This window comes from Pseudohoeflea suaedae (assembly GCF_004354915.1).
GTDB classification, from domain to species: domain Bacteria; phylum Pseudomonadota; class Alphaproteobacteria; order Rhizobiales; family Rhizobiaceae; genus Pseudohoeflea; species Pseudohoeflea suaedae.
In genome coordinates this window covers 679454-736823 of the sequence record NZ_SMSI01000001.1, presented here as the reverse complement: position 1 = coordinate 736823, position 57370 = coordinate 679454, and the positions used below count along the sequence as shown (strand labels likewise).

Below are 57370 nucleotides of genomic sequence, written 5' to 3'. Positions count from 1 at the left end.
GGCAAGGGAGCAGCAACGCATTGCACCCCGTCATCTGGCCATGCTGCCCGTCTACTGGCTTGCCATGGCATGGGCTTCATGGATCGCAATGGTCGAATTGCGCCGCAAGCCCCATCATTGGGCAAAGACGCCGCACAAGGCTTACGAGCCGGCGGCCGGACAAGAGCGCCCCACCGAGATACAAACTGACTAGCAAGCAGGATCACCTGCACGACCGGGATCCGGGATGAGCGGATCGATGCGTGTCGAGCAATCGATGCCGCTGCCGGTTCCGAAAGCCGGGACGCGCGAACCCTGGACCGTCAGGATGTCAGCCGGACGCGCATGATCTCCTTCCTGATCGCCTTGAAGATGCCATCGAGCTGGGTCCGCGACGGCGCATCGAAGAAGTTATTCGGCCCGCTGGCGCAACTCTTCAGCATCTCGCCGGTCTGCACATCGGGCTCCTCGAGCCGGATCGTGAAGATGTCGATTCCGTCATTCTTGATGTTGGTACATGCCGTAAGCGTCTTGGCATCGAGCTCGGTGCCCAAAGTCTCGTTGGTTCCGGCGGTGTGACCGTTCAAGCGACCATCGACGAGATAGCCAAGGCTGGTGTAGCCGGACTTGAGATTGTTGGGCAGCACACCAAAGGAATTGGCGCCGTCGGTGAGAAAGACCATCGTCTTGACGACATTCTTTTCGGTCTTCGGCAGCCCCTCCGTGAAGGGCTCACCAGGCGACAGGACGCGCCATCCCCATGTGACACCGGTAAGCGTATTGGTCGAGCCGTTTGCATAGAGGCCGCCGACCATCTGCTTGACCTTGGCCGCATCCTCGGTGAGCGGTTGAATTGGCTCGATCTCGCAGCCGTAATTCGGACCCTTCGGATCGGCTTCGTTGGAATAAAGCTGCGAAGGCGCGCTGTTCACCGTCACCTTGCGCCAGGTCGCGACTTCCTGAAGCGATGTCTGCAGCGTGGTCGGATTGGTGTAGGTGGACATCCGGCCATAGCGCTTCAGACGCTTGATCTTGTCGGCATTATCGGTGTTGCCGGGCACCACGGCGCTGCTGCTATCGCTGAGATAACTGTTCGGATAGGGCCAGTCGCCCGTATTGTCCGGCTCGTCGATGGCAAACATCGGCGTGAACAGGCTCAGGGGATCGTAAGCGGAGGGCGGAGTATCCTCGGTATCATGCTTGCCCTTGAGGCTCGCCTGGCGGGTCTCTACGCAACCCGTCCATTTTTGTCCCAGATGGTGAAAGAGCGCGAAACGGCTCAGCCCCTGAGGCAGATCCGATTGACGAAGCTTGGCGGCACTATTGACGTCCAGCCAGGAGGCTGCGGGTTTCGTCACCACACCGGTGCTGCTGATTGTGGGACCGTATTGAGCACCGACATTGACGAAACCCGCATAAGGCACGACGGCATACTTCATGCTGCCGGCGGGAAGCTGTTCCTTTTCGATATCGTCGATCATGCCTGTCACCGCAGCCTGCATCGCCTGCAGCTTTCCCCCTGCCATCGAGCCGGTGGTGTCGAGCACAAATACGATCTCGTATCTGATGGCGGAGTAGGTGGCGCGTGAGGCTGCTGCGACATCGACGGATGGCGAACCGAAAACGCTGCCGAAACTGATCGGGTAATCGCTCTGGCCGGAAATCTCGACCGTATCCTCGTCGACGATCTTCGCCCGCACCTGAAGCTTGAGATCGGGGTAGTTCGCTCGAACGAACTGCATCGCCAACTCCCTCGCCTGTTCCTCGGTGAGGTTCTTCGGCCCTTCCCGCGTCACGGCGAGGGCGGCAGCGTCCAGCGCGTCCTGGATACCGGTTTTCTGCCGGCTGAGATTGACGTAATCGACGGCGAGACCTCCGGCGATCAGCAACGGGACGGCCATGATTCCCAGCATCATCCCAAAATTGCCGTCACGGTCCGCCCAGAAGCGCTTCATGCTTGCCATTGCCCAATCTCCCGATTTTGTTCGGAGCAGGTTACAGGCAATGATTTGCGGCGCTGTTAAAATAACTGGTTAATATATAGATATCTAGATTTCCCGATGATTAGATGCGCATACATTCATATTCGAGCAGCAGATAGCTGCGGCCAAAACATGAGCATCCGATCATCCATGCGGGGCTCTCGCCGTACGCCGGTCGGTCGTCAGGACAAGTCGTACAGGACCAGTGTGCGCAGATCTGCTTCAACCAGCCTTGCAAAATGGAGCGGGTGAAGGGAATCGAACCCTCGTCGTCAGCTTGGGAAGCTGCTGCTCTACCATTGAGCTACACCCGCATGCCGCAAATCCATGCCGGGCACGGCCGACCAAGTCAAATAAAATCATTCAGGCGGAAGCAAGATCAGCGCCGGAAACGGCCTGCCGACACGCCGCACCCACTACCCGCGCCCCGTCCCAAATCGAGACGCAGCCCGCCCCGGACCGAAGCCTTTCGCTCGGCCGCATGACTGTTGCTCGCGTAACCGCTGCAATGAATTGCGCAAATGCGAGAGTGACGCGCGCAACAGGAGACCGACGCTCTCATCCCTACCATTTACTTTAGGTTGCATTACAACCATAAAGTGTTCCTTGGTTGCGGTGAATTCATGGAAAACGAGAGGCGTAGCGGCCGTCATATCGCATTCTTCCATACGACAACACATCGTGGGCTGGAGACTTTTCAACTTCTGCTTCAGTCGGAGGACATGGGCCTGGACCGGCTCTTGCGCGGCTCCATCCGCAACGGGTCGAAATTCGATATCGTCGAAACCCTGCCCGCCAGTGGCGAGACGGAGAAGCGGATCGTCATCTTCGACTGCAGGCGGCACCTGCGCGGTCTGACCGGAACGCCAAATCTAAAGCCCGGAGCGGGGCAATCGAATCTGGGGCTCATCGATGCACAGACGGACAGCCGTCAGGACATCTACCTGGCGGGATTTGCGGATTTTCTCAGCTGGCCGCTTGTCGCCCCGGAACTTCATGTCCGCCTTCTGGCCCAATGCCGCGCCCAGTCGCTGAAGGATCCCGCCTACCGTTACTCGCGCGTCGCCATGGTCGAGCGATCCTGCGCCTACATGGCGGAAAATATCGGGAGCAACGTTTCAATCAGGGCGCTGGCCGACATGTCCAATACCAACCACAACACCCTGAACGCGACCTTCAAGCGCGAAATGGGGCTTCCTCCCTCGGCCTGGCAGAGAAAGCTGCGGCTCGAGAGCGCGGCCCGCCAGTTGCGGCTGACGAACACCCCCGTGAGCGTGATAGCCGCCGATTTCGGCTATGATCTTCCCTGCAACTTCACCACAGCCTTCAGACGTCATTTCGGCGTTACGCCTTACAACTACAGAAATACTGAAAACTACAAAAATTAACGGGCCTCATTCAAAAATATTCCCGGGAATTTTACCGTTTACTTCTCATGCCTTCTCAGGATAATATTTGATATTCCCAAATATATGCGAGTTTCATCAGGCATTACTTGAGGCGGCGCAAACCAGAACCTCAACCGTTCAGGCGGGAGGATCGCACTCCCCCTTCAAACAACAGGGAAAAGAAGATGCCGACTTACGAACTCGACATAAGCATCGACCAGGCAGGCCTCACCGCTCTCACCCAGGCCGGGCAGAGCGTGACCATCGTCAAGCAATCCTCGGGCGGCAAGCCGACCGCCTGGATTTCGTTCACGCCGCAGATGAACAACGTCATCACCTGGACGGAGCAGTATTCGGTCTACTCATCGACCACGAACGCCCAGGCCGGCGCGACGATCAGAACCAGCTCGGTGGCCACGGCGATCGGGGGCAGCAGCTACACCCTCAACAATTCCGGGTTCTTCGACAAGGGCATTTCGGGCAGGGTCGGCCCGACGCAGTACCAGATCATCAATGCCGACCCGGACCTCATGATCGGCACGACCCCGATGGTGACGGCCGGCCTGCTGCAGGGCGCAAGCGTGAACGGCAAGAATGTTTCGGCTCCCCTGTGCGCGGCCGGCGTGCTCTACAATCAGACCGCGCTCTTCACCCCGATCGAAACGATCATGGTGTTCACGTCCAGCTACTCCGACAACGGCATTGTCATCTCGCAGGTCGCGGGCAATGCGCTGACTGTCGAGTATACGACCAACAACACCGCTGCGATCGCCTACAACGACCAGAACAACCAGTTCATCGCGAACTGACCGACCTCGCTTCGGGCCGGAGCTTCATCCGGCCCGAAGCTGACACCTTGCCGGAGCACCCAATTGACCAACTACGTGCTCGACATCCAATTCGATCAACAGGGGCTGCAAACCATTGCGGGCGCCGGAATGTCGGTTGCGCTCCTTCAACCCGAAACGCATGCCACCTACCAGATCGTGGCGCTTCTGAGCACCGCGACGAACAACATGCAGATCGCCTGGACGGAGGCGCTGTCGGTCTATACGTCCGGCCACGGCCTGGGAGCCTACTCCGTTCTGACGATCAACTCCTTCGCCGCCGCGATCTCCGGCCAGACATTCACCTATGATGGCAGCCTTATCAAAGCCACCGGCAACACGACCTTGCCGCAAACGGTGCAGTTGACCAACAAGTCAGGAGCAACCACGGTCTCCGGGCTCGCACGAAGCTTCAAGGTCAACGGAATTTCCCAGGCCCTGGCGATAACCTCCGCCTCCTCGATCCTCAACAACGGACTGGGAAGCTTCACGATCAACAATCAGGTCCTTCTCACCGTCCTGAGCGGTGCCCAGGTCGGGATGGCGGTGCCGAACCAGGTCCTGCCCAATCTTTCGGTTGCCAGCAAAAGAAGCCGGTCCTTCTCACAGATTTCGGGACAGCCGCCGCTTCTCCTGGATTTCAGCGTCACTACCTCGCAGACCGTCCATTTCGACGATCAGTCCGCACAGTTCCAGACCGGGCCGCTGACCTGAATCGTCAGTTACGGCCTGGGAAGCGGCGACTTGAAATGCTTGGAGAGCTTGAGCCCCTGCGCCTGATAGTTGGAGGCGAGGCTTTCCCCGTAAAGCCGCTGCGGAAGCGTCAGCATGCGCTCGTAGACCAGGCGTCCGACGATCTGCCCATGCTCGAGAATGAAGGGAACTTCGTGCGAGCGGACTTCGAGGACTGCGCGGCTTCCCGTGCCGCCCACGCCCGCATGACCGAAACCGGGATCGAAGAAACCGGCGTAATGAACGCGGAATTCGCCCACCAGAGGATCGAACGGCGTCATCTCGGCAGCATGCATGGGCGGGACATGCACCGCCTCGCGCGACACGAGAATATAGAATTCGTCGGGATCGAGCACGAGATCGGCGGAACCGCGATTGTAGATCGGTTCCCAGAAATCATCGATGTCGTACTCGGCCTTGCGGTCGACATTGACGACGGCGGTGTGATGCTTCCCGCGATATCCGACAAGGCTGCCCTTGCCGCTGCCCTCGAGATCGATCGACAGTGCGATGCCGCCGCCGGAGACATTCGGGTTGTCGGCAGCGATCAGGGTCTCGCTCTTGTGAAGCGCGCGCAGCTCCTCCTCGCCGAGCTGGCTCGTGCCCTGACGGAACCGGATCTGCGAAAGCCGGGAGCCGGTCCTGACCACGATCGGGAAAGTCCGCGGACTGATCTCCAGCCACAGCGGCCCCTCGTAACCGAGCGGAATCTGGTCGAACTCCTGGCCATGATCGGTGAGCACGCGAGTGAAGATGTCGAGGCGCCCGGTCGAACTCTTCGGATTGGTCGAGGCGGAGACCGTCTCCGGTAGTTTCAGACTTTCGAGAAGCGGCACCATGTAAACGCAGCCGGTTTCCAGAACCGCGCCTTCGCTCAATTCGAACTCGTGGAGCTTGAGGCGGTCGAGCTTGTCCTTCACCGTATGGCCAGGGCCCGGCAGGAAACTGGCACGAACGCGATAGGCCAGAGCGCCGAGCCTCAGGTCGAGGCTCGCGGGCTGGATCTGATCATCGTCGAAGGCTTTGCCGGCACGGATCGCACCGCTCGCGTGAAGCTCGGCAATGGCGCTGTCGGCAAGAATTCCGGTTGTTGGCTGCATATCGTTCTCCGGGACTTGCCTCTTCATGACAATGCCCGGGAATTGACGCAAGCCGGGGAACGGAGTAAAAGCCCGCTTATCCCGTGGTGATTTGGCCGACCGGCTTGCAGCCACGTAAAACAAGTTGCTAAAAGGTCGGGTGTCTGTGTCACCGGCTTTGCAACTTTGCGGGCCGGTTTTTTGTTGGATCAAGACAGACAATGACGAACACACGCAAATTGAGAGCCGCCACCCAGCTCGTTCACGGTGGCATCAACCGCAGCCAGTTCGGCGAGACCTCGGAAGCCCTCTTCCTGACGCAGGGCTTCGTCTATGACAGCTCGGAAGCCGCAGAAGCACGCTTCAAGGGCGAGGAACCCGGCTTCATCTATTCCCGCTACGCCAACCCGACCACGGACATGTTCGAAAAGCGCATGTGCATGCTCGAAGGCGCGGAAGATGCGCGGGCGACGGCCTCGGGCATGGCGGCGGTCACCGCAGCCCTTCTCTGCCAGCTCAGGGCCGGCGATCACGTCGTCTCCGCGCGCGCCCTGTTCGGCTCGTGCCGCTGGGTCGTCGAGCAGTTGATGCCGAAATACGGGATCGAGACAAGCTTCGTGGACGGTCGTGACCTCTCCGCCTGGGAGAAGGCCGTGCGCCCGAATACCAAGGTTTTCTTCCTCGAAAGCCCGACCAACCCGACGCTGGAAGTGGTCGATATCGCAGCCGTCGCGCGGCTGGCCGATCAGGCCGGCGCCAAGCTCGTGGTCGACAATGTCTTCGCCACGCCGATCCTGCAGAAACCGCTGGAACTCGGCGCTCACGTGGTCGCCTATTCAGCCACCAAGCACATCGATGGCCAGGGACGCTGCCTGGGCGGCGTGGTATTGTCCGACAAGGACTGGATCGACGAGCACCTGCACGACTATTTCCGCCACACCGGACCGGGCATGTCGCCCTTCAACGCGTGGGTTCTCATGAAGGGTCTCGAAACGCTGCCGCTGCGCGTCGGCCAACAGACCGCGAGCGCCGGCAAGATCGCCGACTTCCTCGCCGATCGTCAGGAGGTCGCCCGCGTCATCTATCCGGGGCGCGACGACCACCCGCAGGCCGAGATCTGCAAGAAGCAGATGGCCGGCGGATCGACCATGGTCGCCTTCGAGTTCAAGGGCGGAAAGGATGCAGCCTTCCGTTTCCAGAACGCGCTGGAGATCATCCGCATTTCCAACAATCTCGGCGATGCGAAGAGCCTGATCACGCATCCGGCGACCACCACGCACAAGAACCTCACCGACGAGGCTCGCGCGGAACTCTCCATCGGTGACGGTCTCGTCCGCATGTCGCTCGGCATCGAAGACGTCCAGGACCTGATCGAGGACATCGACAACGCCTTGTCAGCCATCTGAGCGGTCCGGACCGAAGGCCCGGCGCGCGAGAACCAGTCGCGAGGCCGCCGTGTAGAAACAGATCACCGCGAAAATGGTCGCGGTGATCGCAAATCCCGCAGGCCAGAGGCAGAAGACGGCGAATGCCAGATAGGTTTCCGTCGCCTCGGCGAGGCCGGTGGTGAAATGGATCGACTTCGCCCCGCGCTGCTGCGTCGTCTCTCCGCGCTTCTCAGCTATGATCGCGTAGGCGAGAAAGCTTGCACCGTTCACATAGAACGAGAGCAGCAGCAGTCCGCCCGCGATCCCATTGGCCACCGGGTCGAGCAGGATGAAGGCCAGAGGGATGATGCCGTAGAAGGCGAAATCCAGCACGATATCGATCAGCCCGCCGAAATCGCTCGGGCCTGACTGGCGCGCCACCGCGCCATCGAGACCGTCACCCAGACGGCTGAGGAGAAGAAGGCCAAGCCCCCACAGGGTGTGGCCGGAGGCGATTGCGGCTGCGGCAGCCAGACCGACGGCAAATGCCGCATAGGTGACACCATTCGCCGTCACGCCCATGGCGGCCAGACGCCTGGCGGTTGCGACAAGAAGCGGATCCATCCGTCTTTTCAATTGTCCATCAAGCATGCGGGTCTCTGTAAATTGGCCATGATCTACCGATAGCGTTATTCATGTTCACTCGCGATTCAACTTCTCGCGCCCTAAACGCTCAGAATGCTTGCTTCCGATGGTTTCGCCCGTTACGTCAGTCATTTAGTAAATGCGGCCTTCACTTTACCGGAGACGATCATGTACCGCGCGCTCACCCGCGGCATCGAGGTTACAGTCGAGCCCTACTATCTCGAAGAACAGTCTGATCCGGACGAGAACCGTCACGTGTGGGGCTACCGTATCGTGATCGCCAATTATTCCTCGACCGGCGTGCAGTTGCGCAGCCGCTACTGGAAGATCACCGACGAGAACGGCGTTGTTGATGAAGTGCGCGGCGATGGCGTCGTCGGCGAGCAGCCGATCCTGGGTCCGGGCGATACTTATGAATATTCATCGGGCTGCCCGCTCGATGCGCCGTCAGGGGTGATGGTGGGCACCTACCAGATGCAGAGCGACGACGGCGAACTCTTCGACGTCGACATCCCGGCCTTCTCGCTCGACATGCCGGGATTGATCCGAACGCTGAACTGAAGTCGCCGCACCCAAAAGCCAAGGGGAGCCGAAGCTCCCCTGGCCAGTAGTGCCCCTCGCAGGACAGCGGACACCTCTTTCGAGGCACCGTAAGATCAGATCACTCTACCCCGAATTCCTTCGGATCGAAAAGGTAGGCCGTCGAGCAGAACTCGCAGACGATCGAGATGTGCCCGTCCTGGATTGAATCCTGAATCTCCTCGGCCGTGAAGCCGGTCAGCACATCGGCGAGCTTTTCGCGCGAGCAGGAGCACTTGTCCGCCACCTGCGAAGGCGAAAAGACGCGTACGCCGTGCTCGTTGAATAGACGGAAAAGCAGTCGCTCCGAGCCGACTTCGGGATCGGTCAGTTCGTCGGCCTCGATGGTCTCCGCGAGCGCCCGGGCTTCCGTCCAGGCATCGTCCTCGCCGCGCTCCGGCATATCGGCATCATCCGGCACGTCGCCACCCGGAAGATCGGGCTGGCGCATGCGCTCCGGCGCTTCGGGCAGAAACTGGATGACGACGCCGCCAGCGCGCCAGGTCTTGGTCTTGTGACCTTCGGCGTTCGGACGGTAGAGCTCGGCAACGGCCATCTTCAGCGTGGTCGGGATCTGCTCGGACTGGCGGAAATAGGTTTCGGCCATCTCCGACAGAGAGCTGCCGTCCATTTCGACAATGCCCTGATAGCGCTGCATCATCGACCCCTGGTCGATGGTAAAGGCGAGGATTCCCTTGCCGAGAAGATCCTGCGGCGAGGTCTGCCTGGCGTCGATCGCCGCCTGCAGCCGCTCCTCGTCGAAGCGCGCATAGGCGCGCACGTCACCCGGCGTCTTGAAGTCGGCGACGATGAAGTCGATCGGGCCGTCACCCTTGGTCTGGGCGATCAGCTTGCCCTCGAACTTGAGCGAGGTGCCGAGCAGAACCGTCAGCGTGATGAGTTCCGCGAGCAGGCGCGCGACCGGCTCCGGGTAATCGTGGCGCCCAAGAACCGTATCGAGCAGCGGGCCGAGCTGGACGGCACGGCCGCGCACGTCGAGACCTTCCACTGCGAATGGAACCACGTGATCGTCACCGGCGAAACCGATGTCGCCGAGGTTGAGATTAGTATCCGTCATTTTGATCCGTTCCGGTCTCAGAGAGCGCCGAGACACCAGCGCAAGACCGCCTTCTGGGCGTGAAGCCTGTTTTCCGCCTCATCAAACACCACCGACTGCGGTCCGTCGATGACCTCGTCGGTTACCTCTTCACCGCGATGCGCGGGCAGGCAGTGCATGAAAAGCGCATTGTCGTTCGCCTTGGCCATCAGCTCGCCATTGACCTGGTAGGGCTGGAAGACATTGTGGCCGCGGGCACGATGCTCCTGGTTCATCGAGATCCAGGTATCGGTGATGACGCAATCGGCACCGCTGACCGCTTCCGCCGGGTCGCGCAGCATGTCGATCTCGGCCCCCTCGCCGCGTGCCCAGTCTATGAAGCTCTGGGTCGGCTCGGAACCTTCCGGCACCGCGATCCTCATGCGATAGCCGAAACGGCCAGCACCCTCGATCAGCGAATGCAGCACATTGTTGCCGTCGCCGGTCCAGGCCAGGGTCTTGCCCTTCACCGGTCCGCGATGCTCCTCGAAGGTGAGGATGTCGGCCATGATCTGGCACGGATGGGTGTCGTCGGTAAGCGCGTTGATGACCGGCACGGTGGCGTGTTCGGCCAGTTCGAGAAGACGCTCATGCTCCATGGTGCGGATCATGATCGCATCGACATAGCGCGAAAGAACGCGTGCGGTATCGGCAATCGTCTCCGCCCGGCCGAGCTGCATTTCGGTACCCGAGAGGAAGAGGGTCTCGCCGCCGAGCTGGCGCATGCCGACATCGAAGGAGACGCGGGTTCGCGTCGAAGGCTTCTCGAAGATCATCGCCAGCATCTTGCCGGCCAGCGGCTTTTCGCTGACCGGGCCCTGCTTGGCCGATTTCGCGGCATCGATCATCGCGCGGAGATCGGTCGCCTCCACGGCGGAAAGATCGAGGAAATGCTTCGGGGTCTTGGCGTCGCTCATTTCGAACCTGTTCTGACTTTCAATTCCGACCGGAAGGGCTCAGCCCCTGGTCAGTTTTTCGAGGCCTGCCTCCATCCGCTTCAACCCTTCACGCGCCTCATCGGCGGTCAGGTTAAGCGGAGGCAGCAGCCGCACCACATTGTCGCCCGCCGGTACGGTGAGCAGATTTTCGGCACGAAAGGCCTGAACGACCTCCATATTGGACTTCGCGCACTTGATTCCAAGCATCAGCCCCTTGCCGCGTACATCCTCGATCAGATCGGGGAAGCGGTCCTTGAGGGAAACAAGCCCCTGGGACAGCGCATTGGCGACATCGCCGAGATGGTCGAGGAACCCGTCTTCGAGGATCACGTCGAGGACGGCATTGCCCACGGCCATGGCAAGCGGGTTGCCGCCATAGGTGGTGCCGTGGGTGCCGGCCGTCATCCCGTCGGCGGCCGATGCGGTCGCCAGGCAGACGCCGAAGGGGAAGCCCGCGCCGATACCCTTGGCCACGGCCATGATGTCGGGCGTGATACCCGCCCATTCATGGGCGAACAGACGGCCGGTCCGGCCGACGCCCGACTGAACTTCGTCGAGGATCAGGAGCGCACCCTTGTCGTCGCAGATCTTGCGGATCTTGCGCAGCACTTCGGGATCGATCGGACGGATACCACCCTCGCCCTGCACCGGTTCGATGAGCACGCCTGCCGTCTTGTCGGTCACTGCGGCTTCCAGCGCGTCGAGATCACCGAAAGGCACCTGATCGAAACCGGGAGCCTTGGGGCCGAAGCCCTCGAGATATTTCGCCTGGCCGCCCGCGGCGATCGTCGCCAGCGTCCTGCCATGGAAGGCGCCCTCCATGGTCACGATGCCGATCCGCTCAGGCTCGCCATTGATATAGAAATGGCGACGCGCGGTCTTGATCGCGCATTCGAGCGCCTCGGCGCCGGAGTTGGTGAAGAAGGCCTTGTCGGCGAAGGTCACCTCGACGAGACGCGCGGCAAGGCGCTCCTGGCCGGGGATCTCGTAGAGGTTCGACAGGTGCCACAGCTTCTCGGCCTGCCCCGTGAGGGCGTCAACGAGATGCGGATGGGAATGGCCGAGCGAGCTCACGGCGATGCCGGCGCCGAAATCGAGATATCGTTCGCCCTTGTCGGTGATCAGCCACACGCCTTCCCCACGCTCGAAGCGCAGCGGTACCCGATTATAGGTTTCATAAAGCGGTGCGGCAGATGCCATTTCCGGGCTCCCGAATTGCGATGTCCCGACCGCCGTTCCGCCGGCCCGCCAGGGGACGCCGGGCAAGTGCCGGGACATGATGCCAAAAACTAAAACGCCGCCCCTTGGGGCGGCCCGCGCGCACTATTTACAACTCGCCCTTCAAAGTCAATGCAGCCCTTGATTTCAGGGGGATTCTGGCGCAGCCGGGGATTGGGGCCGCGGTTTCGTCACAGTGGCTCGATACCAAGCGCCAGATGACGGAAACTCCCTAAGTTGGGGAAAACCGGAAAAACGAATCACAGCGATTCCCGCGACTCTTGTCACCGAGTCAAGCGAACACTAGGTTAAGGTCATGCACTAGGAAGTCGGGGCGGACACTAGTCATCTTAACAGTATCGGCGTCTTTCAGGCTGCGGGTAATCCGTGGCAGCGATGAAGGATTCTGACGGTCAAAAATCCGGATGAACGGAGCTACAGAACGATGAACTGGACGGATGAAAGAGTCGAAATGCTCAAGAAGCTTTGGGCGGATGGACTCAGCGCGAGCCAGATTGCTGCACAACTGGGCGGCGTCAGCCGCAATGCGGTGATCGGCAAGGTGCACCGCCTCAACCTGCCCGGCCGCGCCAAGAGCGGCGGCCAGACGAAGGTCCGCACCAAGCGGCCGGCTCCCAACGCGCCGCGCTCGTCGGCCTTCACGGCACGTGCAGCGAGCCATTCCCACACCACGCGCTCGATCAGCCGCTCCTCGGCTGCAACCGCGCTCAAGGCCGATGTGGACGCAGTCGCCTATCAGCATATCGACACCCGCCCGGCCGAGGATGTCGTGGTGCCGATCTCGCGCAAGCTGGAACTGGTGCAGCTCACCGAGCGCACCTGCAAGTGGCCGATCGGCGATCCGCTGCAGGAAGACTTCCACTTCTGCGGCAATGATTCCGGGGAGTCCAACCCCTATTGCAACTACCATTCACGTCTCGCATTCCAACCCTCCCAGGACCGCCGCCGCAAAGGCTGAGTTTGGAGTACGGCACGCGCGACGACCACGCGGCAACTGCCCGGCGCCATCAGGCCCCGGGCATTTTTTTGCGCCATATCGGGAGTGGGAAAAGGGCTCAGCCCTCGATCGAGTATCCTGCACCGCGCACGGTGCGGACGATGTCGCGCATATTGGCGAGGTTGAGCGCCTTGCGCAGACGGCCGACATGGACATCGACGGTACGCTCGTCGACATAGACGTCGTGGCCCCAGACCCCATCGAGAAGCTGCGAACGGGAATAGACCCGGCTCGGCGCGCTCATGAGGAATTCGAGCAGACGGAATTCGGTCGGGCCGAGCTTGATGTCGCGACCACGACGACGCACCCGGTGGGTTTCGCGGTCGAGTTCGACATCACCGACCTTGAGGACCGTGGAAATCGTCTCGGGCCGCGCCCGTCGCAGCATGGCGCGAACGCGGGCGAGGAGCTCGGGCGTCGAGAACGGCTTGACGACATAGTCATCCGCCCCGGTCGAAAGCCCGCGAATGCGCTCGCTTTCCTCGCCGCGCGCCGTCAGCATGATGATCGGGAGCCGCTCGGTCTCTTCACGAAGGCGAAGCCGGCGGCACAGTTCGATGCCGGAAATGCCCGGCAGCATCCAGTCGAGCAGCAACAGATCCGGAACCCGCTCGCGCAGGCGGATCTCCGCCTCGTCGCCGCGCAAGATCGTATCCACCTCGTAGCCTTCCGCCTCGAGGTTGTAGCGCAGGAGAACGCTGAGCGCCTCCTCGTCTTCCACCACTGTGATCCGCGGTGCCATTGCCATCAGCTCAACTCCATGCCGTCCCGCTCAGCCGTCCCGGATCATTCAGCCGGGTCAGCGACTACGCTGGCGCTTTCGTCGTCCTTGGGACGCTCCACCGTCATCTGCTGGCCGGTTGCCACATAGAAGACCGTTTCGGCGATGTTGGTGGCATGGTCGCCGATGCGCTCGATATTCTTGGCGCAGAACAGGAGATGGGTACAGGCCGAGATGTTGCGCGGATCTTCCATCATGTAGGTGAGAAGCTCGCGGAAAAGCGAGGTGTAGATCGCGTCGATCTCCTCGTCGCGCTCGCGGATGGAATTGGCCTGTTCGGCCGAGTGCGAGGAAAAGGCATCGAGCACTTCCTTGAGCTGCGTCAGGGCCAGCTCTGAGAGATGCTCGAGGCCGCGCACCAGTTTCTTCGGCTGCGCCATCGTGTGGATCGAGATCACTCGCTTCGCGATGTTCTTGCCGAGATCGCCGACGCGCTCGAGATCCGAGGCGATGCGGATCGACCCGATGATCTCGCGCAGATCGGAGGCCATGGGCTGGCGCTTGGCGATGACTAGGACCGCCTTCTCGTAGATTTCACGCTCGCCCTGGTCGAGCAGAAGGTCTTCCGAGATCACGCGCTGGGCCAGCGCGGTATCGGCATTGATCAGCGCGGTGAGCGCGTCTGCGACCATGCCTTCGGCGATGCCGCCCATTTCGGAAAGCCGGCGCGAAAGCCAGCGCAGTTCGTCGTCATAGGCCGTTACGGTATGAGGTTCAGACATTGTTGCGATCCTTCAAATTCAGGCGGCGGCGCGAGGTCATCCGTCAGCCGAAGCGGCCGGTGATGTAATCCTGGGTGCGCGGATCGTCCGGATTGGTGAAAATCTTGTCGGTGTCGCCCTCTTCGACGAGGACGCCGAGGTGGAACATGGCGGTCCGCTGCGAGACGCGGGCAGCCTGCTGCATCGAGTGCGTCACGATGACGATCGTGTAATTCTCGCGCAGTTCGTGGATCAGTTCCTCGACGGTCGCGGTCGCGATCGGGTCGAGCGCCGAGCAGGGCTCATCCATGAGGATGACCTCGGGGCTGACGGCGATGGCGCGCGCAATGCACAGGCGCTGCTGCTGACCACCGGACAGACCGGTGCCCGGCTCGTGCAGGCGGTCCTTGACCTCGTTGAACAGGCCGGCGCGGACCAGGCTCTTTTCGACGACCTCGTCCATGTCTGCCTTGTTGCGAACCAGACCGTGGATACGCGGGCCGTAGACGACGTTCTCGTAGATCGACTTCGGGAACGGGTTGGGCTTCTGGAAGACCATCCCGACGCGCGCGCGCAGCTCCACAACGTCGATCGCCGGATCGTAGATATCCTCTCCGTCGAGCGTGATATCACCGGTGACACGGCAGGTATCGATGGTGTCGTTCATGCGATTGAGCGAACGCAGGAAGGTCGACTTGCCGCACCCCGAGGGGCCGATCAGCGCCGTCACCGCGTTTTCGCGAATGTTCAGGTTTACATCAAACAGCGCCTGCTTGGGGCCGTAGAATACGCAGACATCCTTGCCGCGCATCTTGATGACGGGCTCGTCGGCGGGCGCATTGACCGCCTTTTCCGTTGCCGCATCCGACATCATGTTCATCCTCGTCTTCCTTATCCTGTACACGCGGGATCTGCCGTTGCGGATTACCAACGCCGCTCGAATTTGCGGCGCAGAATAATGGCCGCGATGTTCATGGCTGCAAGAAACAGCAGCAGAATGATGATAGCGCCGGATGTCCGTTCCACGAAGGCCCGTTCCGCCTCGTTGGCCCACATGAATATCTGGACCGGAAGCGCGGTCGCCGGGTCCATCGGGGTCGCGGGATAGTCGACCACGAAGGCGACCATGCCGATCAGGAGCAGCGGTGCGGTCTCGCCGAGCGCCTGCGCCAGGCCGATGATGGTGCCTGTGAGGATACCGGGAGCCGCCAGCGGCAGAACGTGGTGGAACACCATCTGCATCTTCGAGGCGCCGATACCGAGAGCGGCGGACCGGATGGACGGCGGCACGGCCTTCAGTGCAGCACGCGTCGCGATGATGATCGTCGGCAGCGTCATCAGGGTCAGAACCAGACCGCCCACGAGCGAAGCCGAACGCGGCAGCCCCATGAAGTTGATGAAGACCGCGAGACCCAGAAGGCCGAAGACGATCGACGGCACGGCGGCGAGGTTGTTGATATTGACCTCGATGACATCGGTCCAGCGGTTCTTCGGCGCGAATTCCTCGAGATAGATCGAGGCCGCGACGCCGATCGGAAGCGCAAGCACCAGAACGATCGCCATCATGTAGAACGAACCGATGATCGCCACGCCCATGCCGGCCGTCTCGGCGCGCGACGACGCGCCATTGACGAAGATGCCGGTATTGAACTGCTTCTGCATGATGCCGTCGTCGACGAGCTGGTTGATCCAGGCGACTTCCTGGTCCGACACCTGACGGCGTTCTTCCGGCACCTTGAGATCGATATGGCCCTTGAGGGTGGAATCGACCAGACCGTTGGCCGTCATCGTCACCGGTATCGTCTTGCCGATCACATCGGGATTTTCCATCACGTAGTTGCGCAGCTCGACGCGCGAACTGTCGGAGACGAGACCGCCCACGGCCTTGACCGCCTTCTTGTCGTCCGGGTCGACGCCCAGCGCCTGGACCAGCGCATTGCGGGCCAGCAGCGGGTAATTTGCCATCAGCAGGACATTGGGATCCTCGGCACGCTTGTCCTTCGGATCGATGACGCTCTGGGCGAACTCCACCGGCACCGTGATCATGGTCTGCTGGAACGCGCCGACGCCCTTGGAAACGACCGTCCAGAGCAGGATGGCGAGAAACAGGATACCGAGAAAGATAGCGGCCTGGCCATAGAAGCGGAACCGGCGTTCGGCTGCATAGCGCTTCTTGAGCCCGATGTCGCGGCGCCTCGGGGAGGCGGCATCGATCGGGGTCGCGGAAATCGTCGCGTCGGTCATTCGTACTGCTCCCGGTATTTACGCACCACATACAAGGCGTAGATGTTAAGTCCCAGCGTCAGCACGAAGAGCGTGATGCCCAGGGCAAAGGCCACGAGCGTCTGCGGCGAGTTGAACTCGAGGTCGCCGGTCAGCTGGCTGACGATCTTCACCGTCACCGTGGTCATGGGTTCGAAGGGATTGATGGTCAGACGCGCAGCCACACCCGCGGCAAGCACCACGATCATGGTTTCGCCGATGGCGCGGGACGCGGTCAGCAGAAGTGCGCCGACGATACCGGGCAGTGCTGCCGGCAGGATGACCCGCTTGATGGTTTCCGAGCGCGTCGCGCCGAGGCCCAGCGAACCGTCACGCATGGCCCGCGGCACCGCCGTGATGATGTCGTCGGACAGCGAGGAGACGAAGGGGATGAGCATGATGCCCATCACCGCGCCCGCCGTCAGCACGCTCTGCGCCTGGATGAAGCTCGACGCGTCGCCGGTAAAGATGCCGGAGATCTGCGCCGAGAGGTCGCGCAGGAAGGGACCGACGGTCACGACGGCGAAGAAGCCGTAAACGATGGTGGGGATACCGGCGAGCACTTCAAGAAGCGGCTTGGCGACCGAGCGCAGCTTGGGGCCGGCATATTCGGCCATGTAGACGGCAGCGAAGAGACCGATCGGCACGGCGACCAGCATGGCGACGAGCGCGATGTAGAGCGTGCCGGCAAGCAGCGGCAGCAGCCCGAACTGGCCGGCGGATTCGGTGGCGCCCGCTGCCGCGAAGCGCGGATCCCAGACGGTACCGAAGAAGAATTCGAGCGGCGGGACGGAGGCAAAGAAACGTCCGGTCTCGCGGATCATCGACAGCACGATGCCGATCGTCGTCAGGATGGCGATGGAGGAGGCGAGGATCAGCAGGCCGAGGACGACGCCTTCGACGCGGTTGCGTGCCTTCACCCGCGCTCCGAGCTGGGTCCAGGCCCAGCCGCCGCAGACAAGCGCGGCAAGGATGACGACAATCGAGCGCCAGAACGTACTGGTCTGCTCAAGCCCGTTGTAGCGGAAGGCGGCCGTCACCATCGGGTCGCTGGCGTCGGTCGCGATCGCCACGCCCTTGGCGGCGAGAAGCGGACGCGCGGCATCGATGCCGTTGGCGGCCTGCTTGAGCTCCTCCGCATTCAGCAAGGTGAGACCGCGGGAAATCGAGGACACGATGCCCATGGTCAGGCCCTCGCGGGCGGCGCTGTCGCCGAGCACTTCCTGGCTGATCGACGATTTGACGACGTTGCCGATGACGACCTGGCTGGAAATCGCCCAGACGGCGAGAACGAGGAGAGCCGGCAGCACGGTGGCGATCGCCATGTGCATGCCGTGATATCCTGGCCGGGAGTGATAGGAGACGCTGCTGTCGGTCTCGAGTCCGCTGACGCGGCTGCGGGCCAGAACGTAGCCGACAACACCCAGCACGCAGACGATGGTGACGAGCAGGAAGATACTCATGGGCTGAAAACTCCCCGGGCGGGAAACAGGACCTGCAGAAAAATCCGGCGCGCAAGAGCCGCGCGCCGGATCATGTCAAAAACCGATCAGAGGGCTTCGCCGGCTTCGAAGGACGAACGCTGAGCTTCGCGCTCTTCTTCCGGAGCGGAGACCAGGCCGTATTCGGCGAGCGGGGAGTCCGGGCCGACCATCTGGTCGGACAGGAAGAACTCGACATATTCCTTCAGGCCCGGGATGACACCGATATGCGCCATCTTGACGTAGAACTGAAGCGGACGCGACACCGGATACTCGCCCGAAGCGATGGTTTCGGTCGACGGGGTGACGCCGGAGATGGTGGCGACCTTCAGCTTGTCGGTGTTGTTTTCGTAGAAGGCGAGGCCGAAGACGCCCATGCCGGTCTTGTTGGCATCGATGCGGGCGAGCGTTTCGGTGTAGTCGCCGTCGATGTCGACTGCGGCGCCATCCTTGCGGACAGCCATGCAATCCTTCTCGGCAGCCTTCTCGTCCATGCCGCCTGCGACGCGGGCTTCCATGTCGCCGGTGGCTTCACAGCCGGCAGCGAGAACCTTCTCTTCGAAGACTTCGCGGGTACCGTGCTTTTCGCCCGGGATGTAGGCGGCGATATCCCAGTCCGGGAAGTTCTCGTTGACTTCCGACCACTTCTTGTAGGGGTTATCGACCAGCGCGCCGTCCACGACGACCTTGGCGGCCAGACCCTTGTAGACGTCGGCCGGCTCGAGAGTGAAATCCGGGCCGTTGATGTCGGAGGCGAAGACGATGCCGTCATAGCCGATGACGACTTCGTGGATGTCGGTCACGCCGGCAGCCTTGCAGGCCTCGACTTCCGAATCCTTGATCTTGCGCGATGCGTTGGCAATGTCGATCGTGCCTTCGCCGACGCCCTTGCAGAATTCCTTCAGGCCGGCCGAGGAACCGCCGGATTCGACAACCGGGGTCTTGAAGTTCGGGAAGGTCTCGCCGAAGGTTTCGGCAACGATCTTGGCGTAGGGCAGAACGGTCGAGGAACCTGCGACCTGGATCTGGTCGCGAGCGGAGGCCGCGCCAGCGAAAGCGGCGGACGCCACGAGGGCGGCAGCGGCGAGTTTGAGTACGTTCATCAGAAATCTCCCGTAGTGGGCTTGGGGTTCAGGCTCGTCGGTGAGCCCTGTTCAACCGCTTGACGGCTTGCCCTTTCTAGGCGCCGGCAGATTCCTTTTTATGACATTTACAATACTGTTTTGTGACATATCAAACCATTGATAAATATCACATTTTTTTCGGACATGATCGTTATCCGAGATTTGGCGCGGGGAATCTGACACCGAATGTCGATCCCTGCCCCGGTTCCGAGGTCACCACGAGCCGGGCGCGGTGGCGCGTGAGGATGTGCTTGACGATCGCCAGCCCCAGCCCGGTGCCTTTCTTGGCCCGGCTCGAATCCACATCCACCCGGTAGAAGCGCTCGGTCAGGCGCGGTACGTGCTGGCGCTCGATGCCGGGGCCGTAGTCACGGACGGTCGCCACGATCGCGCCGCCCTCCTCCATCTTGACCGCGACATCGACCTTCCGGCCGCTCTGGCCGTATTTGCAGGCGTTTTCGATGAGGTTCTCCATCACCTGGATCAGCTCGTCGCGGTCGCCGGTTACGATCGCCGGCGCATCGGGGACCTGCAGGGAGATCTCGACGCCGAGCTCGCCGGCCATCGGGGTGAGCGCATCGATGACATGGCGGCAGATCGCACCGACATCGACCTCGCCGGAGGGCGCCACATGGGCGCGCATCTCGAGACGCGAGAGCGACAGGAGATCGTCGATCAGGCGCGACATGCGCGAGGCTTGGTCGAGCATGATGCCGAGAAACCGCTCCTGCGCCTTCAGATCGTTGCGCGCCGGCCCCTGAATGGTCTCGATGAAGCCCACCAGCGAGGCAAGAGGTGTGCGCATCTCGTGGCTGGCGTTGGCCACGAAGTCGGTGCGCATCCGGTCCATGCGGCGGGCTTCGGTCAGGTCGCGGAAGCTCAGGATGTAGAGCCCTTCGCCGCCCACCGCGGCGGTTCGCACCTCGAACCAGCGCTCGGAGGGCACACGCTCGGCATATTCGGTCGTGCGCGTACGCCCGTCACCGATCACCTGCGCGACGACATCGAGGATCTGCGGCGAGCGGATGCGGCCCGACAGGATGGCACGCTCGGAAAATGCACCGAACTGGGTGACGGCGGCGGGGTTCGCATAAACCACGCTCATTTCGCCGTCTATGACGATGATCGGGATGTCGAGGGCTGAGAGGACCGCATAGCCCTTGCGCACCGCGTCGGAGATTTCCAGTGCATCAAGCGGCATGTCTGACGTTCCTCCCTGAGCGCCGGAAAATGGCGGCGCTTGAAATCAATAACGGCTTGTGCCCTCTTTCATAAAGAAGCGCCTGAACCAGTTTATGACAATTGCACGAACAAATCCGGGGTTTTCCCATGGATTTGGATCGCACCCGCGAAACGGATGGTTGAATGAGCAAGTCAAGCAAGACGAAAGCCGATACGGATAGTGGCATCAAGATCATGGTCTCCGGGAAGGAGCGGCTCTTCGACATCGACAATCCCAAACTGCCGGACTGGGTCAAGGACGAGGCGATGGAGTCGGGCGGCTACCCCTATGACGACAAGCTCGACCGCAAGGAATACGAAGAGACGCTGGAGCGGCTCCAGATCGAACTGGTCAAGGTGCAGTCCTGGCTCGGAGAGACCGGAAAGCGCGTCATCGCGGTGTTCGAAGGCAGGGATGCCGCCGGCAAGGGCGGCTCGATCCACGCCACGCGTGAATACATGAACCCGCGCTCGGCCCGGGTGGTGGCGCTTCCCAAGCCGACCGAGAAGGAACGCGGGCAGTGGTACTATCAACGCTATGTCGACCACTTTCCGACCTCGGGCGAAATCGTTCTCTTCGACCGTTCCTGGTACAACCGCGCCGGCGTCGAGCCGGTCATGGGTTTCTGCACGCCGGAGGAGCATGAGCATTTTCTCGAGGAAACGCCGAATTTCGAGCGCATGCCGGTCAATGCGGGCATCCACTTCTTCAAGTTCTGGCTCAATATCGGGCGCGAAATGCAGCTCAAGCGCTTCCACGACCGGCGCCACGATCCGCTGAAAATCTGGAAGCTGTCGCCGATGGATATCGCGAGCCTCAACAAGTGGGACGACTATACGGCCAAGCGCGACCAGATGCTGCAGGCCACGCATACCCCGCAGGCCCCCTGGACCGTGGTGCGCGCCAATGACAAACGCCGGGCGCGGATCAACATCATCCGCCGGATGCTGATGGAACTGCCCTATGACGGCAAGGACGAAAAGGCCATCGGCGAGATCGACGGCAACATCCTCGGCGAAGGCTATTCGGCCATCCTGAACTGGGGTGTCGACTAGGGCCTTGCACCGGAAAAGGGCGTCCTTGCTTTTCAACAACGCCCGGACGAGCTATTAGGCGTATCAGTATACATCGATGCAACCTGACATCTTGCCGGAAGACGACCGTGAAACATCTGTTGGCCGCCCTTCTCGTCCCGACGACTGCATTCGGTTTCTCCGCCGCGCAGGCGGAAACGCTCGATGGTGCCTTTGCAACGCGCTACGCAAATCCCGAGGACGTCTTCGTTCTCGGCGCCTATATCCGCACGGCAACGTCGCAAGGGCAGTACGACCAGGCGATCTCGTCCATCGAGGAACATCTCGTCCGCTTCGCCGATGACGGCAAGGCGCGGCTCGCGGCGGCGCGGCTCTATGCCAATGTCGGCTCGTGGGACCTTGCGAAGAAACAGGCCGACGAGGCGCTTGCATCCGGACAGCTTTCCGCCGCCGAAACCACCGAAGCGACCGAACTGTCGCGGCGCGCCGCGCAGGCCATCGCCGGTTTCGAATGGTTCATCGACGCAACGGCCGGCATTCGGGTGACAAGCTTCGATGTCGACGTGCCATTCAACTCCTGGCGCGACCGGACCGTGACGGGGGCCTATGGCGAACTCGCCGGGGCCCTGCGCTACGATCTCGGCACGGCGCTGGGCAACGCAATCATACTTGCGGGACGCTTCGGGGTGACGCGGGAATTCCAGGACGCCTACATGGGTTATGCCTCCTGGTACGGCCAGCCGGAGGGAGACACGGTCAACGCGCTTGACGGGCGGGCCTCGGCCACGTTCGACATGGGATTGCCCGTCGACATGTTCGACGCGGCACGCCTGCAGGTGGGTGTCTTCACCGACTATTCCACGGTCCACCCCACCATCCGCTACCGGTCACTTGGCGGCGTGGTGCGCGGCGTCGTCATGCCGACGGTCGATACGCGACTTTACGCCGAGTACAGCTATGAGGATCTCTCGGAATCGGACGGGATCTACGCGGATCATGCACAGGGCTGGGAAGTCGGCGGCAGCGTCCGGCTGAGCCAGGCGCATTCGGTCGGCATCGCCGGGCGCGGGCGCTACGAATATGCGGTCAACGGCGTGATGACCGGACGGATCGAGGAGGCAGAATTCAGCTATTCGGGCCGCCTGCCTTTCCAGCCTCTCGGCACCATCTGGACGCATGACGTGGTGCTTGCGGCAGGAACGTTCTATACTGTCGCCATTCCGCCGAGCCTGCCTCAACGGTTTTCCGGAGAGCACTGGCGGGCGGAATGGATACATCACTTCCAGATCGACGGACACAATCGCATCGATGCGTCCTGGGAAGTGACCAATACGGATTTCGATCAGCCGGGCCTGTCCGGCAGGGGCTCCATCATCCACGCGTTCAGCCTCGGCTATACGCACCGGTTCTAGGGAGGCCGTCATGTCGAGATGTCCCAACATAGCCATGGCTGCCGCCCTCTTCGGCGGACTGGCCACCTGCACCACACCGGCGCTCGCTGAGACTGTCGGCCGGGTGACCGCGCTGCAGACCAGCGTCTCGCGCGGCGGGCAGGCCTTGTCCGAAGGTTCGGGAATTTCGCTGGGCGACCGGCTCAGAAGCAATGATACGGGCCTCGGCGTCATCCTCTTCAAGGATCAGTCGAGCGCCAAGATCGGCCCGAACTCGTCGCTCACGATCGACGATTTCGTCTATGGCGCCGGCGCCGGCTCGACGGGCATCCGCATGGACCGCGGCATCACGCGCTTTTTCGGCGGGCAGATTTCCAAGAAGGGCCGGATGCAGATCACCACGCCCCATGTGGTGCTTGCCGTACGCGGCGGCATCGTCGATCTCGCCGTCGGCAGCCAGACCGTCGCCACCCTCAGGGCCGGCAAGCTCACCTGTTCCGCCAATGGCGTGACCAAGGTCATCACCAAGCCGGGCTTTTCGTGCGTGGCAGACAATGGCGGGCTGTCGACCATGCGCAGCGCGTTCAATTTTTCCATCCTCGATTCCACCAACAAGGTGGCAGGCACGAACGAGCCCGGCACGCGCGGGCCCGATGTGGATGCCAAGGCGCCCTGTTCCGGCCCGGCTGCCTTCCTCGTCGATCGGTGCAAGAGCCGCGACGCTCAGTTGCCCGGCGGCGTCACCGGGGGGCGCGGCAGTCCGCGCATACCGAGCACGGGCGGCGGCGACAACGGCCCCGGCACCTTCCCCACGACCCCACCGACCACCGGCCCGTGATGCAAGGAAACAGCGGCAGCATGTTGCGCCGTCCGGCGGCGCGCATGGCGATCCTCGCCTTGCTGCTCCTGATCTGCGATATTCTCTTCACGTCTGCCTTCGACCGGATTCGCGGTCGCAGCTACGACCTCTACCAGCAGATCGCGCCGGTCGAGATCCCGCTCGAAGACATCGTGCTGGTGGAAATCGACGACGCATCGCTGACCCGCGAAGGCCGCTGGCCGTGGCCGCGGACCAAGATCGGGAGCCTGATCGAAGCCATCGGCACGCAGGAACCGGCAGCATTCGCGATCGACATCCTGTTTCCCGACCGTGGAACCGATGAAGGCGACGCGGCGCTGTCGCAGGCCATCGCCCGGACGCGCCCCGTGCTCGCCATGAGCCTGACCGATCAGGCCGGCAGCGCCGAGCCGGCGCCGGCGGCCGGATGGTCGGTCGTCGGAGAGGCGCCCGACACCCTCGCCACCTTTCCCGGACTTCTCGCCTCGCTGCCGGAATTCACCGGCGCCGCAGGCGGCCTCGGCATGGTGCGCTCGGTGCCCGACGATGACGGCGTGACGCGCTCGGTGCCGATGCTCTGGGCCGTTGCGGGACCGGACGGACTGACGCTTTGGCCTGCGCTCTCCCTCGATCTGGCGCGCCAGGCATTGGGCGAGACCGACTATACGGTGCGGCTCGGCCCGCAAGGCTATGACGCGGTCAAGGTCGGCGACAGGATCGTGCGGCTGACTGCGGGCGGCGCCGTCTGGCTGGCCGACGCCGCTCAGGATCTTACCCGCGTGAGCGCACTCGATCTGCTCGATGGGACGCCAGGAAACGCGCTGCGCGACAGGATCGTCATTCTCTCGGTCGCTGCCACCGGCTTTGACAGTTTCCACACGACCCCGCTCGTGGCCACACGCCCCGGCGTCGAGATCCATGCGCTGCTGACCGCGCAGATCCTGGCTGGCCATTTCCCCTACGAGCCGGCTTACGCCAAGACCGTGGAACGTACAGGCTTTGGCCTTCTCGCTGTTCTCCTGATCCTCTCAGTCGCATTTTTCCCCGTCTATCCGCTGCCCGTACTGATGGCGCTGCCGCTGATATTCTGCGCGCCATTTGCGGCCGGTCTGCTTGCCTGGCGCATGGAGGGCGAACTCTTCGACGCGCTCAGGCCGACGATCGGGCTCGCAATCGTTGCGGCGGCGGGCGGCTATTTCCTCTATCGCACGGCAGAAACGAGACGGCGGCAGATCAGCGGCCAGTTCGCACGCTATCTTTCACCGGATGTCGTCGAACGGCTGATCCGCTCGGAGGAAGACGTGGGGCGATCGGCGGAGCGGCGGGAAGTCACCGTCCTCTTCATGGACATGCGCGGCTTCACCGCCGCGTCCGAACGGCTGGCGCCGGAGGAGATCGTCGCCAACGTCAACCGCTTCCTGACACTTTCGAGCGAGGAGATCTTCCGCACCGAAGGAACGATCGACAAGTTCATGGGCGATGCGGTGATGGCGTTCTGGAACGCGCCGCTCGACCAGCCCGACCATGCGGAACGGGCGATCCGGGCCGTCCGCGCGATCTATCGCCGGCTCGACGCGGAAAACGCGCACCTGGCGCAGCGCGGTCTCGAGCCGATCCGGCTCGGCGCGGGGCTTGAAACTGGTGTCTGCTCGGTCGGCAATTTCGGCTCCGACATTCGCTACAACTACACGGTCATCGGCCATGCGGCGAACCTCGCCTCGCGGCTGGAAACGGCAACCAAACTGAGCGCGGCAAGCGTTTTATGCGGACCGGAGCTGGCGCGACGCATTCCCCGCGAGGTGGAGCCTGCGGGGGATTTCGAACTCTCGGGCTTTGCGGAAGCCGTGCCGGGCTTTGCGCTTCGCCTGCCTGACTGACACCTCATGACGGGGTGATAATTGGCGCGGCGGCCTGGCTGTGCAACTATGCGACCAGACACATGGTGGGGCCACCTCGTATGGATCAACTCGACAGCATACCCCTGCTTGCAGGCATTCCCGGCGACGCGCTCGCCACAATCGCACGGCAGTGCAACTGGGTCAGCTATGACGATCACGAACTCGTGGTCGATTACGCGGACACAACCACCGACGTGCGCTTCATCCTGTCGGGCGGGGTGCGCGTGATCTTCCGGGCGCCGAGCGGCAAGGAAATGATCCTGGGCGAGATCGGCGACGGCATGTTCTTCGGCGAACTGGCGGCAATCGACGGAGACATCCGGTCGGCCAATGTGACGACGACGGCAAAAAGCCGGATCTGCGCCATGCCAGCTTCGGTGTTCCGCAAGTTGCTCGCCGATTATCCGGATGTCGCCATGACGGTGATGCAGGTGCTGACCCAGCGCATCCGCCAGCTCAACATGCGGGTCGCCGAACATTCCTTCCTCGACGCCAAATTCCGGCTCTACAACGAGCTCATCCGGCTGTCGCGCCCGCGCTCGGGCAAGCCCGACCAGCGCATCGTCAGTCCGCCGCCCAACCAGTCGGAACTCGCAGAGCGCATCGGCTGTCGCCGCGAGGTGGTCTCCCGCGAGATTGCCCGGCTGAAGACCGATGCGATCGTCGAAGCGAGCCGCGGCGGGCTGGTGCTTCTGAAGCCGGAAACGCTGTCGCGACTGCTCACCAGTGCCTGGACTGGCGAATAAACCATTGAAATAAAAACACCTTTTCACCGTGTGCGCTAGTGCACAGCGCTCCCGAGGGCTGCCGCCTAATCTCCACTCAACGCCGGAGAGACAGGCGCAACCCAAAAGGAGACAGATCATGACCAGCATCATTCAGAAGACCATCCTCACCGTCGCCACGGCCATCACCATGGCAACCGCATTCCAGCCGGCAATCGCCGATGCAGCACCGAAGAAGTTCATCAAGAATCCGGGCATCGTGAAGCCGGTCTTCCCCGGCCCGGGCGGCTTCAAGCCAAACCCGCCGAAGCCCCCCAAGCCGCACAACCCGCATCACGGCCATGGCAACGCCGCAGCCGCTGCTGCACTCGGCATCGTCGGTGGAATGATCATCGGCAACGCGATTGCCAACCAGCCCGCCCAGCAGCCGGTCTATACCGGCGGTGGCAGCTCGAACGCCCACGTCGCCTGGTGCCTGAACCGCTACCGGTCCTACGACATCCCGTCGGACACCTACATGTCCCATTCGGGTTACCGCAAGTACTGCAACTCGCCGTACAACTGACAGCGGCGGCAGACCGCCCCACGGCTTTTCACCGACAGTTCCCCGGATCAGGCGATCCGGGGAACCGTCATTTCTTACGTTTACGTCAATGTCAGTATTGCTCAGATCATCCGCTCATACTAAATTGCTCTGCAATACCGGGTTGAGGAACCCCGGAGACACAACAGCCCGGCGGCAATCGGGCGACAAGGGAGCGAGACATGGATCAGACCACAACGGCAGCCGCTGAGCGCATCTGGCTCAAATCCTATGCCGACATCACCCCCGCCGAGATCGGCGAGCTCAAGTACCAGTCGGTCGGAGCGCTGATCGAAGACAGCTGCCGCCAGTATGCCTCGAAGCCCGCCTTCGAGTGCATGGGCAAGACCATCGACTACAAGGAATTCGAGAAGCTCTCGCGCGAACTCGGCGCCTGGCTGCAGGGGCTGGGCCTCCAGAAAGGCGATCGCGTCGCCGTGATGATGCCGAACATCCTGCAGACCCCGGTCGCGATCGCCGCGATCCTGCGGGCAGGCATGACCGTCGTCAACGTCAATCCGCTCTACACGCCGCGCGAACTCCTTCATCAGCTGACGGATTCGGGCGCCAGGGCGATCATCATCCTGGAGAATTTCGCCTCGACCCTCGAGCAGGTCATCGACAAGACAGAGGTCAAGCACGTAGCCGTCGCCTCGATGGGCGATCTGATGGGATTGAAGGGACACATCGTCAATTTCGTGGTCCGCAACATCAAGAAGATGGTTCCGTCCTGGTCGCTGCCCGGCCATGTTCCCTTCAAGACCGCGCTTTCGGCCGGCTCCGGCAGGCAGCTCGTCGACCACAAGGTCGGCCATGACGACATCGCATTCCTGCAGTATACCGGCGGCACGACCGGCGTCTCGAAGGGTGCGATCCTGCTGCACTCCAACGTGCTGGCAAATGCGCGTCAGAACGAGCTGTGGCTCGAGACCGCCTATATCGGCAAGGAAAAGCCGGACGATTTCATCTACATCTGCGCGCTGCCGCTCTACCATATCTTCGCCCTGACGGTGAACGGCGTGGTGGGCATCAACAAGGGCGCGCTCAACGTGCTGATCCCCAATCCGCGCGACCTGCCGGCTTTCGTCAAGACGCTGCAGAAATTCAAGTTCAACGTGTTTCCCGGGCTCAACACGCTCTTCAACGGCCTGCTCAACAACGAGGAATTCCGCAAGCTCGACTTCAGCCACCTGAAGCTGACCCTGGGTGGCGGAATGGCCGTCCAGCGGCCGGTTGCCGAACGCTGGATGGAAGTCACCGGCTGCCCGATTTCGGAAGGCTACGGCCTGTCGGAAACCTCGCCTGTCGCCACGGCCAACCGCTTCGACAAATCGGAATTCTCGGGCACCATCGGTGTCCCCCTCCCCTCCACCGACGTCGATATCCGCGATGACGACGGCAAGTCGCTGCCCCTCGGCGAAGTGGGCGAAATCTGCATCCGCGGGCCGCAGGTCATGGCAGGATACTGGAACCGGCCGGACGAGACCGCCAAGGTGATGACCAAGGACGGATATTTCCGGTCCGGCGACATGGGCTTCATGGACGAGAACGGGTACATCAAGATCGTCGACCGGAAGAAGGACATGATCCTCGTCTCGGGTTTCAACGTCTATCCCAACGAGATCGAGGAGGTTGTGGCCTCCCATCCGGGCGTCGTCGAGGCGGCAGCCGTTGCCGCACCCGACGAGCATTCGGGCGAAGTCGTCAAGCTGTTCGTCGTCCGCAAGGATCCGAACCTCACGGAGGCCGATATCAAGGCGTTCTGCGCCAAGGAGCTGACGAACTACAAGCGGCCGAAATATATCGTATTCCGCGACGAGCTTCCGAAGTCCAATGTCGGCAAGATCCTGCGGCGCGAATTGCGGGACTGATCGGGCTTAGGGTTTCAAACCTTGGCTTCAAGCGCTTGATTTAGAGAGCGCCACGCACCATTAATCGGGTCACGTCAGAAAGGACTTGCCGTGACCCCATTAACGCTCTCCGTCATCGACAAACTGAAATCCCGCCGCACCGAGGCGCCGCTCGACATGCGCGAGGCCTTCAAGGCCGATCCGGGCCGGGCGTCGCGCTACCGTATTGCGCTCGATGACCTGACGATGGATTTCTCCAAATGCGCGATCGACGGAACGGTCGCCGATCTGCTGATCGACCTCGCCAAGGCCGCCAATGTGGAAACGCGACGCGATGCGATGTATGCGGGCGTTGCGATCAACACCACCGAGAACCGCGCCGTGCTGCACACCGCGCTGCGCGCGCCGCGCGACGCCACGATCGAGGTCGACGGTCGCAATGTGGTTCCCGACGTCCATGCCGTGCTCGACGCGATGGGCGAATTCGCCGACGGCATCCGCAGCGGCTCGATCACCGGTTCGACCGGAGAGACGATCACCGACATCGTCAATATCGGCATCGGCGGGTCCGATCTCGGTCCGGTGATGGCAACTCTGGCGCTTTCGCCCTGGCATGACGGACCGAAGGCGCATTTCGTCTCCAATGTCGACGGCGCGCATATCGCCGACACGCTGGCCGGCCTGTCTCCGGAGACGACGCTCGTCATCATCGCGTCGAAGACTTTCACCACCATCGAGACCATGACCAATGCGCGGACCGCGCGCGACTGGATCGTCGCCGCGCTCGGCGAGGACGCCGTCGGGGCGCATTTCGCCGCCGTCTCCACCGCCCTCGACAAGGTGGGCGAGTTCAAGCTGTCCGAAGACCGCGTCTTCGGTTTCTGGGACTGGGTCGGCGGGCGCTATTCGGTCTGGTCGGCGATCGGCCTGCCGGTGATGATTGCCATCGGTCCGGAGAATTTCCGTGCGTTTCTCGACGGCGCCCGCGCCATGGATGCCCATTTTGCCGAGGCCCCGATTGCCGAGAACCTGCCGATGATGCTCGGTCTGGTCGGCGCCTGGCACCGTCTGGCCTGCGGCTATCCGAGCCGTGCCATCATTCCCTATGATCAGCGGCTCGCCCGCTTCCCCGCCTATCTGCAACAACTCGACATGGAATCGAACGGCAAGCGTGTCTCCATCGACGGCAAGCCGCTGGAAACCGCATCCGGCCCCGTCGTCTGGGGCGAGCCGGGCACCAATGGCCAGCACGCCTTCTTCCAGCTTCTCCATCAGGGCACCGACGTGGTGCCGGTCGAGTTCATGATCGCGGCCAGAGGGCAGGAACCGGATCTCGAGCACCAGCATCAGCTTCTCGTGGCCAATTGCCTGGCGCAGTCGGAAGCCTTCATGAAGGGACGCACCTACGAGGAAGCGGCCGCGCAACTGCGCGACAAGGGCATGGACGAGGCGCAGATCGAGAAGATCGCGCCGCACCGCGTGTTCACCGGCAACCGGCCGTCCCTGACGCTGGTCTATGAAACGCTCACGCCCTATGCGCTGGGCCGGCTGATCGCCCTTTACGAGCACCGCGTCTTCGTCGAGGCCCAGATCTTCGGCATCAATGCCTATGATCAATGGGGTGTGGAACTCGGCAAGGAACTCGCCACCGACCTGCTGCCGGTGGTCAAGGGAGAAGCCGACGGATCAGGCCACGATTCCTCGACCGTGGAACTCGCCGGCCTCATCCGCAAGATGGGGCGCTGATCAGAATCCGATCTCTTCGGCCCATGGCGGGTTTGCGCCGGGCCGGGAGACGGTCACGGCCGCAGCCTTCGCACCCCAGAGCAGCGCATCGTGAATGTCGTCGCCGGACAGACCGGCGATGGCGCCCTTGTCGAGCTGTCCGGCGCGATGGAGGCTTGCGAGCATTCCGGCATTGAAGGTGTCACCGGCGCCGACCGTATCGGCGACATCGACCTTCACGCCCATGACCTCGATCTTGTGCTCACTGGTGAAACACACGGCACCGTCCGCGCCCCGGGTGATCACCACCATTTTCACGCCGCGGTCGAGCCAGATCCTGGCCGCCTGCTCCATTCCTTCCATGCCGAACCAGTCGAGATCCTCATCGGACAGCTTGAGGATATCCGACATGCCGATCATCCGGTCGATGCGGGCGCGGTGTGCCTCGGTATCCTTGATGAAAGACGGGCGGATATTGGGATCGAGCGAGATCACGCGCTTTCCGTGCTCACGCGCCATCAGCGCTTCATAGGTTGAGCCGCAGGGCTCGGAGATCAGGCTGATCGCACCGAAATGCATGGCGCTGACCTCATCGTCGAGGTTGGGCAGATGCTTTTCGGTGATCATCCGTCCGGCGGTGTTTTCGTCGAAGAAGGCGTAGCTCGCATGCCCGTTCGTCAGCTTGACGAAGGCGAGCGTGGTATGCAGGTCGAGCGTGGCGCAGAAGGAATGATCGACCTTGCTGTCATCGAGGGACTGGCGCAGCACGTCCCCGAACATATCGGACGACAGGCCGGTGAAGAAGCCCGACGGAACGCCCAGGCGCCCCAGTGCGATGGCCGTATTGAACACCGCGCCGCCGGCATAGGGCGCGAAAGCCTCCTCGCCCGCCTCGCTCCTGCGCGGCAGCATGTCGATGAGTGCCTCGCCACATGAAATGATCATCGTCGTCCTCCCTGGCGCCAGATAGCCGGTTCAGCTCTTCGGCAGTTCGCCGACGCCACCGTGGGCTGCCGACCATTCGAGCGGTGCGTCGAGAAACCTGCCGACCGATTCGAGCGTTTCGGCATCGAAGGCCCAGCGCTCGGTGGCGACTTCCAGCACGTCACGCCAGGTGGCGATGTTGTGCAGCTTCACCTTGCCGTTGGCGAAACGCTCCTCGGCTTCCGGGAAGATGCCGTAATAGAACAGCGCCATGCCGTGATCGACGGTCGAGCCGGCCGCGCGGATGGCGTCGATGAACTTGAACATCGAGCCGCCGACGGTCGTCAGATCCTCGATGACCAGAACCCGCGAGCCTTCCTTCAATTCACCCTCGATCTGCGCATTGCGCCCGTGGCCCTTAGGCTGCTTGCGCACGTAGATCATCGGCAGGCCGAGACGCTCGGCCAGAAAGGCAGCAAAGGGGATGCCCGCCGTCTCGCCGCCAGCCACGCAGTCGAACTGCTCGAAGCCGGCTTCCGAGAGGATCGTGGCGGCGGCAAAATCCATGATCGCCGAGCGGATGCGCGGATAGGAAATCAGCTTGCGGCAGTCGATATAGACCGGACTGACCATGCCGGACGCCAGCTTGTAGGGTTCGGTCGCATTGAAATGGACTGCGCCGATCTCGAGAAGCTGGGCGGCGAACAACTCGGCCATCCGCTCCTTGTCAGGGAAACTGTTGGAAAACATGGGCACCTCTTTGTCGCCTTACCGATTAGCAGCAGTCGTGCGCGATGAGAAGCATGGGGCGGATGCCGCGCACAGTTCTCTCCATCGTCATGACCGGAGCCGATCCGGGCATCCACGCCGCCTCGTCCGCATCACGAATTGAATTCTCGGGGCTATGGCGGCGCCGGCGCTTGCCTCGGGTCAAGACCGGGAATGACGAGGGGCGGATTGCGCCTGGCACGTCCTCGCCCGCTTGTGAGGCCCCTAGTCCTCCACGCTCCAGTAGACCGGCGTCATCGGGTCGAAGACGGTGACAGTGCCGGCTCCGGTCTGGATGCGCTCGGGGAATTCCACCGGTTCGTCATGGCGCACGAGCGTCAGTTTCGTCTCATTGACCGGCAGCCCGTACCAGGCGGAGCCGTTGACAGAGGTGAAGGCGGCGAGGGTGTCGAGCGCGTTCTCTTCCTCGAAGACCTGGGCCAGACAGGCCATGGTGTTGGTGGCGGTAAAAATGCCGGCACAGCCGCAGCCGCATTCCTTCATCGGATCGACGTGGGGCGCCGAATCCGTGCCGAGGAAGAAGCGCGCATCACCCGAGGTGGCCGCCTTCCTGAGAGCCAGGCGATGGAGCTCGCGCTTGGCGACAGGCAGGCAATAGTAATGCGGACGAATGCCGCCGGCGAGGATGGCGTTGCGGTTGATCATCAGATGGTGCGTGGTGATCGAGGCGGCGAGGTTGGTCTCCGCGCCCGCCACATAATCCACGCCGTCCTTGGTGGTGATGTGTTCCATCGTGATGTGGAGTTCGGGCAGGCGCCGGCGCAGCGGATCGAGAACAGTGTCGATGAAGACCTTCTCGCGGTCGAATATATCGACATCGCTGCTGGTCACCTCGCCGTGGATGCAGAGCGTCATGCCGATTTCGGCCATGGTCTCGAGAACGCCCATGACCTTGTCGAGGTCGCGCACGCCGGAATGGGAATTGGTGGTCGCCCCCGCCGGATAGAGTTTCACCGCGCGCGCCACGCCGGAGGTGAAGGCATCAGCAACGTCGGAGGGGTCGGTGCTTTCGGTCAGATAGAGCGTCATCAGCGGCGTGAAATCCGCGCCTTCCGGCACGCAGGCGATGATGCGCTCGCGATAGGCTTCGGCATCGGCCCGGGTGACGACCGGCGGCACCAGATTGGGCATAATGATGGCACGGGCGAAGTGGCGCGCGCTTTCCGGCGTCACCGCCTCCATCATGGCGCCGTCGCGCAGATGCAGGTGCCAGTCGTCCGGGCGCGGGATTTCGATCGTCTTCATGCCGTCCTCGTCTTTCGCCGCCACCCGGTCCGGGCGCTTGACCGCCGCCGCCGGATAACGTTTGTGTGTCGCCCAGGGCTTTAAGCGCCAGACCAGAATGGTGCAAGGCCGCGACGCAGACAAGGAGAGAACACCCATGGATCTCGGACTGACATCGAAACGCGCGCTGGTGCTTTCATCCTCACGCGGGCTGGGCCTGAGCGTGGCGCAGGCGATCGCGGCCGAAGGCGCCGACGTGGTGATGACCGGCCGTGACGGCGACAAGCTGAAAAGCGAAGTCGACGCCATCAACGCGCAAGGTGCGGGCACGGCCTATGGGATCGTCGCCGACCTCTCGGATCCGGCAACGCCAAAGACACTCGTCGCGCAGAGCCGCGAGAAGCTCGGCGGCATCGACATCCTCGTCAACAATACCGGCGGCCCGCCTCCGGGTGCGATGTACCAAGCGGACGTCGATGTCGTGCGCAAGCAGTATGAAGTCATGGTGCTGCGGGTGATGGAACTGGCCGGGCTGGTCATTCCCGAAATGCGCGAGCGGCAGTGGGGCCGGGTGCTGACGATCGCCTCTTCCGGCGTCATCCAGCCGATCCCCAATCTCGGCCTTTCGAACGCCATCCGCGCCTCGCTCGTCGGCTGGTCGAAGTCGATGGCGAACGAGCTGAGCGGCGAAGGCCTGACCTTCAACATGCTGCTGCCGGGACGGATCGAGACCGACCGGCTCAAGCAGCTCGACGCGGCCAACGCCGAGCGCACCGGCCGCGATGTAGCTGCTGTGTCCGAAGCGGCAAAGGCAGATATTCCGGCTGGCCGCTATGGCCGCACCGACGAATTCGGCTCCGTCGGTGCGTTTCTCGTTTCGGAGCGGGCGAGCTACATTTCCGGCTCGCAGATCCGTTGTGACGGCGGGGCGATCCGCTCCGTCTGACGCTTAGCCTAGAGAAGGCGCTTGCGGCTCTCGGCGATATAGAGTTCGCGCAGCCTTGTGGTGACAGGCCCCGGCTTTCCATCCGACAGCTGAACGCCGTCGATGGACACGACCGGGCCGACGAAAACCGAAGCGGACGTGATGAAGGCTTCCGCGGCTTCGTGCGCTTCCTTCACGGTGAAGACGCGCTCCTCGATCCTGGTGCCGGTCTCTTCCGCATAGGCGATCAGGGTGGCGCGGGTGATACCGGGCAGGATCGAGTTTGACAGCGGACGGGTCACGATGGCGCCGTCCTTCGTCACGATATAGGCGTTGTTGGAGCTGCCCTCGGTGATCTCGCCGTCGCGCACCAGCCAGGCGTCGTCCGCGCCGGCCTTCTTGGCTTCCATCTTTGCAAGCGAGGGGTAGAGAAGCTGCGTGGTCTTGATGTCGCAACGGCCCCAGCGCTTGTCCTCGACGGTAATGACCTTCATGCCGTTTCTGGCGACACCGGTGTCGATCAGCTCCTTCTTCTGGGTGAACAGGACGAGCGACGGGGTCAGCGCATCGGTGTCGAAGACGAAGTCGCGATCGGTGGCGCCGCGGGTCATCTGCAAATAGACCATGCCCTGATCGACGCCGTTCAGGCGGATGAGCTCGCGATGGATTTCAAGCAGTTCGTCGTCGGAAACATCCACGCGCATGCCGAGCTCACCGGCCGAGCGGTGAAGCCGCTTGATATGGGCCGGGAAGTCGGTGAGCTTGCCGTCGAGCACGGCTGCGACTTCGTAGATCGCGTCCGCCATGAGAAAACCCCGGTCGAATACCGAGATCTTCGCTTCGTTCTCCGGCACATACTCGCCGTTCACATAAACTGTGCGCATGGAAGTCTCCTGTTCTGCTTCCTCTCTCTTGCCACTTTTGCGGCGTGCGAGCCAAGGCAAAAACGCGCGCACCGCAATCTCCGCGCAGGTTCGGGCCGCTAGGGTGGCGCGCGACAAAACCGATGGCTGCATCATGACCGCTTCCGACACCCGAGACGACGACAAGCCGGCGCCAATCGCCTATACGCGCCCCTCGATTTCCGACCTCGAGGTCGAATATGCGACCGATGCGGCGCGCAACGGCTGGGGGCCGCGCTGCTATGATTACATCCATCGTTTCGAGGCGGGCTTTGCCGCCCATCTTGGCGTTGGGCGCGCCATTGCGACATCGAGCTGCACGGGCGCGATGCATCTGGGGCTTGCAGCACTCGGCATCGGCCCCGGCGACGAGGTGATACTGGCGGATACGAACTGGATCGCCACCGCCGCGCCGATCGTCCATCTCGGCGCGACCCCGGTCTTCGTCGACATTCTGCCCGATACCTGGTGCATCGACCCGGCGCTCGCCGAGGCCGCGATCACGCCGCGCACCAAGGCGATCATCGCCACGCATCTCTACGGCTCGATGTGCGACATGGACGCGCTTGGCGAAATCGGCCGGAAACACGGCATCGCCATCATCGAGGATGCGGCGGAAGCGATCGGCTCTGCCTGGGGCGCGCGCCGCGCCGGCTCGATGGGGACATTCGGCACCTTCTCCTTCCACGGCACCAAGACGGTGACGACGGGCGAAGGCGGCATGTTCGCGACCAGCGACACGGAGCTTGCGGCCCGCGTCGACCAGCTCGCCAATCATGGGCGCGACGCGTGCGAGCCGCGGCAGTTCTTCCCGACGGTGACCGGCTACAAGTTCAAGATGGCGAACGTCCAGGCGGCGATCGGTTGCGCGCAGGTGGAGCGGATCGCCGAGCTGATTGCCGGCAAGCGGCGGATCATGACGCGCTATCAGTCGCTTCTCGGCGATCTCGACGGCGTGACGCTGAATGCCGAACCGGAAGGCACCACGAACGGTTACTGGATGCCGACAGCGGTGTTTGCGCCCGATACCGGCATCACGCGCGAAAGGCTGATGGACGCGTTCAGGGCCGAAGCGATCGACGCGCGGGTGTTCTTCTGGCCGCTCTCATCGCTGCCGATGTTCGAGGACGATCCCGCGACCATCAATGCGCATGACATCCCGAACCGTGCGATCAACCTGCCGAGCTATCACGACATGAGCGAGGGCGATCAGGACCGCGTGGCGAGCGTCATCCGCAAATTGCGCAATCGCCGGCGCTGATTTCGTCTCCCTCCGGCTCGCGGCGGGATTCCGGGCGCCCCTCTTGTGTTTGCCTTGACTTACGGATGAACCGTCAACTTGGGCACGGCCGTCACGAACTTCCCACCCCAGTCTGCGATACAGGAAAGCTGGCTCCGGATTTCCGTTTCGATGTTCCACGGGAGGATCACCACCCGGTCAGGCTTCCGGGCAATCAGGTACGCCTCATCCACGACGGGGATGTGCGAGCCCGGCAGGAGCCGGCCCTGCTTGGCGGGATTCCGGTCGACGACGAAGGCGATATCCTCCGCCGTCACGCCCGCGAAGTTGAGGAGCGTGTTGCCCTTGGCTGCCGCGCCGTAGGCGGCCACGCGCCATCCTGCGGCCCGCGCATCGGCGAGGAAGGCGAGGAACTCGTCGCGCACGCGCCCGGCCTCGGCCTGAAAGCCGGTGTAGAAGCCGGGCTGATCCATACCCGCTTCGCTTTCACGCGTCCGCATCGCCGCAACGGCAGGACTTTGCGCATGTGAGGCGCCGTCCCGGCAGGCGAAGAGGCGGAGGCTGCCGCCGTGCCAGGGGGTGGTTTCAACATCGAAGACACGCAGCCCCGCACTGCGAAACACCGCTTCGACAGCCAGCAAAGACAGATAGGAATAGTGCTCGTGATAGGCGGTATCGAACTGGCTGCCCTGCACCATCTCGAGAAGATGGGGGAACTCGAAGGTCGCCACGCCCTCGGGCTTGAGGAGAAGCGCGAAGCCGCGGGCGAAATCGTTGATGTCCGGCACATGGGCCAGCACATTGTTGGCGGCGATCAGGTCGGCCTGCCTTCCGTCGCCGGACAGCCGGCCCGCCAGCTGCGCGCCGAAAAACGCCTCAACGATATCGATGCCCAGAGCGCGGGCCGCGCGCGCCGTCGAAGCGGTCGGTTCGATGCCGTAACAGGGAATGCCGGCCGCCTTCACATGGCGCAGAAGATAGCCGTCATTGGCCGCGACTTCGCAGACGAGGCTGTGTGCGCCGAGGCCGAACCGTGCCCGCATGGCCTCGACATAGGCCCGCGCATGTTCGAGCCAGGAGGTGGAGAACGAGCTGAAATAGGCATAATCGGCCGAGAAGAATTCCTCCCGGTCGGCAAAATCCTCGGTCTGCGTCAGCCAGCACCCGGTGCAGGTGCGGATGACCAGCGGATAGGTTTTTTCGGCTGCGATCGCCGCGGGTCCGGACAGATAGGAGTTCGACGGCGGGGCATGGCCGAGATCGAGAAACGGAACGAAATGCGTTCCCCCGCAGTGGCGGCATGACATGGACGCCGTCATCGGGCGCGCTCGCCTGTCAGCGGCCAGTTGCGGTCGCGCTCGGAGAGATTGGCCGGCTGGAGCGGCCAGTCGAAACCGATCGCCGGATCGTCAAAGCGGTAGCCGTCGGCGGCATCGGCCACATAGGCGGCCGAATGGAGATAGATGAGCTCCACCTCCTCAGTCAGCGCCTGAAAGCCGTGCGCGAAACCGTCCGGGATCAGCATTGCCGTGGCGTTCCCGGCGGACAGTTCGGCCGATAAGGCCCTGAAACGGCGCGGGCTGCCGGGGCGGATATCGACCGCCACGTCGAGCACGGCGCCGCGAATGCAGGAGACGAGCTTGATCTCGCCATGCGGCGGTTTCTGATAATGAAAGCCGCGGATCGTGCCCTTGCCGATCGTAGCCGAATGGTTGACGTGGACGATCTCGAAACCGAGCCCTTCCGCTGCCAGTTCCTCGCGCGCGAACAGGCGGGAGAATTGGCCGCGGCCATCGCGGAAGGGCGCGCGCCGCACCAGCGCCGGGCCGTCGGCCCCGCCATCCGCAAGCTGCACGATATCGAGGCTCATGCCACCTCCGCGTTTCCGTCCGGAGTATCGGCCTGCCTCGAATGCCCGGCTTTCAGCAGCGCGGCGAAATAGGCCATGCGGTCGGCGAGGCAGAGATCGCGGGGATCGGCGCCGTCGGCAAAGCTGCGGTACCAGGTCGCGGTGTGGGCGATGCCCTCCTCCAGCGACCAGACCGGGGCGACGCCGAGATCGCGGGCGGCCAGAGAGGGATCGAGCGAGAGGGTTCCGGCTTCGTGCAGACCCTCGATGCGGTCCGCATAGGCAATGGCCGCGCCATCGAAATGGCCGGCCACGAGATCGAGCACGTCGCGCACTTTGGCGCCCGCTTCGAACGGGCCGAAATTATAGGCCGGCGCGCAGCGCGCGATGCCGCAGAGCTTTTCGGCCAGCACCATGTAGCCTCTGAGGGGTTCGAGCACATGCTGGAAGGGGCGCGTGGCATCGGGCCGGCGCACCTGCAGCTTCTCGCCGCGGCCCCAGGCGCGAACGGCATCGGGGATCAGACGGTCCGCCGCCCAGTCGCCGCCTCCGATGACATTGCCGGCACGGGCGGCAGCCACGCGGCAGCCCAGCGCCTCGAGCGGATCATGATAGGCGGACACGACCATCTCGCAGATCGCCTTGGACCTGGAATAAGGATCCTCGCCGCCGAGCGGATCGGTCTCGACGAAGGCACGGCCGCTACCGTCGTTCCGGTAGACCTTGTCGGTGGTCGTCACCACGACAGCGCGGGCGGAACCGACGTCTGCAACGGCCTTGAGAACGTTCAGCGTGCCGCCGATATTGACCGCATAGGTCGTCGGCGGATCGGCATAGCCACGCCGGACGAGGGACTGCGCGGCGAGATGGAAGACGATCTCCGGCTCGATCCCGGCCACCCTGCGGGCGACTTCGGCCTCGTCGCGGATATCGGTGATCTCGCCTTCGAGCCGCGCCGTGCCATGCAGGCCCTCGAAGAGCGAAACCGGGCCTTCCGGCTGAAGCGACATGCCGGTGACATGCGCGCCCATGGCTTCCAGCCATTCGAGCATCCAAGCGCCCTTGAAGCCGGTATGGCCGGTCAGGAGAACCTTGCGACCCTGCCAGAAGCCCGGATCGGGAAACCCCTCGGGGCGACCGGAGGCAGCCGGATTGCGTCGTTTCACCAGCATTTCCACGGCGCCTTTCCATTGTCCCACAGCGCTTCAAGCGTGTTCTTGTCGCGCAGCGTATCCATGGGCTGCCAGAAGCCGCGATGGAAATAGGCGCGCAACTCGTCCTCGTTCGCCATTTCGATCAGGGGAGTGGATTCGAAGCTTGTCTGGTCGCCGGCAATCTTATCAAGCACGCCCGCGGAGAGGACGAAAAAGCCGCCATTGATGAAGCCGCCCTCGCCGGCCGGCTTCTCGATAAAGCCTTCCACGCGGTCGCCATCGAGCTGCAACGCGCCGAAGCGGGCCGGCGGATGGACCGCGGTGATGGTGGCGAGCTTGCCATGGCTGCGGTGGAACGCGATCGTGGCGGAAATGTCGAGATCGGCAACGCCGTCGCCATAGGTCAGCAGGAAGTCCGCCTCCCCTTCCAGATAGGGGGCAACGCGCTTGAGCCGTCCGCCGGTCAGCGTCGTCTCGCCGGTGTCGACCAGCGTCACCCGCCAGTCCTCGGCGTTCTGCTTGTGGAAGTGGACCGTGTTCTCGGCCATGTCGAAGGTCATGTCCGACATGTGCAGCGCGTAATTGGCGAAATATTCCTTGATCACATAGCCCTTGAAGCCGCAGCAGATGACGAAATCGCGGATGCCGTGGGCGTGGTAGAGCTTCATGATGTGCCAGAGAATCGGTCGGCCGCCGATCTCCACCATGGGCTTGGGCTTGATATGGGTTTCCTCGGCGAGCCGCGACCCGAGCCCGCCCGCCAGGATTACCGCCTTCACGGCTTCATGCTCCGTGCGCGGCTGATCCCCTCGCCGAAACGCGCGGCCACCAGATGCACCATGACCGGCCCGTCAGGACCCATGCCGCGTGCAAGCCCGCCCGGGATGAAGCCGGGCCGGTTGGGGCGGGCTGGAGAGAAAGCTGTTCGGTTGCAAGAGCTCATGGCCGGGCGCACGTATCCCTGTGGCGTGTGGCCGGAGGATAAGCGGGCAAGCTGATGCGAGGCTGGTGGGGAGGTAAAACTGAGAGCTTTAAAGTAACGCACCTCTTGTCAGGCCTTGGTCATCTGCCGGCAACTCGTCCACCAGCGCCAACAGAACTTCGCCGAATTGCCTCACCTCGTCCTCTCCAACTTGGACTTGAAGATCCCCATGAATTAATCGGTTGCGTTTATCTGCAAGCTTGCGAAGTTGATCTGCCTCCGTCGGGGTCAGAACCCCTGATGCTGCCAGCTCCTGAACAATTCTGCCTGGTGTTTGCGGTCGAGTGAAGCGATGAGCCGCCACTGCTCTAGCGGTCGCTTCGAAGGTCGCCCACGCGAGCAGCAAGGCAGGTTCGAACTGACCATCAGAAACAAGTTTCTCAATCTGTTTTAATCGCAGTTTGAGCTTCTCAGGCCCGTATACTTCGAAGGCCACCTCGGCTCCATCAGATGGCAGCCAAATGACCCTTAACTCCCAGTCGTTGTGCCCAACGAAACGCTCCTGGATCGACCTTAGCTTTTTGGCCTCGCTCGAGGAGCCGCCCCTGACTTCGATGGCCAGATTTCGGTCCCCCCTCAACGCAATCGCGTCGGGTGTAAAATCCTCAAAGAAACCAGGGATAAGGGGCTTATTAGGATGAAGGTAGACATCATAGCCATCGGCACGAAGCTGCGGGAGCAATTGCTCCAGTACATCCATCTCGGTGGTCTGTGACATCACACAAGCTCCTCGTGAGGATCGGTCGAAATCTTTACATAAACCATCGGAGGCCTGGCGTCCAAAGCCTGAGCAAGGGTCGAGGTAGGCGCCGAAAATGTATAAACATTCCTCGGCTCAAATTTTTGAACCACGATCCTCTCCACCTGATTGTCGTCTATGTAGATATGCCTGCATAGAGCATCCAAAATTGGCTTCACGATGTTATCGATATCCCCCTGCATTCGCTCAGCGGGGAAATAGTAAACGGTTACGGCCATTCTCTCATCGGATGCGAAGTGAGGCGAAGGAATAGCATGTGTACTCGCGCCTTTAACCCGATCGCGCCACTCGACAAGGGACGCTGAACGTTTCGCCTGCAAGGACACAGGAGTCCCTTCGACCAAGAATTCAATTGGAAAATTGATCTCTATGATCTGGCTCCCACCGAGAGAAAGCAAGAATGGCGAAGAACTATCGAGTAGCGGCATCACTGCAACTCAATTTTTCTACATAAATTGTGCAATTACAAGAAAACTGGTGCCGCTTGCAGGACTCGAACCTGCGACCCCATCATTACGAATGATGTGCTCTACCACCTGAGCTAAAGCGGCCCGCCCGGCGCGGGGAAAAATCACCCGGCGCGTGGACTGCCGGGCTGATAGCGTGATCGGGCGGCGAATTCAAGCGGCAATCGACAGGCGGCCGCCGGGTTTCGAGCGGAAAGCGGAATTACAGGGCCAGACGCCCGCGCGCGGCTTGGTATTCGCGCTCCAGGCGGGCGACGAGGTCTGCCACCGGCCGGATTTCCTTGACCGCACCGATGCCCTGGCCGGAGCCCCAGATTTCCTTCCAGGCCTTGGCGCCGGTCGCGGCAGCGCCGAAATCCATCTTCGTCGGATCGGCCTCGGGCAGGTTTTCCGGGTCCATCCCCATCCTGGTGATCGAGCCCTTGAGATAGTTGCCGTGGATGCCGGTGAAATAGTTGGAATAGGCGATGTCCTTGGCGGCGGACTCCACGATCATCTGCTTGTAGTCGTCGACGGCGCGGGCCTCCGGCGTGGCGATGAAGGGCGAGCCGATATAGGCCATGTCCGCGCCCATGGCCTGGGCCGCCAGAATGCCGCCGCCGGTGGAGATGGAGCCGGCAAGCAGCAAGGGCCCGTCGAACCATTCCCGGATTTCGGAGACCAGCGCGAAGGGCGAGAGCGGACCGGCATGGCCGCCGGCGCCGGCCGCCACGGCAATAAGGCCGTCGGCGCCCTTGTTGATCGCCGAATGGGCATGGCGCACCGTGGTGATGTCGTGGAGCACGATCCCGCCATAGGAATGGACGGCGGCATTGACCTCCGGCACCGCACCGAGCGAGGAAATGACGATCGGCACCTTGTATTTCACGCACATCGTCAGGTCGTGCTCGAGCCGGGCGTTGGACTTGTGGACGATCTGGTTGACGGCAAAGGGCGCCGCCGGCCTGTCCGGGTTCTTCGCATCGTGGTCGGCCAGCCCTTCCGTGATCTCGGCCAGCCATTCGTCGACCTGGGATTCCGGCCGCGCATTGAGCGCCGGGAAGGAGCCGACCACGCCGGCCTTGCACTGGGCCATGACCAGCGGCGGATGGGAGATGATGAAGAGCGGCGAGGCCACCACGGGAAGGCGAAGATTGTCCTTGAGAATGGCCGGCAGTGTCATGAAGTTCCTCCCACACGAATTGCTCTTACCTTTACGCGAACGTCAAAATTGATAGCAGAGCTTGACGCACAGCGAAAGCCGTTCCGGAAAATTACGGGCCGCCCGATGGTGCCATATCTCCGCCCGCGAGATCGGGTGACGGCCCGTCCCGGCAGGTATCACGGGGGGACAAGTCTTGTCTTTTCGGGGGCGAAACGTTAACCCACAGCAAGGAACCCGAGCCCGTGGCGCTGCTTTTTCTCTGGTAGCAGAGACAGCGCGCGCAGAAGGAAAGCGGATTTGAAGGGAATGGAAGCGGCAATCCGCAACGCGTTGAGCCGGGTCGAGAACCCGGACGAAACGCAACGCGCCCGGATTTACAGGACAGCGCATGACGCGCTCATCCGCAATCTCGAAACTCGCGGCATTACCAATCCCGAACTGGTCCGCCCGCAGGTGAGCCGGCTGAAGGACCTGATTTCCGTCATTGAACGCGAATATCAGGGACAGGCGCCGATGAGCGCGCCGCATGTGGCGCCGGCGGCTCAGCCGGACGGTAACGGGACCGCCCCTTCGATCGACGATAGGCCGGCTGAACCGCAGCGCACGCCTGATATCCGCATCGATGCAGCACCCACAGATCCGTCGCCAGTAGATCTGGCCCCCGCAGCTTCCGGCACGGCGCCGCGCACCGGACACGCCGAGCCGGACTTGAGCTTCTCGCCGGCCGAGGAGCGCGCCGCGCCGGCCGAGCGTGCGCCACGCATCGACATCGGTTCCCGCGGGCAGCAACGGCAGGAGCCACCGGCGCATGCCGCGCCACACCGGACCGAAACCGCCCCGGAGATCATCCGCGACAGGCCGGAAGCAATGCCCGTCGACGACGGCCTGACCCTGCCCCCGCCGCGCCGTGCGCAGGGCGAGGACGATGCCCGCCGGTCGAGCATCTTTTCGCGCAGGGACAAGACGCCACAACCGGACGCGGAACCTGTCAAGGGAAAGAAGCCGCGCCGGCGCGAGAAGCACCGGTTTGCCTCGGCATTCTCGAGCCTCGTTCTGCTGTCCTTCCTCGGCATGGGCGTATGGTGGCTCTACTCCACCGGCGCGCTGGATCCGGATTGGGACACCTCGGTGCCCAATCCGCCGCCGACCGTGAGTTCCGAGGATTTCAGCGGCGACGGAAGTGGTCCGCGCCGGCTCAATCCCGAAAGCGGCTTTTCGGGGAACTGGACGACGATCTACGCGCCTCGCGACAATGACGCGATCTCCACCGGGAGCCTGGCCAGCGCGGAATTCACCGAGGCAGGCAACGGCCGGGCTATCGTCGTGACCTCGGCCAGCCCCGGCGAAGACGGCGAAGTGGCGCTGCCGATCGATGCCGCCGCGCTCAACGAACTGGCGGGGCGCGCCTCGGTGATCGCGCTCACCGTGCGGGCGGCGGGCGACCAGCCGACGGCGTTCTACGTCACATGCGATTTCGGCACGATGGGCGATTGCGGCCGCAGGCGTTTCAATGCCGAAAGCCAGGCCAGCGACGCGCTGATCGAGGTGGACTTCACCCGCGCCATGGCCCCCAATTCCGGCGGCACGATCTCGATCAACAGCGATGTCGGCGGCAACAGCCGGGCGGTCGAGCTGTTCGGCATCCGCATCCGCCCGGCCAACTGAGTACGAACTAGCTCCGCGCGAGCAGCGCCTGGATTTCCGCTTCGCTCGGCATGGAGGGCGCAGTGCCATGGCGCGTGACGGAAATCGCGGCCGTCGCGGCGGCGAAGCGCAGCGCCTCTTCGGGCGCCTTGCCCCGCGCCAGTGCCGCAGCCAGCCCGCCATTGAACGCGTCGCCCGCGCCCGACGTATCGGCCACGCCGCCGGCGTTCATCACCGGCACATGAACCGTTTCCGAGCCGTTATGGAACAGCGCACCCTTCTCGCCGAGCGTCAGGATCGCGGCCCCCGCCCCACGCGCGACCAGCGCCATCGCGGCCTGCTGGGCGTCATCGAGCGAGACGACCTTGATGCCGGTCAGCGCCTCGGCCTCGCTCTCATTGGGGGTGACATAGTCGCACAATGCCAGCATGCCCTCGGGCATGTCCATTGCCGGCGCCGGGTTGAGCACGGTGATGGCCCGCCCCTTGTGGGCGATCTCGAGCGCATGGTGAGCCGGCCCCATGGGCTGCTCGAACTGGGTGACGAAGACGTCGGCTTCCGAGATCAGTTTCGCGCGCTCGTCGATATCCGCATTGGTCATCGAGGCCGCGGCCCCCGGCGCGATGATGATCGCGTTGTTGCCGGAATGCTCCTCGATGAAGATGAAGGCCGAGCCGGTCGATCTGTCGGCATGCCGGGTAATGACCGGGGTGACGCCGGCGTCGCGCCAGATCTCCAGCGCCATCTCGGCGAAGGCGTCCTTGCCCAGACGGGTAATCATGTGGGTGTCGGCACCGGCACGGGCAGCGGCGACCGCCTGGTTCGATCCCTTGCCGCCGGGCCCGAGGTGAAAGCTCTTGCCGTGAATGGTTTCGCCCATCTTCGGCAGGCGATCGGCACGGAAGGCGACATCGGCGTTGAAAACACCGAGAACAACGACCCTGGACATGGCCCTGTTTCCTCTTTCTTGCTTACTTCTTGCTTCGCCGGTGTTTCGTCGCCGACGCGTTTTTCCTAGACGACGATTCTAGGCCAGATCGCAAGCGAGCGCCACAAGGTCGGCGGGTCAATAGCGCGGGCCGCTCGCCGCTGCCGGCGAAAGAGGCGAGCGGGCTTCGCAATGCGATATACCCCTGAACGCATCGGGAGTGGACCATTTGCCGAACAGGTCGTCCTCTTCCGGCGCGACGGGACGGCATCGGCACAGAACCGGCTTTGCCGCGCGCATCTCTAGCGCCGGGGTGGCTGCCCCCCGAGTTCGGCGAGGCGACGATCGACGACCCGCTCGATCTTGCGGTTCAGCGGCGCCGAGACGGCCTTGCCGATCCGGTTGACGACACGGCTGATCCACGGCCGATGCTTGCCGTCCGTGCGATGCTTCACCGGGGCCACAAAAGCAGGGGTCCGCCGCAAGCTCGTGCCGGTGCGGCGCGTCCGGTCTATCGTCTCGGTGGCGCGCGCGAAATCCGGAGTGCCGCCATGGAACTCGAATACGAGGTAGCGGGCGCGGGTGGCCCCGACATTCTCCATGCCGTGCAACTCGCCCGCCGGAAAATAGAAGACGCCGCCCGGCTCCAGAACCACGCCATTGGCGCGGATGCTGCCCGAAAAGACGATAATCGCGACGTCGTGCTCGTCGGCATGCATGCCGTATCCCCTGCCCGGATCGATGTCGGTGACATGGGCGTGAAGACGCGTCAGATAGGCCGTCGGCTGCTCGAAGACCCGCTCGGACCGCATGCCCTTGGCCGGAAGCGGCTCGCTGCCGGGCACCGGCGATCCGAAATTGACCGTGCCTCCCTGCGCCTGACGGGCGGTTTCGATCGGCGGGCCGTACCATTTGAACATCAGGTAGGTGACGGGGCGATCCGACATATTGCGGATCGTGTGGGGGAAATAGGCCGGGTACCAGGAAAACGAACCGGGCCTCGCATGGTGCACCTGCGCCTGCTCCGGATCGGCGCTGCCAAGCAACAGCTCGGCCGTTCCGTCGAGAACGATCAGCACCTCTTCCTCGACGTGAGCATGTGGGGGATGCGGGCTGTGTCCGGGTTCGAGCACCGAGGCATGGAAATGATTAAAGGTGAGATTGGCGGTGCGACCCTCGGCGATCTCGTGAGGCTTCCACCCCTTCTTGCGGTCACCCGCAAGCGGCATCGGCAACTGATGCTGCACGGCGGGCAGCGTCCGGAAGGCCGCGGGATCGGCAGGCGGAGGTGCCAGCGGGTTTCCGGCTTGCGCGCAGGCCCCCAGAACCGGCAGGACCGCAGGCAGTTCCTCGCGGTAGGCGAACGGCCAGTCGTAGCGCTCCGGCGTCTTCACCACCATGTCGGCGCGCGCATATTGCAGAAGCAGCGCATAGCGGACCGTGTCGGAGGCGTTGTACGATCCGTGCCAGAGGCGACCGTCGAACAGCAGCGCCTCGCCGTCGGCAACATCGGGCTGCTCGATCTGCGCTGCCGCGTCGAATGCCTGGGCAAGCTTCAGGAGTTCGGCATCCGAGGCGGCCCGGCTGCCCTTTTCAGCCTTCGCCTGCTGGATCGAGACGCCGTAGAGATGGGACTTGGGAATCATCGCCAGCGAGGTTTCCCGGCACGTGCCCTCCAGCCCGATCCAGACCGATGCGTAGCCGTCGCCGCCGCATGTTTCGGCGTCCGAGTGCCAGCGGTGCTCCTGGCCCGGTTCGCGGACCTGCACCGATGCTCCCCAGAGCACGACGTCGTCCCCGAGCGCTGCGCGCAGCAGCTCAAGCAGTTGCGGACGCGTCGCGATATCGTGGAAAACAGGATCGCCGAGCGCCACCAGCTTGCTCTCCCATCCCTTGGCCTGCCGGTTCTCGACCGCGCGCCAGTGGCGCATGAACACCATGCATTGCTCCGGCGTGAGCAATCTGAGCGGGCGGGAGAAACCCCTCGTCTTCAAGACCCCGGTATCCAACTCGTTCATGGCGCCGCACCTGTCTGCAAATTCAGTTCATACAGTTAAAAGGCTTTCCCGCGCCGATAACAACGGGGCCGGCACCGGATTTTACGGGCGAGAAAACAGGGATACGGCGCGGGAGGGATGTGCCGGCCGCGCTCCCTTGAAGCCCCGCGCCGTCAACGGGCACCGTCGACGGAGCCTGCCTCAAGCGCCTCAGGCGGCCGATGAGGCGCGCGTTACCGGGGAGCTTCCCGGCCGGGCGTATTTGCGTCCGACGGCTTCCGCGGTGAGCGGCTTGTCGAACAGGTGCCCCTGAAACAGGCCGCACCCGGCAGCGCTTGCCCGGCTGATATCGGCTTCGGTTTCCACCCCTTCGGCGACGACCTGGCGGTCGAGATGGGTGGCGACGGAAACCACCGCGGAAACGAAGATATCGGTGACCTTGTCGACGCCGAGCGACTGGGTATAGGACTTGTCGATCTTGATGATGTCGAACGGCAGCGTGCGCAGCTGGTTGAACTCGGAATAGCCCATGCCGAAGTCATCGAGCGCAATACTGAAGCCGGCGTCGCGCAGCGTCCCGATGCGATCCTTGAGGACGTCCGAGGCTTCGAGCAGCGAGCTTTCGGTAATTTCCAGAGTGATGCGCGAGGGATCCACATCCGCCTCGGCGAGGATGGCGATATAATCCTCCTTGAAATGACCGAGCTGCAGCTGGCGCGCCGAGACATTGACGTTGACCCGGACGTTCGGAAGCCCGGCCATATCCATGCAAACCTGCCGCAGCACCGCCATGCCCAGATCATGGATCAGTCGCGAGCGTTCGGCGATGGGAATGAACTCGTTGGGATTGATGCGCCCGCGCGAGGAGTGATCCCACCGCACCAATGCCTCGAGCGACTTGAGGTCGCCCTTCGAATTGACGATCGGCTGATAGAGGACCTTCAATTCCTGCATCAGGATGGCAGCACGCAATTCGCGCTCCACGAACCGCTCCTGCCGCTTGTCGGCGAGAATCTCCGGCCGGAAGAAACGCCACGTTCCACGCCCGGCACGCTTGGCTTCATAGAGCGCGATGTCGGCATGGCCGAACAGCAGGTCGGCGCGGGTGGCGTCGCCAGGCGACATGGCGATGCCGATCGAAGAGGAGACCGTCTGGCGGCGGTGACCGATATGGAAGCCTTCGCGCAAACCGGCGAGGAATTCGCCGCAAGCCTGGTCGATATAGCCGACGGAGATCGGGGAATCATGCTCGATGAACACCGCGAATTCGTCGCCGCCCATGCGACCGACAACCGCGCCCGGGAAGGTCTTGCGCGCGCAGCGGACGCAAAACTCCAGAACCGCATCGCCGACCGGATGTCCGAAACCGTCGTTGATCTGCTTGAAATGATCGACGTCGAAGACGAGAAGCGCCACGGCACCGCCTTCGCCGCGGCTTCGCAGGATCGCCTCGGAAAGATCGGCGAGGAAGCGGTTGCGCACGAAGGCGCCGGTGAGCGCATCGGTGTCCTGCCGCGCGTGGGCGAGCTTGAAGTCCCCGATCAGCCGGGTCATGTCGACATCGACGCGGCGCTTGATATAGGCGGCGCCCATGAGGAGGAATGCTCCCGCTCCGCCGGTGGCCACCCCCGCCACCTCAAGCCACGGGCTGTCGAGAAGGCCGTATGCAAGCGGAACGGCGACGACCATGAGGCCGAGCGCGCAGCCGACCATGAGCGCCAGGAGCCAGGTCACTTTCCGAAAATTCACGACACGGGAGTGAATTTCACGGCGATAGTAGGCCGTTTCGTCAGTCTTTGCCTGCTGCACTGAAACCCTCGCCTGCATGCTGTTTCCAACGGCGCGCCGCCTGCCGCATCCGGTTTGCCGACACTCAAGACAGGGAATGCTGAAGGCACTCTTAAGCCCGGCGCGAAACATGCGCCGCGCATGCCGACATTTTGACGCAGGCACGCTTCCGTGCAGGCCCGTGACGCCTCCGCGGCGCCATAGTCGCGAGACCCTACATGGAGGGTCAGTGGTAGGACAAATAGGGGGTTTTGCCGGTTTTCATCTACCAGACGAAAGATCATAATTAATGCATCGCAACAAAATTGCGCATTTTCCTGAAAATTTTGCGCGATGCGAAAGGCCTTTCGCGACGTGGGCCGCATTAGTCATATGATTGATCTCTGGTAGGACAAATATGGCAGTTTCCGTGTATCGCGGAGTTGATCACCCGTCGCAATCATGTACAACTCCCCCTCAGATCCGGAACCTGGAGGCCGGGTCCGGACCGCGTCTAACCGACGCATTTTGTATTTCGAGGAGGAGCATTCCATGCTTACGAAACTGTTCGGGGCCGCACTGGTCTCGGTGTCCGCACTCGTTGTTGCCGGTGCAGCTTACGCCGCCGATTACAACTGGACGTTCCAGACGTCCGAAACCGCCGGCGAGCCCGGCTTCGTCAACAAGCAGAAGTGGGCCGAGAGCGTCAACAAGATGTCCGGCGGCCGCATCGAGATCGAGCTTCTGCCGATCGGCTCCGTGGTTCCGCACACCGACACGCTGGAAGCCGTCGGCTCCGGCATCCTGCAGGGTCACCTGACCGATCCCAGCTATTTCGCCGGCAAGGACCCGGCATTCGCGATGATGGGCAACCTCGTCGGCGCGTGGTCCGACCCGTTCGAGCTGCTCGGCTTCATGCAGACCGGTGGCGGCCACGAGCTCTATGCCGAACTGGTCGAGCCCTATGGCGTTCATTTCATCGGCGCCGCGGCCACCGAGCCGGAAGCCTTCGTCTCCGCCGTGCCGATCCGCACCGTCGAAGACCTCAAGGGCGTGAAGCTGCGCGCTCCGGAAGGCATGGTCTACGAGATCTTCCAGAAGGCCGGCGCATCGCCCGTCGCCCTGCCGGGCTCGGAAATCTTCACCGCGCTCGACAAGGGCGTCGTGGAAGCTGCCGACAACACCGTGTTCGCCACCAACCAGGCGCTCGGCATGAACGACATCGCCAACTATCCGCTCTACCCGGGTTTCCACTCGCTGCCGCTTATCGACATCTCGATCAACAAGGGCGTGTGGGACGAACTGCCGGACGACCTGAAGGAAGTCCTTAACGCGTCGGTCGACGAGTTCATTCTCAAGCACATCTATTCGGTGCGCAAGCTCGACGCCGAAGCGGTGACCAAGGCCAAGGAAAATCCGAAGATCGAGATCATCAACTGGTCGCCTGAAGAGCGCGCGAAGTTCCGCCGCATCGCCCAGGACGAGTGGAAGGTCTGGGCCGGCAAGAGCGAGATGACCCAGAAGTACTACGACACCGTCGTCAAGTACCTCGAAGGCCGCAACCTGCTCTAGGCCTCCGGCGGCAATCTCAGCTAGCATCACCCGGCCGCGCCCATCCACGCGGCCGGTTTTCTTTGCAATTCCGCGCAGGAGTACAACATGTCGGACAATCCGGACGGGGACATGGAGCTGGCACCCCCCGATTTCGAAAAAACCTGGCTCGACCGCGCACTCGAAACGACCGGCAAGGCGTTTGCCTGGGCCATTTTCGCGGCCTTCCTCATCAGCGTCTTCGAGGTGATTTCGCGCTACGTGTTCGATTCGCCGACCTATTGGGCGCACGAGACGACCACCTTCCTGATCGCAGCCGTCTTCCTGATCGGCGGCCCCGTGGCGCTGGCCGGCAACAAGCACATCCGCGTGCGCATGGTCTATGACGCGGTCGGCCCGAAAGGCCGGAAGATCCTCGACATCTTCAACTGCGTCGTGGCCATGCTCTTCTTCGCGGGCCTCGGCTATGCCGGCGCGATCATGGCCTGGAAGGCCACCCATACGCCGACCGGCGAGATCCATTTCGAAGGCACCGGCACCTCGTGGAACCCGCCGACACCGGCGCTTCTGAAAATCATCATCCTGTTCTGCGTCATCGTGATGTTCGTCCAGTCCGCGCTGCATCTGATCCAGGTCCTGCGCCGCGACACGCGCGAACAGCGCCAGAGCCCGGGGGAGTAACGTCATGGGGCTTAACGCACTCGGGATCGAGATGGGCACTTATGTGCTCGTCGCATCGATCTTCATTCTCCTTCTCTCCGGACAGCCGCTGGCCTGGGTGACCGGCCTGGTGGCGCTCGCCTTCACCTTCGGCTGGTTCGGCGACAATGCGCTGCCGCTGGTGACCGCGCGCATCTTCGGCTTCATCACCGAATATTCGCTGGTCGCCATTCCGATGTTCATTCTCATGGCCGCGCTTCTGGATCGCTCGGGGATTGCGAAGGACCTCTTCAACGGGATGCGCGTGCTCGCCGGACGATTGCCGGGCGGGGTCGCCATCCAGACGCTGATCGTGGCGATCCTGCTGGCCGCCATGTCCGGCGTCATCGGCGGCGAGATCGTGCTGCTTGGCATTCTCGCGCTGCCGCAGATGCTGCGTCTGGGCTATGACCGCAATCTCTCGATCGGCGTGGTCTGCGCCGGCGGCTCGCTCGGCACCATGATGCCGCCCTCGATCGTCTTGATCATCTACGGCCTCGTCGGTGGCGTCTCGATCGCCGATCTGTTCGTGGCCGCGATCACGCCGGCCATGCTGCTGCTCGGCTGCTACATCGCCTATGTGCTGATCAAGTGCCTGCGTGATCCCTCGCTCGGCCCGCCGATGAGCAAGGAAGAGCATGCCGAGGAATCCGTGGCCGGCGCCGTCAGGTCGCTGATCGCGCCGGGCTTCATCGTCTTTGCCGTCCTCGGCTCGATCTATACGGGCGTCGCCTCCATCACGGAGGCCGCTGCCCTCGGCGTGTCCTCGGTGCTGATCATCTCGCTCCTGCGTCGCGAGCTGAACACCAAGATGCTGCAGGACAGCCTGACGCATACGCTCGAAACCTGCGGCATGATCATCTGGATCGGTATTGCGGCGGCCGTGCTCGTGGGCGTCTACAATCTGATGGGCGGCAACCGCTTCGTCTCTAGCGCGATCCTCGGCATCGACGCGCCGCCGGTGGTGCTCATCATGGTGATGATGGCGATCCTGCTGGTACTCGGCATGTTCCTCGACTGGATCGGTATCGCACTTCTGACGCTGCCGATCTTCGTGCCGATCATCAAGCAGCTCGGCTATGATCCGATCTGGTTCGGCGTCCTGTTCGCGGTGAACATGCAGGTGAGCTACCTGACGCCACCCTTCGGGCCGGCCGCGTTCTACCTCAAGAGTGTGGCGCCACCCGACATCACGCTCAAGCACATCTACACCGCGCTGCTGCCGTTCATCGCGCTGCAGATGCTGGTGCTGATGCTGCTGCTGTTCTTCCCGCAGATCGCCACCTGGATGCTGTAACGGCAATCCAAGGGAAGACACGACAATCGCCGCCGTCCCGGATCTCCGGGGCGGCGGTTTTCATATGGCGTCTTGCTTGGCGCCTAAACCGGCGCGTGCAGGAAGACGGGCGGCCGAAAGTCGCGAAAGTCTACTGCGAATGCAAAGTGCAAAAGGCAACGGCAAACGGCCGCCCGGCACCGTTCCCCTCCCCGTCGACCAGTGCGCCGCCGGGCTTCCAACGAGAGGACGGGAGAAGGATAAGGGAGGCTCGGAGAGGGTGGATGAAATTGCGGGGGATTTTGTTTGGGCTTCCCTCGGTCGTCATGCCCGGACTTGATCCGGGCATCCATGCCTCAAGGCGCGGGGCGTGTTCGATATCCCCCAAAGGCGAGGGCAAGATGTGGTTGGGAACAGGCGATGGATCGTGAGCCTTGCGGCATCACGGAATGGATGCCCGGATCAAGTCCGGGCATGACGAGAGGCGGGGTTCGCGTTTCTTCCCCCCGCGATTTCCGGCACCCAGGTTTTGGCCAAGACGCCGCAACGCTTTCTCGGCCTCGAGAGAGACGGAGTGGCCGCGCCATTCTGGATCCTCGGGTCAAGCCCGAGGATGACGAGAGGTGGACGAGCATGGAGACGAAGGGGTGACCATGACGATGGAGGGGTGAGCATCAAGGCGGACGGGCCCGGACGACGAAAGAAAGGTGAGCATCACGACGGAATGCTATGATGGGCGCACGGCAGTCTCACACATTCCTCTTCAACCCCTCGACCCGAGCCAGAACGGCATTCGCGGCGTCCAGCACATTGGAGCCCGGACCAAAGATTTCGGCGACGCCGGCGTCGCGGAGGAACTGGTAGTCCTGTTCGGGGATGACGCCGCCAACGACGACGGCGATGTCCTTGGAACTGGCCTCCTTGAGCCGGGCGATGAGATCGGGGACAAGCGACTTGTGACCCGCGGCCAGTGAGGAGACGCCGACGACGTCGACATCGAGTTCGGCGGCCCTGGCGGCCACTTCCTCGGGTGTCTGGAACATGTCGGTGAGATCGACCTTGAAACCCATGTCGGCAAAGGCGGTGGCGATCACCTTGGCGCCGCGGTCGTGGCCGTCCTGCCCCATCTTGGCGACCAGCACATGGGGCTGGCGGCCCTTCTCGGTGGCGAAGGTCTCGATCTTCTCGCGGATGAGCTCGTATTCGGGATCGCCCCGATAGGCGTCGTCATAGACGCCGGAGATGACGCGGGTGGTGGCGACGTGGCGGCCGCCGAAACCGCGTTCCATGGCATCGGAAATCTCGCCGAGCGAGGCGCGCGCGCGGGCGGCCTCCACGGCGGCGGCCAGCAGATTGCCCTCGCCGGTCTTCGCCACTTTCTCGAGGTCGGCGAGGGTTCTTGCGCAGAGTTCGGCGTTGCGGGTGTCGCGGATCTTCTTGAGCCGCGCGACCTGGCCGGCGCGCACCTTGTCGGTGTCGATATTGAGGATGTCGACGGGGAGTTCGTCCTCGAGCCGGAAACGGTTGACGCCGACGATGACGTCCTCGCCGCGGTCGATGCGCGCCTGGCGGCGGGCGGCGGCCTCCTCGATACGCATCTTGGGCAGGCCCTGTTCGACGGCCTTGGTCATGCCCCCCAGGCTCTCCACTTCCTCGATGAGTTCCCAGGCCTTGTCGGCGAGGTCCCTGGTCAGCGCCTCGACATAATAGGAGCCGCCGAGCGGATCGACGACCCTGGTGACACCCGTCTCGTGGCTGAGGATGAGCTGTGTGTTGCGGGCGATGCGGGCCGAGAACTCGGTGGGCAGCGCAATCGCCTCGTCGAAGGAATTGGTGTGCAGCGACTGGGTGCCGCCAAGCACCGCGGCCATGGCCTCGAAGGCAGTGCGCACGACGTTGTTGTAGGGGTCCTGCTCGGTCAGGGAGACGCCGGAGGTCTGGCAGTGGGTCCGGAGCATCTTCGAGCGGTCGGACTTGGCGCCGAAATCGGTCATGATCCTCGCCCAGAGCTGACGCGCGGCGCGCAGCTTGGCCGCTTCCATGAAGAAATTCATCCCGATGCAGAAGAAGAAGGAGAGCCGGCCGGCGAACTTGTCGATATCGAGGCCGCGATCCATGGCCGCGCGCACATATTCCATGCCGTCGGCCAGCGTATAGGCCAGTTCCTGGGCGAGCGTCGCGCCAGCTTCCTGCATGTGGTAGCCGGAAATGGAGATCGAGTTGAAGCGCGGCATTTCGGCGGAGGTGTAGCCGATGATGTCGGCGACGATGCGCATGGAGGGTTCCGGCGGATAGATATAGGTGTTGCGGACCATGAACTCCTTGAGAATGTCGTTCTGCACCGTGCCGGTCAGATCCTTCCGCGCGACACCCTGCTCCTCGCCTGCGACGATGAACATGGCGAGCACCGGAATGATGGCGCCGTTCATGGTCATGGAGACGCTCATCTCGCCCAATGGAATGCCGTCGAAGAGGATCTTCATGTCCTCGACGGAATCGATCGCCACACCGGCCTTGCCGACATCGCCGCGCACGCGCGGATGATCGGAATCATAGCCCCGGTGGGTGGCGAGGTCGAAGGCGACGGAGAGCCCCTTCTGCCCGGCGGCGAGGTTCTTGCGGTAAAAGGCGTTGGATTCCTCGGCGGTCGAGAAGCCCGCATATTGCCGGATCGTCCAGGGCTGGCCGGCATACATGGTCGAGCGGATGCCGCGCGTGAAGGGCGCGAAGCCGGGAAGCTCGCCGGCCGCCGCCTCGGGCACGTCGTCCCCGGTATAGAGCGGACGAACGGTGATGCCTTCCGGCGTCTCCCAGTTGAGCTCGGAGGGGTTTCTGCCCTTGAGATCCTTGGTGGCGAGATCGATCCAGTCGCGCTTGGTGTTGGTCATTCCCCGAACTCCATGATGACCTCGTCGACGGCCAGGCTGTCGCCGGCGGCGACGGGGATCTTGCTGACGACGGCGCGCTTTTCGGCCTTGAGCACGTTTTCCATCTTCATGGCCTCGATGACGGCAAGCGTCTGACCCGCCTCGACCGTGTCGCCCTCCTTGACGGCGATGGAGACGACGAGGCCGGGCATGGGACAGAGCAGCAGGTTCGAGGTATCGGGCGCCACCTTCTCCGGCATCAGGGCCGCGAGTGCGGCGACGCGCGGGGAATAGACGCGGACATCGAGATCGACGCCGTGATGGCTCAGATTGAAGCCGCCGGCGATGGCCCGGACCTTGAAGACCAGCGAGCGGTCGTCGAGTTCCACCTCGGCCAGCGTATCGCCCGGCGCCCAGCCGGTATAGACGACGCCGCGGCTCGCGCCGTCGAGATGGACGGCGAAGGAGCCGTCGGTGTCATCGATGCTCACCCGGCGCTCGGCGCCCGCGAGGCGGACGACTTTTTCCTCCTGCGCACGCCGTTCAGCCTGCGGGAAGCGCGCGCCGGAGATCCAGGCGTTGCGCTCGGAGTGGATGTGGGACAGGAGCGCTGCCGCGACGGCGAATTCGCCGAGTGCCGCCTCGTCGGGCTCGGTGGGCGCGAAGCCATCGGGATATTCCTCGGCGATGAAGCCGGTCGACAGCCGTCCCTCGCGCCAGCGCGGATGGCCCATCAGCGCCGACAGGAACGGGATGTTGTGGCCGATGCCTTCGAGTTCGAAACGGTCGAGCGCCTCCGCCATCGCGTCGATGGCCGGAAGCCTGTCGGGCGCATGGGTGCAGAGCTTGGCGATCATCGGGTCGTAGAACATCGAGATCTCGGATCCCTCGGTCACGCCGGTATCGTTCCTGAGCGTCACGCCGTCGACATTGCGGATTTCGGCGGGCGGGCGGTAGCGGGTCAGGCGGCCGATCGAGGGCAGGAAGTTGCGGTAGGGATCCTCGGCATAGAGCCGGCTTTCGATGGCCCAGCCGTTGATAGTCACATCATCCTGCGTGAGCGCCAGTTTCTCGCCCGCTGCGATGCGGATCATCTGCTCGACGAGATCGATGCCGGTGATCAGTTCGGTGACCGGATGCTCGACCTGGAGACGGGTGTTCATCTCGAGGAAATAGAAATTGCGGTGCTTGTCTACGATGAACTCGACGGTGCCGGCGGACTGGTAGTCGACGGCTTTTGCCAGCGCCACCGACTGCTCGCCCATGGCCTTGCGCGTTTCGGCATCGAGAAAGGGCGACGGGGCTTCCTCGACGACCTTCTGGTTGCGGCGCTGGATCGAACATTCGCGCTCATTGAGCCAGAGGCAGGTGCCGTGCGCGTCTGCCAGCACCTGGATCTCGATATGGCGCGGCTCCTCGACGAATTTCTCGATAAAGATGCGGTCGTCGCCGAAGGAGGAGGCTGCCTCGGATTTCGAGCGGTCGAAACCCTCGCGCGCCTCGGCGTCGTTCCAGGCAATCCGCATGCCCTTGCCGCCGCCGCCGGCGGAGGCCTTGATCATCACCGGATAGCCGATCTCGCCGGCGATCTTCACAGCATGGTCGGCATCCTCGATCAGCCCCATGAAGCCGGGCACGGTGGAAACGCCGGCATCGGCCGCGATCTTCTTCGAGGTGATCTTGTCGCCCATCGCCTCGATGGCCTTGGGCTTGGGACCGATGAAGGTGATGCCTTCCTTTTCCAGCGCCTCGCAGAAGGACGCGCGCTCGGAGAGAAAGCCGTAGCCCGGATGCACGGCCTCGGCGCCGGTCTGTTTG

Annotated in this window: 50 protein-coding genes, 2 tRNA genes and 1 riboswitch (2 of these 53 cut by a window edge); of the genes, 21 read left to right on the top strand and 31 right to left on the bottom strand. The window is 63.1% G+C overall.

Annotated features, from left to right (window positions below; translation table 11 throughout):
- On the top strand, window positions 1-193 hold the 3' end of the coding sequence (locus E2A64_RS03435; protein WP_158285671.1) for a glycosyltransferase. 1724 nt of this gene lie to the left of the window's left edge; 193 of the gene's 1917 nt are visible here — the last part of the coding sequence; its start codon lies off the left edge, out of view; it ends in the stop codon at window positions 191-193.
- A gap of 109 nt (window positions 194-302) precedes the next feature.
- Here E2A64_RS03435 and E2A64_RS03430 read toward each other — a convergent pair whose 3' ends face one another.
- On the bottom strand, window positions 303-1943 hold the full coding sequence (locus tag E2A64_RS03430; RefSeq protein ID WP_133283019.1) for a pilus assembly protein: 1641 nt from the start codon (window positions 1941-1943) through the stop codon (window positions 303-305).
- Between the two features lie 258 nt (window positions 1944-2201).
- Window positions 2202-2275, bottom strand: a tRNA-Gly gene (locus E2A64_RS03425).
- Between the two features lie 408 nt (window positions 2276-2683).
- On the opposite strand from E2A64_RS03425, the gene E2A64_RS03420 reads away from it, so the two are divergent.
- The 3 genes from E2A64_RS03420 (at window position 2684) to E2A64_RS03410 (ending at window position 4890) form a co-directional block, all read left to right on the top strand.
- Window positions 2684-3349 carry a helix-turn-helix domain-containing protein gene (locus E2A64_RS03420; RefSeq protein WP_158285670.1) on the top strand — a complete coding sequence of 222 codons (666 nt, stop codon included), beginning with the start codon at window positions 2684-2686 and terminating at the stop codon, window positions 3347-3349.
- A 185-nt stretch (window positions 3350-3534) separates the two neighbouring features.
- The gene (locus E2A64_RS03415) at window positions 3535-4158 is read left to right on the top strand and encodes a hypothetical protein (RefSeq protein ID WP_133283017.1); all 624 of its coding nucleotides are present in this window, start codon (window positions 3535-3537) and stop codon (window positions 4156-4158) included.
- A gap of 63 nt (window positions 4159-4221) precedes the next feature.
- Window positions 4222-4890 (top strand): hypothetical protein, encoded by a 669-nt coding sequence (locus E2A64_RS03410; protein WP_133283016.1) that lies wholly within the window; start codon window positions 4222-4224, stop codon window positions 4888-4890.
- An 8-nt stretch (window positions 4891-4898) separates the two neighbouring features.
- Here the strand turns inward: E2A64_RS03410 and E2A64_RS03405 are convergent, their stop codons facing one another.
- Entirely contained in the window at window positions 4899-6008 is a 1110-nt protein-coding gene (locus E2A64_RS03405; protein WP_133283015.1) for a 2'-deoxycytidine 5'-triphosphate deaminase, read from the bottom strand.
- Window positions 6009-6081: 73 nt separating this feature from the next.
- A riboswitch (SAM riboswitch) is annotated at window positions 6082-6159 on the top strand.
- Between the two features lie 49 nt (window positions 6160-6208).
- Between E2A64_RS03405 and E2A64_RS03400 the strand changes: the two genes are divergently transcribed.
- On the top strand, window positions 6209-7393 hold the full coding sequence (locus E2A64_RS03400; protein ID WP_133283014.1) for an O-succinylhomoserine sulfhydrylase: 1185 nt from the start codon (window positions 6209-6211) through the stop codon (window positions 7391-7393).
- Here E2A64_RS03400 and E2A64_RS03395 read toward each other — a convergent pair.
- Window positions 7382-8005, bottom strand: coding sequence for a CDP-alcohol phosphatidyltransferase family protein (locus E2A64_RS03395; protein ID WP_133283013.1), 624 nt, complete (start codon window positions 8003-8005; stop codon window positions 7382-7384). The genes E2A64_RS03400 and E2A64_RS03395 overlap by 12 nt on opposite strands.
- Window positions 8006-8167: 162 nt before the next feature.
- Between E2A64_RS03395 and apaG the strand changes: the two genes are divergently transcribed.
- Window positions 8168-8560, top strand: coding sequence for a Co2+/Mg2+ efflux protein ApaG (gene apaG / locus E2A64_RS03390; RefSeq protein WP_133283012.1), 393 nt, complete (start codon window positions 8168-8170; stop codon window positions 8558-8560).
- A 100-nt stretch (window positions 8561-8660) separates the two neighbouring features.
- On the opposite strand, the gene E2A64_RS03385 is transcribed toward apaG, so the two are convergent.
- Genes E2A64_RS03385 through E2A64_RS03375 form a run of 3 tightly spaced genes read right to left on the bottom strand, consistent with a single transcriptional unit; the run spans window position 8661 to window position 11812 of the window.
- Entirely contained in the window at window positions 8661-9656 is a 996-nt protein-coding gene (locus E2A64_RS03385) for an Hsp33 family molecular chaperone (protein WP_133283011.1), read from the bottom strand.
- A 17-nt stretch (window positions 9657-9673) separates the two neighbouring features.
- The gene (gene argF / locus E2A64_RS03380) at window positions 9674-10591 is read right to left on the bottom strand and encodes an ornithine carbamoyltransferase (RefSeq protein WP_133283010.1); all 918 of its coding nucleotides are present in this window, start codon (window positions 10589-10591) and stop codon (window positions 9674-9676) included.
- A gap of 39 nt (window positions 10592-10630) precedes the next feature.
- Entirely contained in the window at window positions 10631-11812 is a 1182-nt protein-coding gene (locus E2A64_RS03375) for an aspartate aminotransferase family protein (protein ID WP_133283009.1), read from the bottom strand.
- 463 nt (window positions 11813-12275) lie between these two features.
- On the opposite strand from E2A64_RS03375, the gene E2A64_RS03370 reads away from it, so the two are divergent.
- Window positions 12276-12809, top strand: a complete 534-nt coding sequence (locus tag E2A64_RS03370) for a GcrA family cell cycle regulator (RefSeq protein ID WP_133283008.1) — start codon at window positions 12276-12278, stop codon at window positions 12807-12809.
- A 97-nt stretch (window positions 12810-12906) separates the two neighbouring features.
- On the opposite strand, the gene phoB is transcribed toward E2A64_RS03370, so the two are convergent.
- The 7 genes from phoB to E2A64_RS03335 all read right to left on the bottom strand — a co-directional run bounded on the left by phoB (window position 12907) and on the right by E2A64_RS03335 (window position 20398).
- Window positions 12907-13590, bottom strand: coding sequence for a phosphate regulon transcriptional regulator PhoB (phoB, locus tag E2A64_RS03365; protein WP_133284239.1), 684 nt, complete (start codon window positions 13588-13590; stop codon window positions 12907-12909).
- A 44-nt stretch (window positions 13591-13634) separates the two neighbouring features.
- Window positions 13635-14351, bottom strand: a complete 717-nt coding sequence (phoU, locus tag E2A64_RS03360) for a phosphate signaling complex protein PhoU (protein ID WP_133283007.1) — start codon at window positions 14349-14351, stop codon at window positions 13635-13637.
- Between the two features lie 43 nt (window positions 14352-14394).
- Complete coding sequence (gene pstB / locus E2A64_RS03355) at window positions 14395-15210, bottom strand: phosphate ABC transporter ATP-binding protein PstB (protein ID WP_133283006.1); 816 nt, start codon at window positions 15208-15210, stop codon at window positions 14395-14397.
- 44 nt (window positions 15211-15254) lie between these two features.
- Window positions 15255-16574 (bottom strand): phosphate ABC transporter permease PstA, encoded by a 1320-nt coding sequence (pstA, locus tag E2A64_RS03350; protein ID WP_133283005.1) that lies wholly within the window; start codon window positions 16572-16574, stop codon window positions 15255-15257.
- Window positions 16571-18055, bottom strand: coding sequence for a phosphate ABC transporter permease subunit PstC (gene pstC, locus E2A64_RS03345; protein WP_133283004.1), 1485 nt, complete (start codon window positions 18053-18055; stop codon window positions 16571-16573). The genes pstA and pstC overlap by 4 nt, the downstream gene beginning before the upstream one ends.
- An 86-nt stretch (window positions 18056-18141) precedes the next feature.
- Window positions 18142-19176 (bottom strand): substrate-binding domain-containing protein, encoded by a 1035-nt coding sequence (locus tag E2A64_RS03340; RefSeq protein WP_133283003.1) that lies wholly within the window; start codon window positions 19174-19176, stop codon window positions 18142-18144.
- A 172-nt stretch (window positions 19177-19348) separates the two neighbouring features.
- Complete coding sequence (locus tag E2A64_RS03335) at window positions 19349-20398, bottom strand: ATP-binding protein (RefSeq protein WP_133283002.1); 1050 nt, start codon at window positions 20396-20398, stop codon at window positions 19349-19351.
- A 215-nt stretch (window positions 20399-20613) separates the two neighbouring features.
- On the opposite strand from E2A64_RS03335, the gene ppk2 reads away from it, so the two are divergent.
- The 8 genes from ppk2 to pgi all read left to right on the top strand — a co-directional run bounded on the left by ppk2 (window position 20614) and on the right by pgi (window position 30484).
- Window positions 20614-21474 (top strand): polyphosphate kinase 2, encoded by an 861-nt coding sequence (ppk2, locus tag E2A64_RS03330; RefSeq protein ID WP_428977463.1) that lies wholly within the window; start codon window positions 20614-20616, stop codon window positions 21472-21474.
- A 107-nt stretch (window positions 21475-21581) separates the two neighbouring features.
- Entirely contained in the window at window positions 21582-22865 is a 1284-nt protein-coding gene (locus E2A64_RS03325; protein WP_133283000.1) for a hypothetical protein, read from the top strand.
- A 10-nt stretch (window positions 22866-22875) separates the two neighbouring features.
- The gene (locus tag E2A64_RS03320) at window positions 22876-23682 is read left to right on the top strand and encodes a FecR family protein (protein WP_133282999.1); all 807 of its coding nucleotides are present in this window, start codon (window positions 22876-22878) and stop codon (window positions 23680-23682) included.
- 20 nt (window positions 23683-23702) lie between these two features.
- The gene (locus tag E2A64_RS03315; protein WP_158285669.1) at window positions 23703-25559 is read left to right on the top strand and encodes a CHASE2 domain-containing protein; all 1857 of its coding nucleotides are present in this window, start codon (window positions 23703-23705) and stop codon (window positions 25557-25559) included.
- 80 nt (window positions 25560-25639) lie between these two features.
- Window positions 25640-26326, top strand: coding sequence for a Crp/Fnr family transcriptional regulator (locus tag E2A64_RS03310; protein WP_133282997.1), 687 nt, complete (start codon window positions 25640-25642; stop codon window positions 26324-26326).
- Between the two features lie 118 nt (window positions 26327-26444).
- Window positions 26445-26870, top strand: coding sequence for a BA14K family protein (locus tag E2A64_RS03305; RefSeq protein WP_133282996.1), 426 nt, complete (start codon window positions 26445-26447; stop codon window positions 26868-26870).
- Between the two features lie 200 nt (window positions 26871-27070).
- Window positions 27071-28759: a long-chain-fatty-acid--CoA ligase gene (locus E2A64_RS03300; protein ID WP_133282995.1), complete on the top strand. Its 1689-nt coding sequence runs from the start codon at window positions 27071-27073 to the stop codon at window positions 28757-28759.
- A 90-nt stretch (window positions 28760-28849) separates the two neighbouring features.
- Window positions 28850-30484 carry a glucose-6-phosphate isomerase gene (gene pgi, locus E2A64_RS03295; RefSeq protein WP_280177521.1) on the top strand — a complete coding sequence of 545 codons (1635 nt, stop codon included), beginning with the start codon at window positions 28850-28852 and terminating at the stop codon, window positions 30482-30484.
- Here the strand turns inward: pgi and E2A64_RS03290 are convergent, their stop codons facing one another.
- The 3 genes from E2A64_RS03290 to pyrC form a co-directional block, all read right to left on the bottom strand.
- The gene (locus tag E2A64_RS03290; RefSeq protein ID WP_133282994.1) at window positions 30485-31408 is read right to left on the bottom strand and encodes a carbohydrate kinase family protein; all 924 of its coding nucleotides are present in this window, start codon (window positions 31406-31408) and stop codon (window positions 30485-30487) included.
- Between the two features lie 30 nt (window positions 31409-31438).
- The gene (locus E2A64_RS03285; RefSeq protein ID WP_133282993.1) at window positions 31439-32137 is read right to left on the bottom strand and encodes an orotate phosphoribosyltransferase; all 699 of its coding nucleotides are present in this window, start codon (window positions 32135-32137) and stop codon (window positions 31439-31441) included.
- Window positions 32138-32380: 243 nt separating this feature from the next.
- Entirely contained in the window at window positions 32381-33421 is a 1041-nt protein-coding gene (gene pyrC / locus E2A64_RS03280; RefSeq protein ID WP_133282992.1) for a dihydroorotase, read from the bottom strand.
- Between the two features lie 136 nt (window positions 33422-33557).
- On the opposite strand from pyrC, the gene E2A64_RS03275 reads away from it, so the two are divergent.
- Complete coding sequence (locus E2A64_RS03275; RefSeq protein ID WP_133282991.1) at window positions 33558-34346, top strand: SDR family oxidoreductase; 789 nt, start codon at window positions 33558-33560, stop codon at window positions 34344-34346.
- 8 nt (window positions 34347-34354) lie between these two features.
- Here E2A64_RS03275 and E2A64_RS03270 read toward each other — a convergent pair whose 3' ends face one another.
- Entirely contained in the window at window positions 34355-35209 is an 855-nt protein-coding gene (locus E2A64_RS03270; protein WP_133282990.1) for a D-amino-acid transaminase, read from the bottom strand.
- A gap of 133 nt (window positions 35210-35342) precedes the next feature.
- On the opposite strand from E2A64_RS03270, the gene E2A64_RS03265 reads away from it, so the two are divergent.
- On the top strand, window positions 35343-36488 hold the full coding sequence (locus E2A64_RS03265; RefSeq protein WP_133284237.1) for a DegT/DnrJ/EryC1/StrS family aminotransferase: 1146 nt from the start codon (window positions 35343-35345) through the stop codon (window positions 36486-36488).
- 59 nt (window positions 36489-36547) lie between these two features.
- On the opposite strand, the gene E2A64_RS03260 is transcribed toward E2A64_RS03265, so the two are convergent.
- The 8 genes from E2A64_RS03260 to E2A64_RS03225 form a co-directional block, all read right to left on the bottom strand.
- A complete protein-coding gene (locus E2A64_RS03260) occupies window positions 36548-37774 on the bottom strand; it encodes a class I SAM-dependent methyltransferase (RefSeq protein WP_133284236.1) in 1227 nt (408 codons plus the stop codon).
- A gap of 8 nt (window positions 37775-37782) precedes the next feature.
- A complete protein-coding gene (locus E2A64_RS03255) occupies window positions 37783-38337 on the bottom strand; it encodes a dTDP-4-dehydrorhamnose 3,5-epimerase family protein (protein WP_133282989.1) in 555 nt (184 codons plus the stop codon).
- Window positions 38334-39482, bottom strand: coding sequence for a CDP-glucose 4,6-dehydratase (gene rfbG, locus E2A64_RS03250; protein ID WP_244598130.1), 1149 nt, complete (start codon window positions 39480-39482; stop codon window positions 38334-38336). Before rfbG ends, E2A64_RS03255 begins: the two co-directional genes overlap by 4 nt.
- Entirely contained in the window at window positions 39479-40249 is a 771-nt protein-coding gene (rfbF, locus tag E2A64_RS03245; protein ID WP_133282988.1) for a glucose-1-phosphate cytidylyltransferase, read from the bottom strand. The genes rfbG and rfbF overlap by 4 nt, the downstream gene beginning before the upstream one ends.
- 252 nt (window positions 40250-40501) lie before the next feature.
- On the bottom strand, window positions 40502-41170 hold the full coding sequence (locus E2A64_RS03240) for a HepT-like ribonuclease domain-containing protein (protein ID WP_133282987.1): 669 nt from the start codon (window positions 41168-41170) through the stop codon (window positions 40502-40504).
- Window positions 41170-41640, bottom strand: coding sequence for a RusA family crossover junction endodeoxyribonuclease (locus E2A64_RS03235; RefSeq protein ID WP_244598127.1), 471 nt, complete (start codon window positions 41638-41640; stop codon window positions 41170-41172). The genes E2A64_RS03240 and E2A64_RS03235 overlap by 1 nt, the downstream gene beginning before the upstream one ends.
- Window positions 41641-41687: 47 nt before the next feature.
- Window positions 41688-41763 (bottom strand) — tRNA-Thr (locus E2A64_RS03230).
- Between the two features lie 118 nt (window positions 41764-41881).
- Window positions 41882-42841: an NAD(P)H-dependent flavin oxidoreductase gene (locus tag E2A64_RS03225; RefSeq protein ID WP_133282986.1), complete on the bottom strand. Its 960-nt coding sequence runs from the start codon at window positions 42839-42841 to the stop codon at window positions 41882-41884.
- A 288-nt stretch (window positions 42842-43129) separates the two neighbouring features.
- Here E2A64_RS03225 and E2A64_RS03220 point away from each other — a divergent pair, with 288 nt between their 5' ends.
- Entirely contained in the window at window positions 43130-44488 is a 1359-nt protein-coding gene (locus E2A64_RS03220; RefSeq protein ID WP_133282985.1) for a hypothetical protein, read from the top strand.
- A gap of 7 nt (window positions 44489-44495) precedes the next feature.
- On the opposite strand, the gene rbsK is transcribed toward E2A64_RS03220, so the two are convergent.
- From rbsK to E2A64_RS03205, 3 genes are all read right to left on the bottom strand, one after another.
- Window positions 44496-45416 (bottom strand): ribokinase, encoded by a 921-nt coding sequence (gene rbsK, locus E2A64_RS03215; RefSeq protein ID WP_133282984.1) that lies wholly within the window; start codon window positions 45414-45416, stop codon window positions 44496-44498.
- A 281-nt stretch (window positions 45417-45697) separates the two neighbouring features.
- Window positions 45698-47413 (bottom strand): cupin domain-containing protein, encoded by a 1716-nt coding sequence (locus E2A64_RS03210; RefSeq protein ID WP_133282983.1) that lies wholly within the window; start codon window positions 47411-47413, stop codon window positions 45698-45700.
- Between the two features lie 189 nt (window positions 47414-47602).
- On the bottom strand, window positions 47603-49219 hold the full coding sequence (locus tag E2A64_RS03205) for a putative bifunctional diguanylate cyclase/phosphodiesterase (RefSeq protein WP_158285668.1): 1617 nt from the start codon (window positions 49217-49219) through the stop codon (window positions 47603-47605).
- A gap of 492 nt (window positions 49220-49711) precedes the next feature.
- On the opposite strand from E2A64_RS03205, the gene E2A64_RS03200 reads away from it, so the two are divergent.
- The 3 genes from E2A64_RS03200 to E2A64_RS03190 all read left to right on the top strand — a co-directional run bounded on the left by E2A64_RS03200 (window position 49712) and on the right by E2A64_RS03190 (window position 52706).
- Window positions 49712-50731: a TRAP transporter substrate-binding protein gene (locus E2A64_RS03200; RefSeq protein WP_133282981.1), complete on the top strand. Its 1020-nt coding sequence runs from the start codon at window positions 49712-49714 to the stop codon at window positions 50729-50731.
- 87 nt (window positions 50732-50818) lie between these two features.
- Window positions 50819-51391 (top strand): TRAP transporter small permease subunit, encoded by a 573-nt coding sequence (locus E2A64_RS03195; protein WP_133282980.1) that lies wholly within the window; start codon window positions 50819-50821, stop codon window positions 51389-51391.
- 4 nt (window positions 51392-51395) lie between these two features.
- The gene (locus E2A64_RS03190; RefSeq protein WP_174235740.1) at window positions 51396-52706 is read left to right on the top strand and encodes a TRAP transporter large permease; all 1311 of its coding nucleotides are present in this window, start codon (window positions 51396-51398) and stop codon (window positions 52704-52706) included.
- Window positions 52707-53434: 728 nt separating this feature from the next.
- Here E2A64_RS03190 and scpA read toward each other — a convergent pair.
- A complete protein-coding gene (gene scpA, locus E2A64_RS03185; protein WP_133282979.1) occupies window positions 53435-55573 on the bottom strand; it encodes a methylmalonyl-CoA mutase in 2139 nt (712 codons plus the stop codon).
- On the bottom strand, window positions 55570-57370 hold the 3' portion of the coding sequence (locus E2A64_RS03180; protein WP_133282978.1) for an acetyl-CoA carboxylase biotin carboxylase subunit. It continues 221 nt past the right edge of the window; the window shows 1801 of its 2022 coding nt (coding positions 222-2022); its start codon lies off the right edge, out of view; its stop codon occupies window positions 55570-55572. Before E2A64_RS03180 ends, scpA begins: the two co-directional genes overlap by 4 nt.

Coding starts and splice junctions, on each gene's coding strand:
- E2A64_RS03430 (WP_133283019.1), bottom strand. CDS start 1,943: ATGGCAAGCATGAAGCGCTTCTGGGCGGACCGTGACGGCAATTTTGGG.
- E2A64_RS03420 (WP_158285670.1), top strand. CDS start 2,684: ATGGGCCTGGACCGGCTCTTGCGCGGCTCCATCCGCAACGGGTCGAAA.
- E2A64_RS03415 (WP_133283017.1), top strand. CDS start 3,535: ATGCCGACTTACGAACTCGACATAAGCATCGACCAGGCAGGCCTCACC.
- E2A64_RS03405 (WP_133283015.1), bottom strand. CDS start 6,008: ATGCAGCCAACAACCGGAATTCTTGCCGACAGCGCCATTGCCGAGCTT.
- E2A64_RS03400 (WP_133283014.1), top strand. CDS start 6,209: ATGACGAACACACGCAAATTGAGAGCCGCCACCCAGCTCGTTCACGGT.
- E2A64_RS03395 (WP_133283013.1), bottom strand. CDS start 8,005: ATGCTTGATGGACAATTGAAAAGACGGATGGATCCGCTTCTTGTCGCA.
- apaG (WP_133283012.1), top strand. CDS start 8,168: ATGTACCGCGCGCTCACCCGCGGCATCGAGGTTACAGTCGAGCCCTAC.
- E2A64_RS03385 (WP_133283011.1), bottom strand. CDS start 9,656: ATGACGGATACTAATCTCAACCTCGGCGACATCGGTTTCGCCGGTGAC.
- argF (WP_133283010.1), bottom strand. CDS start 10,591: ATGAGCGACGCCAAGACCCCGAAGCATTTCCTCGATCTTTCCGCCGTG.
- E2A64_RS03375 (WP_133283009.1), bottom strand. CDS start 11,812: ATGGCATCTGCCGCACCGCTTTATGAAACCTATAATCGGGTACCGCTG.
- E2A64_RS03370 (WP_133283008.1), top strand. CDS start 12,276: ATGAACTGGACGGATGAAAGAGTCGAAATGCTCAAGAAGCTTTGGGCG.
- phoB (WP_133284239.1), bottom strand. CDS start 13,590: ATGGCACCGCGGATCACAGTGGTGGAAGACGAGGAGGCGCTCAGCGTT.
- phoU (WP_133283007.1), bottom strand. CDS start 14,351: ATGTCTGAACCTCATACCGTAACGGCCTATGACGACGAACTGCGCTGG.
- pstB (WP_133283006.1), bottom strand. CDS start 15,210: ATGAACATGATGTCGGATGCGGCAACGGAAAAGGCGGTCAATGCGCCC.
- pstA (WP_133283005.1), bottom strand. CDS start 16,574: ATGACCGACGCGACGATTTCCGCGACCCCGATCGATGCCGCCTCCCCG.
- pstC (WP_133283004.1), bottom strand. CDS start 18,055: ATGAGTATCTTCCTGCTCGTCACCATCGTCTGCGTGCTGGGTGTTGTC.
- E2A64_RS03340 (WP_133283003.1), bottom strand. CDS start 19,176: ATGAACGTACTCAAACTCGCCGCTGCCGCCCTCGTGGCGTCCGCCGCT.
- E2A64_RS03335 (WP_133283002.1), bottom strand. CDS start 20,398: ATGCCGCTTGATGCACTGGAAATCTCCGACGCGGTGCGCAAGGGCTAT.
- ppk2 (WP_428977463.1), top strand. CDS start 20,614: ATGGTCTCCGGGAAGGAGCGGCTCTTCGACATCGACAATCCCAAACTG.
- E2A64_RS03320 (WP_133282999.1), top strand. CDS start 22,876: ATGTCGAGATGTCCCAACATAGCCATGGCTGCCGCCCTCTTCGGCGGA.
- E2A64_RS03315 (WP_158285669.1), top strand. CDS start 23,703: ATGTTGCGCCGTCCGGCGGCGCGCATGGCGATCCTCGCCTTGCTGCTC.
- E2A64_RS03310 (WP_133282997.1), top strand. CDS start 25,640: ATGGATCAACTCGACAGCATACCCCTGCTTGCAGGCATTCCCGGCGAC.
- E2A64_RS03305 (WP_133282996.1), top strand. CDS start 26,445: ATGACCAGCATCATTCAGAAGACCATCCTCACCGTCGCCACGGCCATC.
- E2A64_RS03300 (WP_133282995.1), top strand. CDS start 27,071: ATGGATCAGACCACAACGGCAGCCGCTGAGCGCATCTGGCTCAAATCC.
- E2A64_RS03290 (WP_133282994.1), bottom strand. CDS start 31,408: ATGATCATTTCATGTGGCGAGGCACTCATCGACATGCTGCCGCGCAGG.
- E2A64_RS03285 (WP_133282993.1), bottom strand. CDS start 32,137: ATGTTTTCCAACAGTTTCCCTGACAAGGAGCGGATGGCCGAGTTGTTC.
- pyrC (WP_133282992.1), bottom strand. CDS start 33,421: ATGAAGACGATCGAAATCCCGCGCCCGGACGACTGGCACCTGCATCTG.
- E2A64_RS03275 (WP_133282991.1), top strand. CDS start 33,558: ATGGATCTCGGACTGACATCGAAACGCGCGCTGGTGCTTTCATCCTCA.
- E2A64_RS03270 (WP_133282990.1), bottom strand. CDS start 35,209: ATGCGCACAGTTTATGTGAACGGCGAGTATGTGCCGGAGAACGAAGCG.
- E2A64_RS03265 (WP_133284237.1), top strand. CDS start 35,343: ATGACCGCTTCCGACACCCGAGACGACGACAAGCCGGCGCCAATCGCC.
- E2A64_RS03260 (WP_133284236.1), bottom strand. CDS start 37,774: ATGTCATGCCGCCACTGCGGGGGAACGCATTTCGTTCCGTTTCTCGAT.
- E2A64_RS03255 (WP_133282989.1), bottom strand. CDS start 38,337: ATGAGCCTCGATATCGTGCAGCTTGCGGATGGCGGGGCCGACGGCCCG.
- E2A64_RS03240 (WP_133282987.1), bottom strand. CDS start 41,170: ATGTCACAGACCACCGAGATGGATGTACTGGAGCAATTGCTCCCGCAG.
- E2A64_RS03235 (WP_244598127.1), bottom strand. CDS start 41,640: ATGCCGCTACTCGATAGTTCTTCGCCATTCTTGCTTTCTCTCGGTGGG.
- E2A64_RS03225 (WP_133282986.1), bottom strand. CDS start 42,841: ATGACACTGCCGGCCATTCTCAAGGACAATCTTCGCCTTCCCGTGGTG.
- E2A64_RS03220 (WP_133282985.1), top strand. CDS start 43,130: ATGGAAGCGGCAATCCGCAACGCGTTGAGCCGGGTCGAGAACCCGGAC.
- rbsK (WP_133282984.1), bottom strand. CDS start 45,416: ATGTCCAGGGTCGTTGTTCTCGGTGTTTTCAACGCCGATGTCGCCTTC.
- E2A64_RS03210 (WP_133282983.1), bottom strand. CDS start 47,413: ATGAACGAGTTGGATACCGGGGTCTTGAAGACGAGGGGTTTCTCCCGC.
- E2A64_RS03205 (WP_158285668.1), bottom strand. CDS start 49,219: ATGCAGGCGAGGGTTTCAGTGCAGCAGGCAAAGACTGACGAAACGGCC.
- E2A64_RS03200 (WP_133282981.1), top strand. CDS start 49,712: ATGCTTACGAAACTGTTCGGGGCCGCACTGGTCTCGGTGTCCGCACTC.
- E2A64_RS03195 (WP_133282980.1), top strand. CDS start 50,819: ATGTCGGACAATCCGGACGGGGACATGGAGCTGGCACCCCCCGATTTC.
- E2A64_RS03190 (WP_174235740.1), top strand. CDS start 51,396: ATGGGGCTTAACGCACTCGGGATCGAGATGGGCACTTATGTGCTCGTC.
- scpA (WP_133282979.1), bottom strand. CDS start 55,573: ATGACCAACACCAAGCGCGACTGGATCGATCTCGCCACCAAGGATCTC.